The sequence below is a fragment of the Glutamicibacter sp. AOP12-B1-11 genome, assembly GCF_052379245.1.
Classification (GTDB): Bacteria; Actinomycetota; Actinomycetes; order Actinomycetales; family Micrococcaceae; genus Glutamicibacter.
In genome coordinates, this window is sequence record NZ_JBQSYL010000003.1 from 110,986 (window position 1) to 167,694 (window position 56,709).

The following is a 56,709-nucleotide window of genomic DNA, read 5'->3' on the forward strand; positions in this document are numbered from 1 at the left end:
CATGCGGATATAGCCCGAGGGCCCAAAGGCTTCGCCCGGTACGACCGCGACCTCCGCCTGCTCCAGGATGAACGCGGCCAGCTCGGCGCTGGTGTTGCTCACCACGCCGCGGATCTTCTTGCCCAGCAGCCCGCGTACGTCCGAGTAGGCGTAGAAGGCGCCCTCAGGCATCGGGCAGTGCAATCCGTCGATGGCGTTCAAGCCCTCGACGATGGCAAGCCGGCGGCGGTTGAAGGCGACCTTCATCTCCTCGACGGCATCCAGTGGGCCGGCCACCGCGGCCAAGGCGGCACGCTGGGACACATTGGCCACATTCGAGGTCGCATGGGACTGCAGGTTGGTGGCAGCCTTGATGACGTCCAGTGGGCCTGCCATCCAGCCCACACGCCAACCGGTCATGGCGTAGGTCTTGGCCACGCCGTTGAGGATGACCACCCGGTCTTCGAGCTCCGGAACCAGCGTCGCAATGGAGCTGAAGGACGCGTCCCCGTAGGTCAGGTGCTCGTAGATCTCATCGGTGACAACCCACAAGCCCTTTTCGGCCGCCCAGCGGCCGATTTCCTTGATCTGCTCTGCCGTGTAGACCGCGCCGGTAGGGTTCGAGGGGGAAACGAAGAGCAAGACCTTGGTGCGCTCGGTCAGCACGGACTCGAGCTGCTCGACGGTGACCTTGTAGCCCTGCTCGGGGCCGGCGAAGACGGATACGGGCACCCCGCCCGCCAGCTGCACCGACTCCGGGTAGGTGGTCCAGTAAGGAGCCGGAATGATGACTTCGTCTCCCGGGTCGAGCAATGCGGCAAAGGTGTTGTAGACCGCCTGCTTGCCGCCGTTGGTCACCAGCACCTGCGCGCCAGCCAGCTCGTATCCGGAGTGGCGCAGAGTCTTTTCGGCAATCGCTTCGCGCAGTTCAGGCAGGCCCGCCGCGGGGGAGTACCGGTGGTTCTTCGGATCCTGGGCGGCCTTGACCGCCGCCTCGACGATGTAATCCGGAGTTGCGAAGTCCGGCTCGCCGGCGCCGAAGCCGATGACCGGACGACCGGCTGCCTTGAGCGCTTTCGCCTTGGCATCGACCGCTAGCGTTGCGGACTCGGAAATGGCGCCGATGCGGCGTGAAATTCTAGACATAGAAAATGCATCCTGACGGTTACGTAAGCTGCTGTTAGTTCCAATCCTAGTTCCCAGTATTTGCCGATGCTCAGTGAAATCGAAAAATGACACCAAGTGGTCACTAACTGGTGGTCAGAATGCGGTGTGCGACACACAGGGTGCAGTCAGTTCGACATTTGCTGGTTCGTTGCGTAAAGTTATTTCTCGTTGCTGAGACATCGCAACCGACATGGAAAAGTCCTGATCGGCTAAGATGTACTCAGTAAGAGCGGTAGCTCAAAGGGTAGTGGCGCAATTGGTAGCGCAGCGGTCTCCAAAACCGCAGGTTGCAGGTTCGAGTCCTGTCTGCCCTGCGCAGTAGCGATGGTAATAATCGCACAGCGAATCTCAAATCACGGTGTGTTGTGGTCGGTCAGGCTGCGGCGCACCGTGATTGTTTCAACTGGCCAAAAAAATTGAAACGAGGATCAGGTTGAGCGAATCAGCTGCCGTAAACCCCGGAAATGGTGAGAAGGCAAAGAAGGGCTTCTTCGGACGCATCTTCCTATTCCTGCGCCAGGTAATTTCAGAACTGAAGAAGGTCGTTACCCCAACGCGTAGCGAGCTCGTCAATTACACGCTGGTTGTAATCGGTTTTGTTTGCGTCGTTATGTTGATCGTCACGATCCTTGACTTCGTACTGGGCCAAGGTTCGATCCTCCTGTTCACCAATCAGCCAGAACAGTAATTTATTTGCCGCGGCGGTATAATCGCCCGCAGGTAGTAGATGTCATTCAGTCAAAGAAAGCAGGAGCTGCAGTGTCCGACAAGGAACTCGAACCGCAGATTAATGACGAGGTCGAAAACGAGTTCGTTGAAGCTGACGGCGTGCAGGTAGAAACCGCCGCCGAGGTTGCAACCGACGAGACCGAAGCTCCAGCCGTTGTTGCTGAAGAAGCCGTTCAGGGCGAAGCCGACGAAGACGAAGCTGCTGAAGCAGACGTTCAGGATGAAGCCGACGAGGACGAAGCTGCTGAAGCAGACGTTCATGGCGAAGCCGAAGAAGACGAAGCCGCTGAAGCAGACGACGTCGACGTAGTCGCCGCGCTCAAGGAAGAATTCCGCTCGAAGCTGCGTCGCCAGCCGGGTGACTGGTTCGTCATTCACACCTACGCAGGTTACGAAAACCGCGTGAAGTTGAACCTAGAGACTCGTATCCAAACTCAGGACATGGACGATTTCATCTATGAAATCCAGGTTCCGATGGAAGAGGTCGTTGAGGTTAAGAACACTCAGCGCAAGATCGTTCGCCGCGTGCGCATCCCGGGCTACGTCCTGGTTCGCATGGAGCTGACCGACGCTTCTTGGGGTGTCGTTCGACACACGCCAGGTGTTACCGGATTCGTAGGAAACGCCCATGATCCTAACCCGCTGAACCTCGACGAAGTGTTCTCCATGCTGGAGCACACGGTGGTCGATCCGGTCGAGCAGCCATCGGCTTCCAAGCCGGGACGTTCACCAATCACCGAAGTCACCGTCGATTTCGAGGTTGGCGAATCGGTTACCGTCAACGATGGTCCGTTCGAGACCATGCCGGCGACGATCTCGGAAATCAAGCTGGAATCGGCGCAGCTGGTTGTTCTCGTTTCGATCTTCGAGCGCGAGACCCCAGTGACCTTGAACTTCAACCAGGTCACCAAGATCCAGTAGTATTAAGTCTTCGTGCCCCATTCCGTTTGCTTTACGGGGTGAGGGCACGTCCGGCTGTCGCGCCACGACGGCCACAACCCGCAGCACGCTCCTGTGTTGTGGGAACTGCAAGAGTATAAGGACCCGACATGGCCCCAAAGAAAAAGGTCACCGGACTCATCAAGCTGCAGATCCAGGCAGGCGCCGCTAACCCGGCTCCGCCAATTGGTCCTGCACTTGGCCAGCACGGCGTCAACATCATGGAATTCTGCAAGGCTTACAACGCAGCGACCGAGTCGCAGCGCGGTAACGTTGTACCAGTTGAAATCACCGTGTATGAAGACCGTTCATTCACCTTCATCACCAAGACCCCTCCAGCAGCAGAGCTGATCAAGAAGGCTGCTGGCGTTGCCAAGGGTTCGGCTACCCCGCACACCGTCAAGGTTGCCAAGCTGTCCCAGGCTCAGGTTGAAGAAATCGCCACCACCAAGATGGCTGACCTCAACGCCAACGACTTGGCTGCCGCCTCGTTGATCATCGCCGGTACCGCCCGTTCCATGGGCATCACCGTCGAAGGCTAATTTTTAGCTTTTCGTAGTTCACTTCGGTGACTGCAACAAAGAATTTAATCTAAGGCGAGCAGGGAACACCCTGTCTGCCCGTGGCAGGACCGGGCGCGGTCCATATGACCACGACTGCATAAGGAGATAACGCAGATGGCAAAGCGCAGCAAAGCATACGTAGCCGCCGCGGCCAAGATCGAGGCTGACAAGTTCTACGATCCAACCGAGGCAATTGTCCTGGCTAAGGAAATCGCAGGCGAAAAGACTAACTCCACCGTTGAGGTAGCTTTCCGTTTGAGCGTTGACCCACGCAAGGCTGACCAGATGGTTCGCGGTACCGTGAACCTTCCACACGGCACCGGTAAGACCGCCCGCGTGGTTGTCTTCGCCAATGGCGACAAGGCCGAAGCTGCAATCGCAGCCGGCGCCGACTTCGTTGGCTCGGACGACCTGATCGAAAAGATCCAGGGCGGCTGGACCGACTTCGACTCGGCCGTAGCAACGCCAGACCTCATGGGTAAGGTTGGCCGCTTGGGTAAGATCTTGGGTCCTCGTAACCTGATGCCAAACCCTAAGACCGGCACCGTGACCATGGATGTCGCCAAGGCTGTTAATGACATCAAGGGTGGCAAGATCGACTTCCGCGTCGACAAGCACGCCAACCTTCACTTCATCATCGGCAAGGCTTCGTTCGAAGCCAAGCAGCTGACCGAGAACTACGCAGCAGCTCTGGAAGAAGTACTTCGCTTGAAGCCTTCCTCCTCGAAGGGTCGCTACATCTCGAAGGCAACCGTTTCGACCACCTTCGGTCCAGGCATCCCTGTTGATTCGAACGTAACTCGCATCGAGGCCTAAAGCCCGACGAGCGCTAAAACCGCGGGGCGGACCAGAGAGATCTGGTCCGCCCCGCGGTTTTTGTTTTCGCTCTCCATGGTTTCCTAGACAGGCTAATAAGTCGCCTGAAGGCCTAGTCAAAAGCTTGTTCAACGTCCGCGCTTGGCGAATTGCAAAGGTGGAGGCAGTCACGGAAACCGCTCACTATTTGTTCTGCTGTTTCGCAGCTAGACTGCCAGGGAAACCCGAGCTGACTAGATGGTATTCATCTGGTGATAGCTATTGGGTGCCAAATATGTGAATTCCCTGAACTGTCGCCGTTGTCTGCCTGTGATCTGTTCCGTAGTCGCAATGAGTAGTGATAAGCTTAAATGACCGACTTGATCGGCGGTTTCTACATGGGCCCCCAAGACCATGTAGAAGCTGGATACGGAAGTTTCCCCAAAACTTTCGTGTCGACAAGTAGCCTGTTGTCAGCGTCCCCCAAGTGCTGACCTCAGGCCTTGTCATTTTAACGGCCATTGAGTGATTCGAATCATGCCCGCCTTGGCGCCATTGGATTTGGAAGTTGCTGCCTTGGCCGTTTAGACTAGATGTACCGAAGACCGTCGGCCGAGTGCATGCTTGCATAAACTCCTAAGAGCTCGAAAGTGCGGCCAACGCAGGTTTCATAGATTTGTTTTGACTTGAATTAGTTGAAATGCCCTGTGCTCCTGCGCGGGGCCTTTTTTATGGGCTCCGCCGGTTATGAAACGGTACCGAACAAATCCCCGGAAGGAGTGTTATGGCAACGCCTACCAAGACTGTAGCGATTGAAGAAATCACTGCAGACTTCAAGGAATCAACTGCGGCTGTCTTGACTGAATACCGTGGGCTTACCGTTGCACAGCTCAAGGAACTTCGCCGCTCACTTGGTCAGGAGACCAAGTACGCAGTTGTGAAGAACACCTTGACCGCTATCGCAGCGAAGGAAGTTGGCATCGATGCATTCGATGGTCAGCTTTCCGGTCCGACTGCAATCGCCTTCATTAAGGGTGACGCAGTTGCTGCCGCAAAGAGCCTCACGGAATTTGCCAAGGCTAACGAGAAGCTTGTCGTCAAGTCCGGCTTCTTCGAGGGCAAGGCCCTTGATAAGGCTGGCATCGCTGCTTTGGCAGCTTTGGAATCCCGCGAAACTCAGCTCACTCGCGTTGCTGCAGTACTGCAGGCTCCGGCCGCCGCAGCTGTACGCGTGGTGGACGCTTTGCGTCTGAAGCTAGAAGAGGACGGCGGCGCTGCTGCCGAGGAAGCTCCGGCAGAAGCCTAAGCTTTCGCGACTCTCTCGCATCGTAAACCCAATTCATAGGCCCCAGGGCCAAAATCGAAAGGACGCCGACCATGGCGAAGCTCAGCACTGAAGAGCTGCTTTCAGCATTCAAGGAAATGACCATCATCGAGCTCTCCGAGTTCGTGAAGGAATTCGAGGAGACCTTCGAGGTTTCCGCAGCTGCTGTTGCAGTTGCAGGCCCAGCAGCCGGTGGCGAAGCCGCAGCTGAAGAGCAGACCGAATTCGACGTTATCCTCGAGTCGGCTGGCGACAAGAAGATCGCAGTCATCAAGGAAGTTCGTGCATTGACTTCCCTCGGCCTGAAGGAAGCCAAGGAGCTCGTTGACGCTGCTCCAAAGGCTGTTCTTGAAGGTGCCGCAAAGGACGCTGCTGAGAAGGCAAAGGAAGCTCTCGAAGCTGCCGGCGCAACCGTCTCGGTTAAGTAGTAAGTTCAGCGGTCACTCGCAACTTATTACCAAAGGGTTCATGGACTTCGTGTCCATGGGCCCTTTGGTCGTTAACGTGAAAAAATCTCGTATCACAACTTTATAAGTTTATAACGTTTCTATTAACAGGGTTTATTCAAGTTCATTGTTTACAGTGAATAGGTGTCGAAAACCGAAACGCAAGAATCCAAGAAGACGGGTGCACGGCTAGGCTTACTAGACGCGCTGCGCATTAGTGCTGCCTTGATCGTTGTGCTCTACCACTACACAACCTGGGGGCATAGCCACTGGGGTGTCAAAGCGCCAGAAGCTTGGCCTGTCTTATCAGAGTTCACTCGGTATGGCTCGATCGGCGTACAGCTTTTCTTCCTGATCTCCGGATTCGTGATCCTGATGTCTGTCCAGGGGAAAAACATCATCCACTTCATCGGATCGAGACTTGGCCGGCTATATCCGGCCTACTGGTTGGCCGTCATTGCGGCGGCGATTCTGACCTTCAAAATCTGGCCGGCTGAGAAGGACGGACGAAGTAGCGGGGATATCGTTCCAAACCTCACTATGGTCCAGCAGGGGATGGGCGTTCGGGATCTGGACGGCGTCTACTGGACGCTGTGGGTAGAATTCCGTTTCTACGTCCTGCTCGGATTGCTCCTGGTATTCGGACTGGTGAAGACCAAAAACATCATGTGGCTGGCGTTCATCTGGCCGGCTCTGGGAATCCTTTTGCATGTGGCCGAGATGCCCAAGCTGCAAGAGTGGTTTGCCGGTCAGTACGCGGCACAGTTTGCCGCGGGCATGGTCTTGTTCCTGATCTATCAGAACGGGCATACCCTCGGACGCTGGGCCTTAGTAGCATTCAACGCGGTAGTGTCCGCCTATTTCACTGGCCTCAAGGGAAGCTTTGACAGCGACTATCTTTCCGGCCTGACCGTGCCTGCATGGCATTTCTCGGTATTGGCAGTGCTGTGTATCGCGTTGCTGGCGCTCTGCGTGCTCACACCATTGAGGTATGTTCAGGCTCGTTGGCTAGTCGTGGCAGGCTCACTGACCTACCCGCTGTACCTGTTCCACCAGCTCTGGGGCTGGTGGATCATTCACTCGCTGAGCGCCAGCTTGAACAAATATGTGCTCCTGGCGTTGACCATAAGCATCATGCTGATCGTGGCCTACCTCGTGGCTCGCTTCGTGGAGAAGCCAGTCGGGCTTTGGCTGCGAAACGAATCAATTAAGTCGCTCACCGCGCTCAATGGGTGGGCCAAGAAGCTTCCGAAACCAGCGGCAATATCTCCTACTCGGGAACGGAAATATCAGCAATCGTGGCATCAAATCCGGTAACCAAGTCGCGCGGATGTACCAGCAAGCCGTGCTCCGGTTCGCCGCAGCCCAGGGCGATGACTTCCGGGACAGGTTCTTGGAAGACACTGGAATCAATGTAGAGCGGCAAGACCGTGTGCGAACCAAACGGAGTGATGGTGCCGTGCACATAACGGGTGACGTCATAAGCTATATCCGCCTCTGGCAGGGAAAGCTTGTTGACTCCAACCTCGGCTCGCAGCTTAGGCCAGCTCAATTTGCGACCACCTGGGATCAGCGCAAATAGATACGTGTCGTCGGAACGCTTGATGACTAGCGTTTTGAGTAGATGCGCGGGAATGACGCCCAGCAATTTAGCGGCTTCTTCGAGCGAGGAAGCGGCTTCACGCGGCACTATTTCGATCGAAATATCCCGGCGTGAAGCATCGAGGCTGACACGGGTGAGAGCTTCATTGACTTTTGACTGATGCATGTTCTTCACTCCTGGTTGTTCATTGCTGTTCTCTGGCGGGTTGGAGTTCGAGCCGTAGCCGCGGCGTTCAGTGCCAGAATCTGGTCGTGTAACCCAACTGCTTTCTCCTCGAAGAGCTTTAGCCTTTCCCCGAGGCTAACTCATATTCATCACGATTTGGAGACATGGGGCGCATAAACGATCGGTACTAGCCAAAACAGCGAGCGGCGGGTGTCCCGCTGCTCGCTGTTTTGGACTCGTGATTATGTCGATTAGCTATGTACGTCCTGCGTCTCCAATGGATCGCTCTGCTGTTGGTCACCGTCATATTCATCGGTGCCGCCGGCCGGTACGGCTTTGCCTCGCACGAAGAACCAATAGCAAATTGCCAAGAGGGCTATCCAGGCGACGCCTGTGAGCAAGGCGCTGCGTGTCTGCGGAACGATGCCAATCATGATGATCACGAAGACCATGAACGCTACGGCAATGTAGCTTCCCAATGGCCACAGCGGTACCGGGAAAGCCGACGGCGCAAGATTGTCCCGCATGATCTTGCGCTTCATCGCGATATGCGAAATCAGGATCATTAGCCAAACCACGACCGTCGCAAAGGTTGCTAGGGCTGCAATCAAGAAGAAAATCTGGTCCTTGAACCAAATGTTGAGCAGCACGCCGATCAGCAATGCACCGATCATTGACATCGACGTCACCCAGGGGACCCCGTTGGCGGTGGTCTTGGTAAATACTTGCGGTGCCTGTCCAAGCCGTGCCATCCCGTGGATCATGCGACCGGCACCGAATATATCTGCGTTAATTGCCGACAAGGCCGCGGTAATCACAATGAAATTCAAAACGTGAGCCGCTGAGGAGAGCCCGATGCTTGAGAAAATCGAGACGAAGGGGCTTTCCTCGCCATTGATCGTGTTCCAAGGCTGGATGCTCATAATGACGCCCAGGGTCAGTACGTAAAACAGCAGAATACGTACGGGCACCGAATTGACCGCCTGCGGGATGACCTTTCGAGGATTCTGCGCTTCTCCGGCAGTAATGCCAATAACCTCGGTGCCACCGAATGCGAACATCACAATGGTGAAGGACATCAGTACGCCCCAGATGCCCTGGGGCATGAATCCGTCGTGTGCGAAGAGATTTGAGATCCCGGCGGCGCCTTCGCTTTGATTGCCAAGACCGAAGAGGATGACCAAGATTCCGCCGGCGATCATCGCGATGATCGCAACCACCTTGATCAGCGAAAACCAGAATTCCAGCTCGCCAAAAACCTTGACCGACAGCAGATTCACCGCTGCAATGAAGAAGACGACTGCGAGGATCCAAATCCAGCGTTCAACGTTGGGGAACCAGAAGCCCATATACACGCCAAAGGCTGTCACATCCGCTAAGGCAACGACGAACATTTCGAAGGTGTAGGTCCATCCGGTGGCGAAGCCGGCAAAGCGTCCGACATACGTAGATGCGTAGCTGCCGAAGGACCCCGAGACCGGATTGCGAACCGCCATCTCGCCCAGCGCCCGCATGACCATGAAGACCACGGCGCCACCGACAAGATAAGCGAGCAGTACTGCAGGTCCAGCCATTTGTATGGCGCCTGCCGAGCCGTAAAACAGTCCCGTTCCAATTGCTGATCCTAGGGCAATGAATCGTATATGCCGAGTGCTCAAGCCTCGTTTGAGGCTCTGGGCTGGTTGACTGGTTCTCACTGCTCTCCTTGGAAAACTAGGGGATTCGAGCGGGAGCTGGAATATCGAATTCCTCGGCGTCCCCGTCGAGCTACCTGTCTATGTAATCGTGATCACAGGGCCGGTAGTAGGGACTTTTTTGATCAGCAGTCCGGAATTTCAGACGACACCAGGTTAAGCGTTTGTCGTTGCTGAAAGAGTGCGCCAGACCGGAATCGTGACGCAAGCCGATATCGAGAACGCAGCCTCAATGAGTGCGGAAGGGCAGGGGAGCGGTCCCCGGATGCTTATAGAAGTGGCTCGAAGGTGAGCCGCATGGGCCGTAGGAGTGGCCAAACCAGAAGCCGGAACGCCTACTGTGAGTAACAACACAGAAAAATGCAACGGTACCCATGGGGAAGCGAGCGTGTTCTGCGTGGTCGTGCTTCGAAGCCCCGGAACAGATGATTATTTGCCAGTTCACGTGGGAAAATGCTGAGGCGTTGGGCGAACTGGGTTTGGCCGCGGTCGCCGCCGGGAGAGGGGTGCGCTTGCGAATTCCGGGAAATTTCCGGCGACCGAAAAAGGCGGCAAGAAACTATAGCACGAATCTCTCCGGCGGATATCGACAAGCTTAAAATACTCCGGTAGAGTAGAAATTTGCGCCATACCTGTTTGCGCGCGGCCTTCATATAGCGGTGGGTTCGCGTCGTCACAAGAGGGCTTGTCCTATGACAGGCACCTTAGCACGGTTGGCGTTCGGAAACCTGACGGTCTTTGGAAGGATCCATCTTGGTCGCCTCGAGCAACCCTAACAACCAAACCGCTAGTTCGGCTCGCGATGCTGCATACGCTGGCCGACTTTCTTTTGCAAAGATTCACGAACCCCTTGAAGTGCCTAACCTGCTGGCATTGCAGACTGAGAGCTTTGACCGCCTCATCGGCAATGAACTCTGGAAGGCTCGCCTAGCCAAGGCCGAAGCCGCTGGTGACACCAGCGTGCCGGACACCTCGGGCTTGGCTGAAATCTTCGAGGAGATTTCCCCGATCGAAGACTTCCAGGACACCATGTCCTTGAGCTTCTCCGATCCGGAATTCGCTGATCCAAAGTACTCCATCGCTGAGTGCAAGGATCGCGACGCCACTTACGCGGCACCGCTGTATGTCAAGGCCGAGTTCATGAACAATGAAACTGGCGAAATCAAGCAGCAGACCGTCTTCATGGGCGATTTCCCACTGATGTCCGACAAGGGCACCTTCGTCATCAACGGCACCGAGCGTGTTGTTGTGTCGCAGCTGGTCCGTTCCCCTGGCGCGTACTTCGAGTCCGCTCCGGACAAGACCAGTGACAAGACCATCTACTCCTCGCGAATCATTCCTTCGCGCGGCGCCTGGTTCGAACTAGAAATCGACAAGCGCGACCAGATCGGTGTGCGCCTGGACCGCAAACGCAAGCAGTCGGTCACCGTGTTGCTCAAGGCCCTTGGCTGGAGCGAAGAGAAGATCCTGTCAGAGTTCGGTCAGTACGACTCGATGCGTGCCACCTTGGAAAAGGACAACATCAAGGACCAGAACGAAGCATTGCTGGATATCTACCGCAAGCTGCGTCCGGGCGAGCCGCCAACGGTTGATGCCGCACAGGGTCTGCTGCGCAACATGTACTTCGAGCCAAAGCGCTACGACCTGGCCAAGGTCGGTCGTTACAAGATCAACCGCAAGCTGGGTGTCGAGACTCCGGTTGACGCCGAGAGCCCTGCCGTGCTGTCGGTGGACGACATCGTCGCCATGATCCGTTACCTCGTTGCGTTGCACGCAGGCGAGAAGACCATCTCCGGCACCCGCAAGGGCGAGATCGTCGACGTATCGGTTAACGTGGACGACATCGACCACTTCGGCAACCGTCGTATCCGCGCCGTGGGCGAGCTGATCGAGAACCAGATCCGCACCGGTCTTTCGCGTATGGAGCGTGTTGTGCGCGAGCGCATGACCACCCAGGACGTCGAGGCGATCACCCCGCAGACGCTGATCAACATCCGCCCCGTGGTAGCTGCCATCAAGGAGTTCTTCGGTACTTCGCAGCTCTCGCAGTTCATGGACCAGAACAACCCGCTGGCCGGCCTGACCCACAAGCGCCGCCTGTCGGCTCTGGGCCCAGGCGGTCTGTCCCGTGACCGCGCAGGCATGGAAGTTCGAGACGTTCACCCGTCCCACTACGGACGTATGTGCCCAATTGAAACTCCCGAAGGCCCGAACATTGGCCTGATCGGTTCGTTGGCTACCTACGGCCGGATCAACTCCTTCGGCTTCATCGAAACCCCTTACCGCAAGGTGAAGAACGGCGTTGTTTCCAACGAGGTCGAGTACCTGACCGCAGATGACGAGCTGCAGCACTTCATCGCACAGGCCAACGCTCCGCTGGGCGAAGATGGCCGCTTCGAAGAAGACGCCGTCTTGGTCCGTGAAAAGGGCGGTGGCGGCGAGCCCGTCATCGTTGAGCCGAGCGAAGTGACCTTCATGGACGTTTCGCCACGCCAGATGGTGTCGGTTGCCACCGCACTGATTCCGTTCCTCGAGCACGATGACGCGAACCGCGCACTGATGGGCGCCAACATGCAGCGCCAGGCTGTGCCGCTGTTGGCCTCCGAGTCGCCACTGGTTGGTACCGGCATGGAGAAGTACGCCGCTATCGACGCCGGCGATTCCGTGGTCGCCCTGAAGCCAGGTGTTGTCACCGAGGTTTCCGCAGACCTGGTTGTTGTCATGAACGATGACGGCACCGAGTCGATGTACCCGATCATGAAGTTCGCACGCTCGAACCAGGGCAACGCGTACAACCAGCGCGTGCTGGTCACCGAGGGCGATCGCCTGGAATTCCAGTCGATCATCGCCGACGGTCCTTCGACCGACAAGGGCGAGCTTTCCCTGGGTAAGAACCTGCTCGTGGCATTCATGTCATGGGAAGGGCACAACTTCGAGGATGCGATCATCCTTTCGCAGCGCATGATCTTCGAGGACGTGCTCACCTCGATTCACATCGAAGAGCACGAAGTCGATGCCCGCGACACCAAGCTTGGTGCCGAGGAAATCACCCGCGATATCCCGAACGTGTCCGAGGACATCCTCTCCCAGCTTGATGACCGCGGCATCGTGTACATCGGCGCCGAGGTTGAAGCAGGCGACGTCCTGGTAGGCCGTGTCACTCCTAAGGGCGAGACCGAGCTGACCCCGGAAGAGCGCCTGCTGCGCGCGATCTTCGGTGAGAAGTCCCGCGAAGTGCGCGATACCTCGCTGAAGGTGCCGCACGGCGAGTCCGGTACCGTCATCGGCGTGCGCATCTTCGATCGCGACAACGATGATGACCTGTCCCCAGGCGTGAACCAGCTGGTCCGCGTGTACGTGGCACAGAAGCGCAAGATCACCAACGGTGACAAGCTTGCCGGCCGTCACGGCAACAAGGGCGTTATCTCCAAGATTCTGCCACTTGAGGATATGCCTTTCCTCGAGGACGGAACCGCGGTTGACGTCGTGTTGAACCCACTGGGTGTGCCAGGTCGTATGAACGTCGGCCAGGTTATGGAAATCCACCTGGGTTGGGCTGCCAAGCAGGGCTGGAATATCGAGAACGAGCCGGCTTGGGTGCGAAACCTGCCTAACCTGCCTCGCCAGTCCGGTCCGACCACCGTGTCCACCCCGGTCTTCGACGGTGCCTCGGAAGAGGAAATCCGCGGAATCCTGGATTCGACGAACGTCACTCGTGACGGCGACCGTCTGATCGGCAACACCGGTAAGACCCGCCTGTTCGACGGTCGTTCCGGCGAGCCATTCCCGGATCCGGTATCCGTTGGCTACATGTACATCTTGAAGCTTCACCACCTGGTGGACGACAAGATCCACGCACGTTCCACCGGTCCATACTCCATGATTACCCAGCAGCCACTTGGTGGTAAGGCCCAGTTCGGTGGCCAGCGCTTCGGTGAGATGGAAGTTTGGGCCCTGGAAGCTTACGGCGCCGCTTACACCCTGCAGGAACTTCTGACCATCAAGTCGGATGATATCCACGGTCGTGTGAAGGTCTACGAAGCCATCGTCAAGGGCGAGAACGTTCCGGAGCCAGGTGTTCCAGAGTCGTTCAAGGTGCTCATCAAGGAAATGCAGTCGTTGTGCTTGAACGTTGAGGTACTTGGTACCGACGGCAACACTATCGAAATGCGTGAATCGGACGAGGAATCGTTCCGTGCAGCGGAAGAGCTGGGCATCGACCTTTCCCGGTCGGAGCCAAACTCCGTAGAGGAGGTCTAGGTTCCACCGCTGCCTTGAGCGGCCCGCGGGCCCAGCGAGCGTAGCGGCTCACCAAGACTTACTTATTCGTATCGACTTCAGACACCAAAGAAGAGAGAAAAGGACCCTATGTCCAGCGATTCCTCATTCGGCCTCATGCGCATTGGCCTTGCTACCGCAGAAGAAATTCGCGGTTGGAGCTACGGCGAAGTCAAGAAGCCGGAAACCATTAACTACCGCACCCTGAAGCCAGAGAAGGACGGACTTTTCTGCGAAAAGATCTTCGGCCCTTCCCGGGACTGGGAATGCTACTGCGGTAAGTACAAGCGCGTACGTTTCAAGGGCATCATCTGTGAGCGTTGTGGCGTCGAGGTGACCCGCGCTAACGTTCGTCGTGAGCGCATGGGACACATCGAGCTTGCCGCTCCAGTGACCCACATCTGGTACTTCAAGGGCGTTCCATCGCGTTTGGGCTACCTGCTGGATCTGGCTCCGAAGGACCTCGAAAAGGTCATTTACTTCGCTGCCTACATGATCACCAGCGTCAACGAAGAGCGTCGCCACGCCGAATTGCCTAACCTGCAGGCCCAGCATGATCTGGAACTGCGCAACCTGGCAAACAACGCGGAAGCCGACAAGAAGGCCATTGCCGCCGAGCTCGAAACCGAGCTTGAGCGCATGGAGGCCGACGGTGCCAAGGGCGCCGAGCTGAACAAGGCTCGCACCCTGGCAGAGAAGACCGTGCTGCAGATCGACAAGCGCGCGAAGCTCGAAGCAGAGCGCCTGCGTGCGGTCTGGGAACGCTTCAAGGGCCTGAAGGTCGCTGACCTTGAGGGCGATGAAGGCCTGTACCGCACCATGCGTGAGAAGTACGGACTGTTCTTCGAAGGCTCCATGGGTGCAGAATCGATCCAGAAGCGCCTGCAGAACTTCGACCTTGCCGGCGAAGCCGAACTGCTCAAGAAGATCATCGACGAGGGCAAGGGCCAGAAGAAGGCCCGCGCACTGAAGCGCCTGAAGGTGGTTAACGCCTTCCTGGTCAACCAGAACTCGCCAGAGGGCATGGTGCTGGATTCCGTTCCGGTGATCCCGCCAGAGCTGCGTCCGATGGTTCAGCTCGACGGTGGCCGTTTCGCCACCTCGGACCTGAACGACCTGTACCGCCGCGTGATCAACCGCAACAACCGCCTGAAGCGCCTGCTGGATCTCGGTGCTCCCGAGATCATCGTGAACAACGAAAAGCGCATGCTCCAGGAAGCTGTTGACTCGCTGTTCGACAACGGTCGTCGTGGCCGTCCGGTCACCGGACCGGGTAACCGCCCGCTGAAGTCCCTGAGCGACATGCTCAAGGGCAAGCAGGGTCGTTTCCGTCAGAACCTGCTCGGCAAGCGTGTTGACTACTCGGGCCGTTCGGTCATCGTGGTTGGTCCGCAGCTGAAGCTGCACCAGTGTGGTCTGCCTAAGCAGATGGCCCTGGAGCTCTTCAAGCCGTTCGTGATGAAGCGCCTGGTTGACCTCAACCACGCACAGAACATCAAGAGCGCCAAGCGCATGGTTGAGCGTTACCGCCCACAGGTTTGGGATGTTCTCGAAGAGATCATCACCGAGCACCCGGTACTGCTGAACCGTGCACCTACCCTGCACCGTTTGGGCATCCAGGCGTTCGAACCTCAGCTGGTCGAGGGCAAGGCATTGCAGCTGCACCCGCTGGTTTGTGCTGCCTTCAACGCCGACTTCGACGGTGACCAGATGGCAGTTCACCTGCCGCTGAGCCCAGAAGCCCAGGCCGAAGCGCGCATCCTGATGTTGTCCTCGCACAACATCTTGAAGCCTTCGGACGGCCGCCCGGTGGCACTTCCTTCGCAGGATATGATCATCGGTCTGCACCACCTGACCACCAAGCGCGCTACCGAAGCCGGTGCCGGACGCACCTTCACCTCGGTTGCCGAAGCCATTATGGCAATGGACCTGCGTGAGCTGCACCTGAACGCACCGGTCAAGATTCGCGTACCGAACTTCGTTCCTTCCGAGGAGCAGCCAGCTCCGGAAGGCTGGGAGCCAGGCACCGATGCGCTCTTGGAGACCTCGCTGGGCCAGGTGTTGTTCAACGACACCCTGCCAGCGGACTACCCATGGGTTGCACACGTGACCGGCAAGGATGCGCTTTCGGAGATCGTCAACGATCTGGCCGAGCGCTACCCGAAGATCACCGCCGCCGAAACCCTGGACAACCTGAAGGATGCCGGTTTCTACTGGGCAACCCGCTCGGGCGTCACCGTGGCAATCTCGGATATTACCTCGAATATGGACAAGGCAGCCATCCTTGCTCCTTACGAGGTTCGTGCCGCGAAGGTTCAGGCTTCGTTCGATAAGGGCTTGATTGCCGATACCGAACGCCGCCAGGACCTGATCGACATCTGGACCAAGGCTACCGATGAGGTTGCCGAGGCGATGAAGAACGGCATGGAAGAGCTGAACACCATTAACCGCATGGTGACTTCCAAGGCTCGTGGTAACTACCTGCAACTGCGGCAGATCGCCGGTATTCGTGGTCTGGTGTCCAACCCTAAGGGTGAAATTATTCCTCGCCCGATCAAGTCCTCGTACCGCGAAGGCCTGTCGGTTCTGGAGTACTTCATCGCGACCCACGGTGCCCGTAAGGGTCTGGCCGATACCGCGTTGAAGACCGCTAACTCGGGTTACCTGACCCGTCGTCTGGTGGACGTTTCACAGGACGTTATCGTGCGCGAAGAAGACTGTGGCACCCGCCGCGGCCTGACCGTGCCGATCGCCAACAACTCCGTTGGTGTGCGCATGATGCACGAAACCGTCGAGAACTCGGCTTACACCCGCACCCTGGCCACCGAGGCCAAGGACGCGGACGGCAACGTGCTGGCAGCAGCCGGCGCCGATGTGGGCGACGTGCTCATCGACCAGCTGTACGCAGCCGGCGTCGATGAGATCCGTGTCCGCTCCGTGCTGACCTGTGATTCGGCCGTGGGAACCTGTGCTCTGTGCTACGGTCGCTCGCTGGCCAGCGGCAAGACCGTGGACATCGGCGAGGCCGTGGGCATTATCGCCGCACAGTCCATCGGTGAGCCTGGTACCCAGCTGACCATGCGTACCTTCCACACCGGTGGTGTCGCATCGGCTGACGATATTACCCAGGGTCTGCCTCGTATCCAGGAACTGTTCGAAGCCCGTACCCCTAAGGGTGTGGCTCCGATGTCCGAGGTCACCGGTCGCGTGTCGATCGAGGACGACGAGAAGCAGCTGCGCGTTGTCGTCACTCCAGACAACGGCGACGAGAAGCAGGCCTACCCGGTTCTGCGTCGTGCTCGCCTGTTGGTTGAAGAGGGCGAAAGCATCGTCGCCGGTACTCAGCTCACCAGCGGTACCTTGGATCCGAAGCAGGTTCTTCGAGTCCTCGGCCCACGTGAAGCTCAGAAGTTCTTGGTCCGTGAGGTCCAGGACGTGTACCAGTCCCAGGGTGTAGGCATCCACGATAAGCACGTGGAAGTCATCGTCCGCCAGATGCTGCGTCGCGTCACCGTCATCGAATCCGGCGAAACCGACTTGCTTCCGGGCGAGCTGGCCGACCGTTCGCGCTTCACCGCTGCGAACAAGAAGGCAGTCACCGAGGGCAAGCGCCCGGCCGCCGGTCGTGACGAGATGATGGGTATTACCAAGGCATCGCTTGCCACCGATTCATGGCTGTCGGCTGCTTCCTTCCAGGAAACCACCCGCGTCCTGACTCAGGCTGCGATGGAAGGCAAGTCGGATCCATTGCTGGGTCTGAAGGAGAACGTGATCATCGGTAAGTTGATCCCGGCCGGTACCGGCTTGGATCGCTACACCCAGATCAATGTCGAGCCAACCGACGAAGCAAAGGCAACTTTGTTCACCGGTTCTTCGGCCTTCTCTTCGGGCCTGTACGACGATGCGCTGGAGGGCAACCTTTCGCCAGAGTTCCAGGCCATCTCGATGGACGACTACGACCACGGTTCGGACTTCCGCTAAACACGGATTCTTAACTAGTTAGTCAAAACGCCCGCCGGTACCTCGTGTGCCGGCGGGCGTTCCATTTAAGCGCAGACCAATTAGTGGATAGATCAGTGGGGGAATAGTCCACTAAAGATGATTTGCCGCAAACGACGCTGCTAGATTCACCCCGTGGTCACCTGCGGTATTGCCGCCGTTCAGCTTGGCTCGATAGGATCAGTGCATTGGTGAGATAGCTTACGGAAACTAGAGCGATGGCGGTTTAATGCTAGACTGAGATCAATTGTTTTAGGTGTGGCAAAATGGACTCGGTCCGGGTTGCGGGCAGGTTGCGCAACAAATGCCACACTTTCGCACGCCTAGGGACTTTCCGTTCCTGTTGGCCGCAAAGCAAGCAGCTAGCTCCACAACTTCGCAGATTCTGTTCGGTTGTGGTGCCGACAAACTTAGACAATGGAAGGACACGAAAGTGCCTACTATTCAGCAGCTGGTCCGTAAGGGCCGCTCGCCTAAGGTCGTCAAGACCAAGGCTCCTGCCCTCAAAGGCAACCCAATGCGTCGTGGCGTATGCACCCGTGTGTACACCACCACCCCGAAGAAGCCAAACTCGGCTCTGCGTAAGGTCGCACGTGTGCGCCTTGCCGGTGGCATCGAAGTTACCGCTTACATTCCAGGTGTCGGACACAACCTGCAGGAACACTCCATCGTGCTCGTTCGCGGTGGTCGTGTAAAGGACCTCCCAGGTGTTCGTTACAAGATTGTACGTGGTGCTCTTGATACTCAGGGTGTTAAGGGTCGTAAGCAGGCTCGTTCCAGCTACGGCGCGAAGAAGGATGGTAAGTAATGCCTCGTAAGGGTCCGGCGCCAAAGCGCCCACTAGTTTCTGATCCGGTCTTCGAATCCCCATTGGTCACTCAGCTGATCAACAAGGTTCTCGTTGACGGCAAGAAGTCCACTGCAGAGCGCATTGTTTACGGTGCACTCGAAGGTGCAGCCGCAAAGTCCGGCACCGACGCTGTGACGACTCTCAAGAAGGCCATGGATAACATCCGCCCGGCCCTCGAGGTTCGTTCACGCCGTGTTGGTGGCGCAACTTACCAGGTTCCCGTCGAGGTCAAGCCAGGCCGCGCAACCGCACTTGCACTGCGCTGGTTGGTTGGCTACTCGAAGGCTCGCCGCGAGAAGACCATGATCGAGCGTTTGATGAACGAGATCTTGGATGCATCGAACGGTCTGGGTGCCGCTGTGAAGCGTCGCGAAGACACTCACAAGATGGCCGAGTCCAACAAGGCCTTCGCCCATTACCGCTGGTAAGAACCGCTTGGAATTGCTGGGTGTCAAAAGGCACCCAGCCAATCCTAGCCTCACCTTTTAGGGAGACAACGTGGCACAGGACGTGCTTACTGACCTGAATAAGGTCCGAAATATCGGCATCATGGCACACATCGATGCTGGTAAGACCACTACTACTGAGCGCATCCTGTTCTACACGGGTGTGAATCACAAGCTCGGTGAGACCCACGACGGTGCGTCGACCACCGACTGGATGGAGCAGGAAAAGGAACGCGGTATCACCATTACCTCCGCGGCCGTGACTTGCTTCTGGAACAACAACCAGATCAACATCATCGACACCCCTGGCCACGTTGACTTCACCGTTGAGGTGGAGCGCTCGCTGCGCGTGCTCGATGGCGCCGTTGCCGTGTTCGATGGCAAGGAAGGCGTTGAGCCTCAGTCTGAGACCGTTTGGCGCCAGGCTGACAAGTACAACGTTCCGCGTATCTGCTTCGTCAACAAGATGGACAAGCTGGGTGCTGACTTCTACTTCACCGTAGATACCATCGTCAAGCGCTTGGGTGCCAAGCCATTGGTGATGCAGCTGCCTATCGGTTCCGAGCACGAATTCACCGGTGTGGTCGACTTGATGACCATGAAGGCATTCGTCTGGGAAGGTGACTCCAAGGGTGACGTCACCATGGGTGCCGCCTACGAGACTCGCGAAATTCCTGCAGATATGCAGGAAAAGGCCAACGAGTACCGCGCCAAGCTGGTTGAGGATGTCGCCGAGGGCTCTGACGAGCTCATGGAGAAGTTCCTCGAAGGCGAAGAGATCAGCAATGACGAGCTCAAGGCCGGCATTCGCAAGATGGTCATCAACTCGGAGATCTACCCGGTCTTCTGTGGTTCGGCCTTCAAGAACCGCGGCGTGCAGCCAATGCTCGACGCAGTGATCGACTTCCTGCCAAACCCACTTGACGTGGGCGCCATGGTGGGTCACGATCCAAAGGACGAAGAGGTCGAGCTGACTCGCGAGCCTTCCGAGGATGCACCATTCTCGGCACTGGCTTTCAAGATCGCCGCGCACCCATTCTTCGGCCAGCTGAACTTCATCCGCGTCTACTCGGGCAAGGCATCATCTGGTACCCAGTTGCTGAACTCGACGAAGCAGAAGAAGGAACGCGTTGGCAAGCTCTTCCAGATGCACTCCAACAAGGAGAATCCGGTTGAAGAGATCCACGCAGGTCACATCTACGCCGTGATCGGCCTGAAGGATACCACCACCGGTGATACCCTTTGCGATCCAGCGAACCCGATCGTGCTTGAGTCGATGTCGTTCCCAGCACCAGTGATCTTCGTGGCCATCGAGCCTAAGACCAAGGGTGACCAGGAAAAGCTGTCGACCGCTATCCAGAAGCTGTCTGCGGAAGATCCAACCTTCACCGTTTCGTTGAACGACGACACCGGCCAGACCGAAATCGGCGGCATGGGCGAGCTTCACCTGGATATCCTGGTGGACCGCATGAAGCGCGAATTCCGCGTGGAAGCCAACGTGGGTAAGCCACAGGTCGCATACCGCGAAACCATCAAGAAGGCTGTGGAGAAGGTTGACTTCACCCACAAGAAGCAGACCGGTGGTTCGGGCCAGTTCGCAAAGGTCCAGGTATCGTTCGAACCTCTAGAGGTTGTCGACGGAGTTACCTACGAGTTCAAGAACGCCGTCACCGGTGGTCGTATCCCTCGTGAGTACATCCCATCCATCGACGCCGGTATCCAGGACGCCATGCAGTACGGCATCCTTGCTGGTTACCAGATGGTCGGCGTGAAGGCTACCGTCATCGACGGTGCTTACCACGACGTTGACTCCTCGGAAATGGCGTTCAAGATCGCTGGCTCACAGGTATTCAAGGAAGGCGCACGCCGCGCTAACCCAATCTTGCTTGAACCACTGATGAGCGTCGAAGTTCGTACCCCGGAAGAGTACATGGGCGACGTTATCGGCGACCTGAACTCCCGCCGTGGCTCGATCACCGAGATGTCCGATGCAGCTGGCGTGAAGGTTATCAATGCCCACGTGCCACTGTCGGAGATGTTCGGTTACATTGGTGATCTGCGGTCCAAGACCCAGGGTCGTGCAGTGTACTCGATGACCTTCCACAGCTACTCTGAGGTCCCGAAGGCAGTTGCCGAAGAGATCATCCAGAAGGCCCGCGGCGAGTAATCGTCCAGGAAGCAAACTTGGCCGTGACCCCGCCAGTGTGGGGGAGTGGCCGATCGCGAAGCCGGCTTTATTGCCAATGAAGCCGGCCTCGCAAACGGCCAACGAGGGATTTGCATCACATGCAGGACCCGCGCAGGACCGAAATTTTCGTAAATATCCAAGCCCCCAGTAGACTGATTCCAGTTCGTTTGCGAATCGCGCAAACGAAAGTAAGTCTTCTGTAAAACGTTTCTAGGAGGAACCTGTGGCAAAGGCAAAGTTCGAGCGGACCAAGCCGCACGTCAACATCGGCACCATTGGTCACGTTGACCACGGTAAGACCACGTTGACCGCCGCCATCTCCAAGGTACTTGCTGAAAAGTACCCTGATCTCAACGAGCAGCGCGACTTCGCGTCGGTTGACTCGGCGCCAGAAGAGCGCCAGCGCGGTATTACCATCAATATCTCGCACGTTGAGTACCAGACCGAGACCCGTCACTACGCACACGTTGACGCTCCAGGCCACGCTGACTATGTCAAGAACATGATCACCGGTGCGGCTCAGATGGACGGCGCAATCCTCGTGGTTGCTGCTACCGACGGCCCGATGGCTCAGACCCGCGAGCACGTTCTGCTGGCCCGCCAGGTTGGCGTGCCAACCCTGATGGTTGCACTGAACAAGTCCGACATGGTTGAGGACGAGGAGCTCCTTGAGCTCGTCGAAATGGAAGTTCGCGAACTTCTCTCCTCGCAGGGCTTCGATGGCGACGATGCACCAGTTATCCGCGTTTCGGGCCTGAAGGCTCTGGAAGGCGATGCTGAGTGGACCAAGTCCATCGAGGAACTGATGGATGCTGTCGATACCTACATCCCGAACCCAGTTCGTGATCGCGATCGTCCATTCCTGATGCCAATCGAAGACGTCTTCACCATCACCGGTCGCGGTACCGTTGTGACCGGTCGCGCCGAGCGTGGCACCCTGAAGATCAACTCGGAGGTCGAAGTTGTCGGCATCCGTCCGATCCAGAAGACCACCGTTACCGGTATCGAGATGTTCCACAAGCAGCTCGACGAAGCATGGGCCGGCGAGAACTGTGGCCTGCTGCTTCGCGGTCTGAAGCGCGACGATGTCGAGCGTGGCCAGGTTATCGTAGCCCCAGGCTCGATCACCCCACACACCGGCTTCGATGCCAACGTCTACATCCTGTCGAAGGACGAAGGCGGACGTCACAACCCGTTCTACTCGAACTACCGTCCGCAGTTCTACTTCCGCACCACCGACGTGACCGGCGTCATCACCCTCCCAGAGGGCACCGAGATGGTCATGCCAGGCGACAACACCGAAATGTCGGTTGAGCTGATTCAGCCAATCGCCATGGAAGATGGCCTCGGCTTCGCTATCCGTGAAGGCGGCCGCACCGTTGGTTCGGGCAAGGTCACCAAGATCACCAAGTAGTTCGCTGCTTAACTGATCTAGGCCTACTGGTCTGACAAAAAAGATCTCCACCACTTCTTCGGAAGGGGTGGAGATCTTTTTGCTTAACATCCGTGCGTTAAGTGCCAAGTATGTCAATACAGTGGTCTAATTGGATTGCGTGGATATCCCTCTGCGAGTTCATCGATCTAAGGTCGCGGCATGTTCTGGTTCATTTTGGTTCTCCTGCTCGTGGCAGCCAGCTTCTTCATAGGCTTTCGCGTTGGCCGCAGGAACCACGCGGTGAACTCCGAGGTCAAGGAGCAAGCCTGGCAGCAAGGCTATAACGCCGCCACTGATTACGCGGCACGCCTCGCCCAGCAGCCGCCGGCGATGCCTTCGCGCATCCAGCAACCTTCCACGCACGTTCTGCCGCCACCGAGCCAAGAGGTGGCCACTTGGCCCCTGGGTGCCCCGGTGGCGAACCCCTCTGCAGAGGTCTATGCGCGGCCGCCGGTCCAAGCGCCCGCAGCGCCTGTCCGCCCGGTGAAGCAGCTGACCCCGCGTGAACGAGAACTGCGCAATATCAACGTCACCCTCTACGTGGCCGCCCTGCTGATCGTCGCCGCCGGAGCCCTGTTCCTGAGTTTCGCATTACCGCCGCTGCCTAAGCTCATCGCCTTGTTCGCATTGGCCGCGGCCTTTTACGGGGGAGGGCTCTATGTGCACGGCGCAAAGCAGAATCTCAAGCCTGCCGCCAGCGCCTTCGCCGGAACCGGATTGGCCTTATTGCCTTTATCGGGAATCGCGACCTACCTGACGCTGTCGGTGTCAGCGGCAGTGGTGTGGCTGGTCTTCTCGGTGCTGGGCACCCTTGCCGTGGGTTTTGCCACCCTCCGTTTACGCTCCCGGGTACTAGCTTGGATTGCGGTCTTCGTATTGGTGTCCACCACCATGGCCTGCGCGGCCACGGTGCAACGCGGCATCTTGTTCTACCTGCTCTTCTTACTGTTGCTCTCCCTGGTGTTGCTTGTCCTGGCCGTGCGCAGCGCAAAGGTTCGCTCCTCGCTCTTCTACTCGGCCGTGTCCGCCACCGCGCAGTTGCTGCCGCTGTTGGTGCTCGGCCTGGCATTAGTCATATGGACCACCTTGCATGCCCGCGACTTGGTGTGGGTGTTCTTCTTGGTGACAGCCCACCTGCTGCTCTCCATCAGATTGCTGGTGAGGTTCCGGCTGTATCGGCTCTACGCGGCACGCGTGAGCTTCATGCTGCTGATTTTCGCCACCTCAAATTATCTGGCCTGGGAACCAGGGACTACGTGGGTGCTCATCGCGCTTCTTTGGGCGGCGCAGGCCTTAGCGATCACACATTATGCGCAAGGTTATCGCCGGCTTTTCACGGTGCCAGCCAACTGGTGGCGGGCCGAACGGATGCTGCTCTGGGCGCTGGTCTGCGCCTCAACGTTCGCGGCAATGCTCGATGCCACCGGAGAACTCATTCCTTGGTGGTATGCGGTGCTGTTGATTCCCGTGCTCCAGCTCTTCGCGGTTCCAGCCTTGGGCAAGCGAGGAAAGATTGAAGCAGTCGCCATCGTAGCGCTTGTCCTGCTGGCGATCACCGCCAGCGATTCGTTGGGCTGGCGGGTGTTGCCGGGGGTAGCCGTGGCTCTTGTGGGACTCACGCTCGCGATGCGCAGCGAAACGGATCGCCGCTGGCATCTGGCGCTAGACCAGACCCGGTGGATCGGGTTCCTTGTCTTCGGCGGATTTGCCGGTCGCACGGTGCAGCAGATGCTGAGCGGTTTTGATCACCAAACGGCTAGGTCAAGCTGGTACGCGATGAACGTGCCGGAGAATGTTTCGCTGCAGCTAGCGTGGGTGGTGGGCCTGTGGGTACCTTTGTTTGCGCTGTGGCTCTTCTCGACGCTCCAAGGCGCTCGGCTAGCCGACCGGACGCGTGGGCAACTCATTCGTTTCGGTGCTTCCGCGCTGCTGGTGTTGATCACCCTGGGGTACCTCGGAGCTATGGTGAACCAAGTTGCTGGCGTGGATGCAGGGACGGCAAGCTTCCTTGGACTACCTGCCGGCAACTGGTTCTTCGTAGGAATCGTGCTAACGTTGGCCAGCGTCATTCTGGCCGGTTGGCGCAACGATGGCTTCGGCCGGGAACGCGCAGTGCAAATATTGCGCACCATGGTGCTGGCAGCTAGTGGTGGACTCTTCCTGCTCAGCTTCCAGGGGCCACAAAACACCCTGCCTTTTGTGGGACTTGTGAATCTAGTCTTCTATCTGCGTGGTGCGCGTCTGGTTCAGTCACCACGCTGGAAGATGAGCTACGCAGGCGCCGCACAAATCACCTTCACCCTGAGCATCTGGTGGTTTGTGGACATGATGAATTTTGATTCCCATGGTCGCTTCGCACTGCTGCTGGTATCGGTTATGGTCCCGCAACTGCTTCGCTTGTGCCTCGTCATGCGAACCGGACGACGTTTGAGCCGCGAGATGCGGTGGATTACCGTCGGACTGGTCTGCCTGCTGCCGCTAGTCCTACTCATCGGTGATGCGATGTTTGGGTTGCCTGACCGTGGCACCATGCTGTTGGGATTGTCCTTGTGGATCATTCATTCGGTGGCAGGCTTCTTGGGCATCAGGGGGCAGTCGAAGCATGCGGAGTTCCTGCTCTTCGCAGCGATCATGGGACTGTGCGGCCTGTGCTATGTCCAAGGCGTGCAGAGCTTCTCAGCCACCGGCTGGATTCACGGACCGTGGTGGTCTGTGCAGATGATTCAGATTCTGCTCATGGCACTGGCGCTGATCAGCCTGGTGATGCAGTGGCGATTGCGCGATTCGGCCGCACTGCGCTTCTCGCCGATCTTTGGCACGGTCTTCGCGTTGTTCTGCATTGGGCTCGTAGCTCCCGCCCCCGGGTGGTTCGCGCTGATCTTCCTGGTTGCCGCGCTACAGCTCGGGCTTTTGGTTCACACCCGGAAAATCCCTTGGTTGGCCGCCGGCGCCAGTCTTGCATTGCTGGGAGCCATTGGCCAAGGCATCGAGTTCTGGCGGGGGACTAGGCCATCAGGCCTGCAACCCTGGATGGACCCAACCTGGCAGCTGCTATTCACTGCAATGGTGCTGTTGATCATTTCGCTCTTGCACGGCCGGTTCGCCGAGCCGGTTCCACATTTTCCCCGAGAACTGGTGACCACCCGCGAGGCCAGCGGAGCCGCTGCGCGTATCTATTTCGCGGCGATGATTCTTGGCACCCTGATCGCCGGGGCGTTGGTGCATTTCAACGACCTGCGGGCGGTGTGGATTATTGCCGGTGCGGTGCTGATCTTTGGTGCCGCCGCTCTAGTCCGGATGTACGAATTGCCGACGCGCTGGCTTCGGTGGGGGAGCGATGTGCTGATAGTGCTCGGCGCATTGTTGGGCTTCAGCAGCTACACCCGGATCCTTCACCTGCCAGATATCAGCATCTTCTTCCTGTACTTCACGCTCGTTGCCGGCATCCTGGCTGTTCGTCACTTTATGGGCAGACGCTCTCCGGTGGCCCATGGGTATCTGGTCGCGTCCGCCGTTCTTGCCTCGCTGACCCAGTTGAGCACCCTGGCAGATGGCAATGGGGCGGCGCAGGTCTTTAGCCTCTTCTTCTTTGCCGCATTGATCGTTCTCGGCCTGAAGCTGGGGCAGAAGCGCTACATCTGGTGGGGCGCGATCGCCATTACCGCGGCGGTGCTGTGGTTCTTGCGGTACTTGGCATTCCTTTGGCTGGTGCTTGCCGGCGTCGCGCTGATTGTCGCGGCGGTGCTCAAGCTGGTGCGCGTTGAACGCAAGCCCAAGAGCGAGGAGGTTGACCCGCGGGACGCGGAGCAAGCACGCCGAGATCGCGGCAATGCCGGTTCGTGAGGTCAAGATCACTGGCCCGAATCCGGGCAAAAGATTTGCGCCACGGCGGTCGACCTGTCAGACTAGATAAGTTGCTTGATTGCAACCCGATCCCCGCGAGGGGTAATCGGTAGTGGTTTGCGCGACCGGGATCGACTCTCACTCAGGATAATGCCTGGGGTTCGGGATCGATACAACCGTTGCAAACCAAAAGACCTTCGCACAAAGTGAAAACCCTGTCGGTTTTGTCGTGATTAAAATTTACACGACACGCCCGACCGCGGGGGTCGGAGCCACCTGCGGGTGAGGAACCCGGATCTGATCCGGATTCAGCCGCAGCGTAAGGCGTGCCGGTCCGCAAGGGCCCGTATATAGGCACAGTAATTCTAGATAGTGCTAACAGAAAGAGGCATGACGCCATGGCGGGACAGAAAATCCGCATCCGGCTGAAGTCGTATGACCACGAGGTCATTGACGTTTCGGCCCGGAAGATCGTTGAGACGGTCACGCGCGCAGGCGCAACCGTAGTCGGCCCAGTGCCGCTGCCAACGGAAAAGAACGTGTACTGCGTTATCCGTTCGCCACACAAGTACAAGGACAGCCGTGAGCACTTCGAAATGCGCACGCACAAGCGTCTGATCGACATCGTTGATCCGACCCCGAAGGCTGTTGATTCGCTGATGCGTCTCGACCTGCCAGCGGATGTCAACATCGAAATCAAGCTTTAAGGGGAGGTGGCGAGAAAACTATGACCGCAACCCGTAATGTCAAGGGACTGTTGGGCACGAAGCTCGGCATGACCCAGGTTTGGGATGAAAACAACATTCTGATCCCAGTCACCGTCGTGCAGGCTGACAGCAACGTTGTCACCCAGCTAGTTAACGCTGAGCGTGATGGCTACACCGCAGTCCAGATCGGCTACGGCCAGATCGACCCACGCAAGGTCACCAAGCCACTGGCTGGTCACTTTGAAGCTGCCGGCGTGACCCCACGTCGTCACCTGGTGGAGCTGCGCACTGAAGATGCAGCCGAGTACACCGCTGGACAGGAACTGTCCGTCGAGCTGTTCAACGCAGGCCAGAAGGTCGACGTTGTAGGCACCTCGAAGGGTAAGGGCTTTGCCGGCGTTATGAAGCGTCACAACTTCAAGGGTGCTCCGGCTTCCCACGGTGCGCACAAGAACCACCGCAAGCCAGGTTCCATCGGCGGCGCATCGACCCCAGGTCGCGTTTTCCGTGGACAGAAGATGGCCGGTCGCATGGGTGCTGAGCGCGTAACCACTCAGAACCTGACCATTCACGCCATCGACGCTGAGAAGAACCTTCTGCTGATCAAGGGTGCCGTTCCAGGCGCTCGCGGTCGCGTCGTTCTCGTACGCACCGCCGTGAAGGGAGCATAAGTAAATGACTAAGGCACTTAACGTCGACCTGCCAGCAGGTATCTTCGACGTACAGACCAACGTCCCGCTGTTGCACCAGGTTGTCGTTGCACAGCTTGCTGCTGCCCGCCAGGGTACCCACAAGACCAAGGACCGCTCGGAAGTTTCCGGCGCCGGTCGCAAGCCGTTCAAGCAGAAGGGTACCGGCCGCGCCCGTCAGGGTTCGATCCGTGCTCCACACATGACCGGCGGTGGCATTGTCCACGGTCCAACCCCACGTGATTACTCGCAGCGTACCCCGAAGAAGATGAAGGCTGCTGCACTGCGCGGCGCCCTGTCTGATCGCGCACGCTTCGATCGTGTCCACGTGATCGAGAACCTGGTTGCCGGTGAAACCCCGTCGACCAAGGAAGCTCTGGCAACCTTGCGTTCGCTGACCGAGCGCAAGAACCTGCTCGTCGTAATTGATCGCGCGAACGATGTTGCAGCACTTTCGGTGCGCAACCTTGATTCCGTGCACGTCCTATACGTCGACCAGTTGAACACCTACGATGTTCTGGTTTCGGATGACGTAGTCTTCACCAAGGCTGCCTTCGAAGCACTGGTCCAGAAGGAGGAAGCCAAGTGAGCGTCTTCTCAAAGGCTCCGCACGATGTGGTCATCGCACCAGTCGTTTCGGAAAAGAGCTACGGCCTGATCGATGAAGGTCAGTACACCTTCTTGGTCGACCCACGTTCGAACAAGTCGGAAATCAAGAATGCCGTTGAAGCTATCTTCAACGTCAAGGTTGAGTCCGTAAACACCATGAATCGATCCGGTAAGCGCAAGCGCACCAAGTTCGGGTGGGGTGCACGCAAGGATACCAAGCGCGCAATCATCACCTTGAAAGAAGGATCGATTGACATCTTCGGCGGTCCGCTTTCCTAAGCGGAGACCACTTTAACGAGGAATAAGAAAAATGGGAATTCGTAAGTACAAGCCAACTACCCCGGGCCTTCGCGGCTCGTCGGTAGCTGACTTCGCAGAAATCACCCGATCGACTCCGGAAAAGTCGCTGGTTCGCCCGCTCACCAAGAGCGGCGGCCGCAACAACTCCGGTAAGATCACCACCCGACACAAGGGTGGCGGACACAAGCGTGCCTACCGCGTGATCGACTTCCGTCGTCACGACAAGGACGGCGTTCCGGCAACCGTTGCTCACATCGAGTACGACCCGAACCGCACCGCACGTATCGCTTTGCTCCACTACATTGATGGAACCAAGCGCTACATCGTTGCTCCGAACAAGCTCCAGCAGGGCGACCAGGTTGAGGCCGGTCCAAACGCGGATATCAAGCCAGGTAACAACCTGCCGCTTCGCAATATCCCGGTTGGTTCCGTAATCCACGCGGTCGAGTTGCGTCCGGGCGGCGGTGCCAAGATGGCACGTTCCGCTGGCGCTTCGATCCAGCTGGTGGCTCGTGAGGGCCGCTTCGCTCAGCTGCGTTTGCCTTCGGGTGAAATCCGCAACGTTGATGTGCGCTGCCGCGCAACCATCGGCGAAGTTGGCAATGCCGAGCAGATCAACATCAACTGGGGCAAGGCCGGCCGCATGCGCTGGAAGGGCGTTCGCCCAACCGTGCGTGGTGTCGCCATGAACCCGATCGATCACCCACACGGTGGTGGTGAAGGTAAGACCTCCGGTGGTCGTCACCCGGTCAACCCTAATGGTAAGCGTGAAGGACGCACTCGTCGTCCGAACAAGGACAGCGACAAGCTTATCGTGCGTCGCCGTCGTACCGGCAAGAACAAGCGATAGGAGCCTGGAAACATGCCACGCAGCCTGAAGAAAGGCCCCTTCGTCGATCAGCACCTCTTCCTTAAGGTCGAAGCTGAAAACGAAAAGGGCACCAAGAACGTCATCAAGACGTGGTCCCGCCGTTCGATGATTATCCCGGACATGCTGGGACACACCATCGCCGTGCACGACGGTCGTAAGCACATTCCAGTGTTTGTCACCGAATCAATGGTTGGCCACAAGCTCGGAGAGTTTGCAGCCACCCGCACGTTCCGTGGCCACGTAAAGGACGACAAGAAGGGCAAGCGTCGCTAGGTCCCGTTAGGGATCTAGAGATGCTTCCCCCTCTTCGAGAGACGAGAGAAGGAAAGCAATGGAAGCCAAGGCAATTGCGCGCCATATTCGCGTGACGCCTATGAAGGCCCGGCGCGTCGTCAACCTTGTTCGTGGTCTACAGACCAACGAAGCGCTGGCTATCCTGAAGTTTGCCCCACAGGCAGCTTCGGAGCCAGTGTACAAGGTTGTTGCATCGGCAGTGGCTAACGCCCGTGCCGCTGCAGACCGTGCAGGTGAAGCATTCAATGAGGACGAGCTGATCATCAGCGAAGCGTTTGTTGACGAAGGTCCGACCATGAAGCGGTTCCAGCCGCGAGCTCAGGGTCGCGCATTCCAGATCAAGAAGCGCACCAGCCACGTCACCGTGGTTGTTTCAACCCCGGAGAAGGGTGGGGAGAACTAAATGGGACAGAAGGTAAACCCGAACGGTTTCCGTCTCGGCATCACCACTGACCACGTTTCGCACTGGTTCGCCGATAGCAGCAAGCCAGGACAGCGCTACGCAGATTACGTAAAAGAAGACGTAAAGATCCGCGCATTGCTGTCCACCGGAATGGATCGTGCAGGCATCGCCCGCGTCGAGATCGAGCGCACTCGTGACCGTGTTCGTGTGGATATCCACACCGCACGTCCGGGCATCGTGATCGGCCGCCGCGGCGCCGAAGCAGATCGCATCCGTGGCGCACTGGAGAAGATGACGGCTAAGCAGGTTCAGCTGAACATCCTCGAGGTCAAGAACCCTGACATGGAGGCCCAGTTGGTCGCCCAGGGCATCGCCGAGCAGCTTGCTTCGCGTGTGGCTTTCCGCCGCGCGATGAAGAAGGCCATGCAGTCGGCAATGCGCGCTGGTGCCAAGGGCATCCGCGTTCAGTGCTCCGGTCGTCTTGGCGGTGCAGAAATGTCCCGCAAGGAGTTCTACCGCGAAGGTCGTGTGCCGCTGCACACCCTGCGTGCGAACATCGACTTCGGCAAGTTCGAAGCCAAGACCACCTTCGGCCGTATCGGCGTGAAGGTCTGGATCTACAAGGGCGACGTAACCGCCAAGGAACTTGCTGCACAGCAGGCCGCAGCAGCTCCGGCTCGCGGTGGTCGCGGCGGTGGCAACGATCGTCCACGTGGTGGAGAGCGTCGTCGTCGTCCAGAGCGTAAGGGCGCTGCAGCTCCGGCTGCGGAAGGAGGACAGGCTTAAATGCTTATCCCACGTCGAGTGAAGTTCCGTAAGCAGCACCACCCGAAGCGCTCCGGCGCTGCCAAGGGCGGAACCACTGTTGCTTTCGGTGAATACGGCATTCAGGCTCTTACTCCTGCTTACGTGACGAACCGTCAGATCGAGGCAGCTCGTATCGCGATGACCCGTCACATCAAGCGTGGCGGTAAGGTCTGGATCAACATTTACCCAGACCGTCCACTGACCAAGAAGCCAGCCGAAACCCGCATGGGTTCCGGTAAGGGTTCCCCGGAGTGGTGGGTTGCAAACGTAAAGCCAGGACGCATCTTGTTCGAACTTGATGGCGTTTCAGAAGAGGTAGCTAAGGAAGCATTGCGTCTCGCAATCCACAAGCTGCCATTGAAGGCACGCATCGTGCGTCGTGAGGGTGGTGAATAGGGATGACTATTGGTTCTAAGGATCTAAGCGTCGACTCCCTGGACGGCTTCGATAATACTCGTTTGAACGAGGAATTGAAGAAGGCCAAGGCAGAACTGTTCAACCTGCGTTTCCAGTCGGCTACCGGCCAGCTTGAGACTCACGGCAACCTGAAGGCTATCAAGCGCGACATCGCACGCATCTACACCGTAATGCGTGAGCGCGAGCTGGGTCTTCGTAAGGAAGTTGTTGTCCCGGTTGAAGAGACCAAGAAGGGCAAGGAAACCAAGTAATGAGCGAGAAGGATAACGTCGTGGACGCAGCTGTAGAGCGCAACGACCGCAAGACCCTCCGTGGTTACGTGGTTTCCGACAAGATGCAGAAGACCATCGTCGTTGACGTTGAGGACCGTGTTAAGCACGCCCTTTACGGCAAGGTCATGCGTCGCAACAAGAACGTGAAGGCTCACGACGAGAACAACGAAGCCGGCATTGGCGACTTGGTTGTAATCGCAGAGACTCGCCCCTTGTCAGCAGACAAGAACTGGCGTCTCGTTGAGATCGTTGAGAAGGCTAAGTAAGCTTTCTCGGTGATTTCACGGATTACGTGAATAACTGAAAACGCCCCGGAGCACTGCGCAAGCGGCCCGGGGCGTTTTTTGTGCCCCCGGGTTGCGACTGCAGCAGAGTGCGTTATAACGGACTGCAGCTTGGTGCGAAGATTCCGCATTCACGTACTGGGGCCCATATCGATGTTCGCGGCAGACCGGCTGGTAGGGGACTACGGTGCGCATCAGTGCGTAATGACATCAATGAGGAGTTGATACATGCTCCCCGCCGCGGTAGACATGGAACATGTCAGATCGATCACCAAACTTTTCTTCGCAGATATTGGCAACTCGTGGCGTCAACGGACACCGCCAGTACCGCATCCCGGCTCTGGCCGTCACGACCGCTGGAACCGTACTCGCAGCCTACGATGGCCGCCCAAATCTTGACGATCTGCCCAACACTATCGATCTGTTGCTTCGGCGAAGCACGGACCATGGCCTTTCGTGGGGCGCACAGCTGAATATCCGTACCGGCACCGGTCTGCAAGGCTTCGGCGACCCCAGCCTGGTAGTAGATCAGCAGACCTCACGTATATTCTGTTTCCACGCCGCGGGCACTCATGCTGGCTTCTTTGAGTCCGTTGAAGGCATCGAGCCCGAGGATACGGTGCAACATGTGGATCTCGCCTATTCGGATGATGACGGATTGAGCTGGCGATACCGTAGGATCACAGAACAGCTCAAACGCCCGGGGATCACTGGGATTTTTGCTGCCGCCGGTGCCGGCATTCAACTGACCCGAGGTCGCTTTGCCGGCCGATTGGTGCAGCAGATGGTGCTGCTTGAAAACGGCGTCATCAAAGCCGCCTCGGCCTATTCCGATGATCACGGTGAGACTTGGACGCTTGGCGAGTCTACGGCGGAGGAGGCCAATGAGAATAAGGTAGCCGAGCTTTCGGATGGTCGAGTCTTGCTGAACTCACGCGCACCAGGTCACCGGGTCCAAGCCGTATCCAGCGATGGTGGGCACAGCTACGGGCCGCTAATTCCGGTCCCTTCACTGCCGGATCCTGGTGATAACGGCAGCATATTTTCTATCGAGAATGACAAGCCGAGACCTATCTTGTTGGCCACGAATAACCGCGATAGCTCACTTCGCCGCAACACCGTTCTGAGCGTGTCATTTGATGCAGGTACTCAATGGCAACCGGTCGCCTCAATATGTCCGGGAAGTTCTGCGTACTCCACGGGAACGCGTCTGGCAGATGGGTCACTCGGAGTTCTATTGGAGGACAATGGGTACACAAATATTGTTTTTGCGCGACTGGAATCGGCCGCGCTCAGCGAAAGCGCACTTCGTCGGGCCGCCGACACGTATACGGATCTAGAAACGGGCCCATTCAACATGGTGCTGCGTTCTATAACTCCCGGGCAACCAGAAAAGTGGGTCAATGTCGGTGAATTCCATGTCATATCCGCCAATGCCGGTGAATGGGGGCATCATGCATGGAAAGAAGTTGGGCAGGGATACGCTGGCGGTGACCAGATCCTAGGTACGCGGGAGGCACAGGAAGCCAACTACGGGGCGCCAAAGCAGGGTCTCCGGGCCGGCGATATCCTCGCTTTTACGGGACGTTTTTCCAATGAAGGAAAGACTTCGCTCAAAGTTGCGCTGAATGGAAACTTTGATGGGGATCTCAACCAGCAGTTCCCTGAAGCAGTGGTGCCTCCGGGGAAGGCCATCAACTTTTTCACACCGACCTATACCCTCACATCCGCTGACATCGAGCGCGGATCGGCTGAGGTGCGTTGTTCACTCGATGCTGGTGAAGATTCGTGGCACAACAACTTTGTCGCTGATACCGCTACCGGCATTATCCATCCGTCTCCCGCGTAAACGGTTTCACCGAACTTCGTAAGAACTGTTCAGCAGGCGTTCCCAGTCAGCTGCCATCCCAATCTCGGCGGCAACACCCCCGGACTATTGGATAAGCAGGGGGCAAGGCACCATGCCGAGATTGGTCGGACGACGGCTCCTATGTTCCTCGGTGTTAATGAGTTGTCAACAACATAACGGGAGAACGGTAAAACCAGAGCTCTTGAAGTAGCGGCGCAGCGCTGTCAGCATAGGGCATGGCTTCTATCAAATTCATCCGGCCCGCGGGCCTTGTCCACTCGACTGCCTTCAGCCACGTGGCGGTGGTGCCGCCAGGGGCAAGAATGGTTTACGTGGGCGGGCAAAACTCGGTTGACGAGCGCGGGACGCTCATCGGTGCCGATGATGTGGCGGTGCAGGCCGCTCGGGCGTTGCACAACGCACGCATCGCTCTGAACGCCGCCGGCGCGGATCTGGCCGATGTGATCTCCTGGAACGTCCAACTTGCCGAGGGCGTTGATGTATCCCGCGCCTACGGGGCTATCGCCGGCGAACTGAGCTCCGCGAATCCGCCGCTGGTGACCGCGAGCCTCGTCGCAGGCTTGGGCGTGCAGGGCGCACTCGTCGAAATCAGTGCGGTGGCCGCGCTGTTTGACTAGGCTCGCGAAAGACCGTGTCTGCTGCTTTCGAATTTGCGCGGTAGGCGCTCGGGGTGAAACCGAGTACCTGGCGAAAATCGGTGGTCAGATGCGCATGGTCTGCGTACTCCAACTCGGCGGCAATCTGGGCGATCGTTGTTTCAGGGCTTTCACGCAGCCGCTGTGCGGCTTCTTGCAGACGGTATCGGCGGATGATGGTCAACGGTGCGAGCCCCACGTAATCATTTGCCAGGCGCTGGACGCTGCGCACCGATATCCCCATGGCCTGTGCCAGCTGGGGGACATTGATCATTTCCCTCTGCCCGGCGGCCAGCTCAAGCATGCGATTCGCCAGAAGCCCTTGGACCGAAGCACGCGGGATCTTCGCTTCGAGCCAGGCCGCGAAGAGCCTGATCGCCGATTCGATGGTTTCCCTGTTCACCGGGCCGGCCAGCAATGCGCAGATCGGTTCGTGCGGTGTCGGTCCCGGGATGCGCATCTCGGCTCCGAGCAAGCTGCGCGGATCAAGGCCGAAGGCCGGGGTGGACGCGGGCAGGAGCATGGCCGCGAGGACCCAGCCGGTTCCGCTCAAATCACGATGCGAGGCACCGGAAGCAACGCCGGAGAGCGTCACGCCCTGGCGTTGAATATCCACATTCATGCAGGGGAACGGAAGCAATTCTTGGCGCGAGGAACGGCCTGGGGCAATATCCCAGCGAGCCAGCCAGAACCAGCCCACGCGGTCACGCAACTCTTCGGGAGCTGGCACTCGCATGAAGTCTGGCAACTTCGCGGGGTAGAGCACGCCACGACGTTCGGCCGAGCTGTCCATGACTGTTCACCTCCACGATTGGCGCGAATCTACAAGACTCAGCGTGCCACAAGCTCCTAGGGTGAAGGTATGGAATATCGAGAAGAAAACAAAATGGGTGTGACCGGGCAGCACACCGTCGCAGGGATCCCTCGCGGATCCACATCGTTGACTCCGTTTTTGGCGATCCGGAATGCGGCTGGGGCCGTGGAGTTCTACCGTGAGGTCTTTGACGCCAGAGTCGTGGACTCCACCGAGATCGGGGGAGTGCTGGTCCACGCAGACCTGGACTTTGGCAACGGTAAACTGCAGTTGGGAGAGCCGAGCCCCGACTACGGACTCGTTGCACCACCCGCGCAACCCGAAGCCTGCTACTCCATGGGCCTGTACTGCCCGAACGTCGATGAGCTAGTGGCAAAGGCCGAGGCGGCGGGAGCCGCAATCCGCGAGCCGGTGGCAACCTTCGTGTCCGGTGATCGTTTTGCCTCGATCATCGATCCCTTTGGAGTACGCTGGTCGCTGATGTCCAGGGTGGAGGATCTCTCCGAAGCGCAGAGCAAGGAGCGCGTAGCCCGGTGGGCGGCGGAGCAGCAGGCCTGAGCTGCGCTTGGTCCGCGTGCTTGTGCATCGACTTCACCCTTGTGCGGATAGTTCGGAGAATCCTCGTTCAAATGCGGAGTGCAGCATCCAGCGGGGCCAAGGCAATTCGGCCGCGGCTAGTGCTTCATCGATGCTGCGCCCGGCGTTCCAGGCGCTTCGAACCGCATCGGCCACAGCATGGAGTTCTGTGGCCTGCGTGGCGGCAAATTGGCGATCCACGGCCCGCCCGTGCCCTGGAACAATCACATCCGCTGGCTCGATTCCAGCCAGCAGCGTGCGCAAGGATTCGGGCCAGTGAAGCGGCCAGCTTCCCGAACCAAACATGGGAGGACCGGATTCTTCGATCACGTCCCCAAGCATCCATACTCGGGCGTCGGGAACGAAGACCGCAAGATCTGTGTCCGTGTGTCCACGCGAAATGGGCAAGCAGGCAATCTCGCGTCCACCAGCGGTCAGCGTGGTCGCTTGTTCCACAAGCACGGACGGGTGCACCAAGGCGACCTGGTCCCATGCCTTGTCTGGTTCTCGGCCGGGATCCTTGCGCCACGCCGCCAAACGTGGTGCTTCAAAGGCATCGAAGTGGGCAGGGATCCGCCGGTGGCCGATAATGGGTACGCCCAGTTCAGCGAATACGGAATTTCCAAAGCAATGATCGTAGTGCGCATGGGTATTGATCGCGCCCACGATTGGTTTGCCGAAGCGTTGCCTCAGCTCATCCACTATGGCTCTGGCTTCGCTGGGCGAACCGCCGGTGTCAACGACGGTCGTACCGCTAGGCCCGAGGATCGCGGCAATGTTGACCCTATCTGCGCCATAGGATTTCACGAATACATCATTTGCGACCTCAACCCAAGACATGACCACAACGGTACAGCCGTCGGCGGTCGAAATGGCGGATCCGGCGATGGCAATAGGCCTTGGACATCGGCAGCAACTCAAATTACTGCAGTTCGACTCGTTCGGTCTTCTTCCCGCGCCGGGCAGAATTTCCAGAATCATCTCGGCTGTGTCCGGGAGCGCAGAATGCTCCACTAGCAGCGGGCCTAGGCAACCGTCGCGGGGGAGTGCTGCATTCGTGCAGTGCGGGTTATGGCCGTCAACTAATCGCCGCAACTCTCACCGCCGGCTCCAGCGGCCAGGTCCGTCACGAGAATCCCTGCGAGTTCTGCAACGCTACCGGCTGGGCCATGGAATAAATACCGCGAGCCGTGGGGCTGATTCTGGCTAAACATCTCGACAGGATAAGCTCCCGGTATGCCCACAATTGATCTGCAAAAACGGAAGAAGACCTTGTGGATCCCGGTGGTGCTGCTGTCACTGGTGATTGCGGGGCTCGCGCATGTACCGTGGCTCGCCGGGGGAGTGCTGCCCAAGGTGCAGGCGGCCTCGCTGTGGCTTCTGCTCATCCCACTTGCCGCGCTGGTCTATGCCTGCTGGCGGCGCAAATTATTTCCCGGCGCGGTGCTGTTGTTGGTGCTCATTTTCGGATTGCAGCCTTACCTGCAGTTCAATCCGCCGTCTGGCACGGATCACCGACCGGCGCTGAAGGTATTTTCGTTTAATACCTATAAGGCCCAGGCAGATCCCGCCGAGCTGGCGCGCGAGATCAGCAGCGAAGATCCAGATGTGCTTGTTTTGGTGGAGACCAGTGAGCCGTTGCATGAATCGCTCGCGGCCCGCGGAGCCATGACCGAATATCTCTACCGGACAGCTCCGGCGACGGAAGATGGAAACCGGGACACAGTCATTTTTTCAAAACTCCCGTTGACCCAGACCGAGACGGAGCTGAGTACCGAAGAGACCGGGTGGTTCAGCATGCCCACGGTGCTGATCGAGGTTCAGGGACAGCAGGTGCCCTTGGCCGCAGTGCATGTGTATCCGCCATTGGGCAATGCGGAAACCTGGGAGCAGGGGCTTGGCAGCGTGGAGAAGTGGATCGAAACGCATGGTGAAAACCCGGTGATTTTGGCGGGCGACTTCAATGCCACGCGCGGCCATCCGCAATACCGCCGCGCGGTGCAGGGGTTAGATGAAGCTTCGGGGTTTGTTCCTGCGGCGACTTGGCCGGCCACGCGACTGCCGAGTCCAGTCATAGAGATTGATCACATCATTTCTCGTGGGTTTGCGGTCGCGGAGACGAAATCGACCCGATTGCCCGGCTCGGATCATTTGGCGCTCAGCGCAACTTTGCATCTGCATCCGCCAGCAAGCCCGTAAAGCCGGGAGCAATCCGGGCCGCGGGTGTGACCAAGAACGCTAGCTTTCCTATTACCACACCATTTCTAAATGGCGTGAATCTAGGCTAGACTTAAGGTTCTGTGCGCATTTCATTCGAGGACTATCCACCTTCGGTGCGATGCAGTGCGGCCCGGCACCGTCGGGTTGCGCAGTACAGCCTCGATATTTTACGCCTCGGCCCTGCCAGCAATTGGGATCAGCATTCGGTGCGCCCGCGCCGGTGGGGGTAAGCGATCGTATCGTGGAGACCATATCCGTTCCGCAAGGCTCCCAGAGAGAACCAGCGAGACGACAGGAGTAAGAAGTGATTCAGAAAGAGTCGCGACTAAAAGTTGCCGATAACACTGGTGCTAAGGAAATCCTTACCATCAACGTGCTCGGTGGCTCGAAGCGTCGCTACGCAAGCATTGGCGACACTATTGTCGCTACCGTCAAGGATGCAATTCCAGGCGGCAACGTGAAGAAGGGCGACGTCGTCAAGGCTGTCGTTGTTCGCACCAAGAAGGAAATCCGTCGTGCAGACGGTTCCTACATCAAGTTCGACGAGAACGCTGCTGTGATCTTGAAGAACGAAGGTGAGCCCCGCGGAACCCGTATTTTCGGTCCAGTGGGTCGCGAACTTCGTGACAAGAAGTTCATGAAGATCGTTTCGTTGGCTCCGGAGGTGCTGTAAGCATGGGTGCAAAGATCAAAAAGGGTGATCTGGTTCAGATCATCTCAGGCAAAGAGCGTGGCAAGCAGGGCAAGGTCCTGACTGTCATCACCGCCACTTCGCGCGTTCTGGTTGAGGGCGTTAACCGCGTCACCAAGCACACCAAGGCTGGACAGTCCGAAAACGGAACCACGTCCGGTGGCATCGAGGTTGTCGAGGCTCCAGTGCACGTTTCCAACGTTGCAGTGGTTGACCCAGAGACCAAGAAGCCAACCCGCGTTGGTTTCCGCGAGGAAACCGTCGAGAAGAACGGTGTGTCCAAGACTGTGCGCGTCCGTTACGCCAAGGCTTCCGGAAAGGATCTGTAATGACTGAGACAGCCACCAAGATCCAGCCACGTCTGAAGGCAAAGTACGCCGCAGACATCCGCCCTGCATTGCAGGAGCAGTTCAGCTACGTCAACCCGATGCAGGTACCAACCCTGACCAAGGTCGTCGTGAACATGGGTGTCGGCGAGGCCGCTAAGGACTCGAAGCTCATCGAAGGCGCCGTGCGCGATCTGACCGCAATTACCGGTCAGAAGCCAGTGGTCACCAAGGCTCGCAAGTCGATCGCACAGTTCAAGCTGCGCGAAGGCATGCCGATTGGTACCCACACCACCTTGCGTAACGATCGCATGTGGGAATTCGTCGATCGCTTGATCACCTTGGCACTGCCTCGTATCCGCGACTTCCGCGGTCTGAGCGACCGCCAGTTTGATGGCAATGGCAACTACACTTTCGGTCTGACCGAACAGTCGATGTTCCACGAAATCAACCAGGACAAGATCGATCGCGTGCGCGGTATGGACATCACTGTGGTGACCACCGCCAAGACTGACGATGAAGGCCGTGCCTTGCTCAAGGCTCTGGGCTTCCCGTTCAAGACCAACAACTAAACTCGCTACGTTACAGGTCCCTAGCGGAAACCGTAACGAGGAAGGGCTGAAGCCCACATGTCTATGACAGATCCAGTCGCAGATATGCTGACTCGACTGCGCAACGCCAACTCGGCACACCACGACTCCGTGTCGATGCCGTCGAGCAAGCTCAAAGTGCGCATTGCCAACATCTTGAAGGATCAGGGCTACATTGCCTCCTTCGAGGAAGAAGCAGCAGAAGTCGGCAAGACGCTGACCATCACCCTGAAGTACGGCCCATCGCGTGAGCGTTCAATCGCTGGCGTACGCCGTATCTCCAAGCCAGGCTTGCGTGTATACGCAAAGTCCACCAACCTGCCTCACGTGCTCGGTGGTCTTGGTATCGCAATCCTGTCCACCTCCTCCGGTCTGCTTACTGACCGTCAGGCTGCAAAGAAGGGCGTAGGTGGGGAAGTCCTCGCCTACGTCTGGTAACGGGAAGGGAGAAACATACAATGTCACGTATTGGACGTCTTCCGATCACCGTCCCGGCAAACGTTGAGCTGAATGTGGATGGCCAGCAGGTCACCGCAAAGGGCCCGAAGGGTGAGCTTTCGGTCACCATCTCGGCTCCTATCACCGTTGCCAAGGATGAGAACACCGTTACCGTATCCCGCCCGAACGATTCGCGCGATGCGCGTTCGTTGCACGGCTTGAGCCGCACCCTGATCAATAACCTGATCATCGGTGTGACCGACGGATACGAAAAGAAGCTGGAAATCCACGGTACCGGCTACCGTGTTGTCGCTAAGGGCGCCGGCCTGGAGTTCGCTCTCGGCTACTCGCACCCAGTTAGCGTCACGGCTCCTGACGGCATCACCTTTACCGTCGAGGGCAACAACAAAATCACCATCGCTGGTATTGACAAGCAGCACGTCGGTGAAGTTGCCGCTAACATCCGCAAGCTGCGCAAGACCGAGCCTTACAAGGGCAAGGGCATTCGCTACGCTGGCGAGATCATCCGCCGCAAGGTCGGAAAGGCTGGTAAATAATTATGGCTATCGGAATCAAGGGCAAGAGCAGGTCCGCTTCACGCGGTCGTCGCCACCTGCGTGTGCGCAAGCGCATCGTTGGTACCTCGGTACGCCCACGCTTGGTCATCAACCGTTCGGCTCGTCACATGTTCGTACAGATCGTGGACGACTCACAGGGTCTGACCCTGGCCAGCGCTTCGACCATGGAAGCAGATCTTCGCGCAAGCGATGCCGACAAGACCGCAAAGTCCAAGCGCGTTGGTGAGCTCGTCGCAGAGCGCGCCAAGGCTGCAGGCATCGAAGCAGTTGTCTTCGACCGCGGCGGTAACCGCTACCACGGTCGCGTGGCAGCCATTGCCGACGGCGCACGTGAAGGTGGGCTGGCACTGTGAGCGAAGCTACTAACAAGAAGGAAACTCAGGTGTCTGAAGCTACTGAAGCAGCCTCGACTACTGCAGCTCCTGCCACGGAGAAGACCGGCGCCGCTCGCGGCGAGGGTCGTGGCCGTGGTGGAGAAGGCCGTGGCCGTGGCGAGGGTCGTGGCCGAGGCCGCGATTCGAAGGACAGCCGCAATGACGACAAGGACAAGTTCCTTGAGCGCGTTGTAGCTATCAACCGCGTATCCAAGGTCGTCAAGGGTGGTCGTCGCTTTAGCTTCACCGCACTTGTCGTCGTGGGCGACGGCAACGGAATGGTTGGCGTTGGCTACGGTAAGGCCAAGGAAGTTCCAGCAGCTATCGCCAAGGGCGTTGAAGAAGCCAAGAAGTCCTTCTTCCGCGTTCCACGCGTTGGCGGCACCATCCCGCACCTGGTCAAGGGCGAGGCCGCCGCTGGCGTCGTCTTGCTCCGTCCAGCTGCTCCGGGTACCGGCGTTATCGCCGGCGGTCCGGTGCGTGCGGTATTGGAATGCGCTGGTATCCAGGACATCCTTTCGAAGTCGATGGGTTCAAGCAACCAGATCAACATCGTGAAGGGCACCATTGCAGCGCTGAAGGGTCTCGAAGAGCCTGCAGCAGTTGCAGCTCGCCGCGGTCTTCCGCTGGACGAGGTTGCACCAGCAGCAATGTTGCGTCACATCCAGACCCAGAAGGCAGGTGCTTAATCAATGGCTAAGAACATTGTTCCAGGCGATGCCACGCTGGAAATCACCCAGATTAAGTCCATCATTGGTGGTAGCCAGGTTCAGCGCGACATCGTTCGCTCGCTGGGTCTGAAGCGCATCGGACACACCGTTGTCCGCTCCGCTGACCCTGTGACCGTAGGTATGGTCAACAAGGTTCCACACCTGTTGAAGGTTGAGGAGGCGAAGTAAAGATGGCTGAAGAAAAAGCACTTAAGGTTCACCACCTGCGTCCAGCTCAGGGTGCCAAGACCGCCAAGACCCGCGTGGGTCGTGGCGAGGCATCCAAGGGTAAGACTGCAGGCCGTGGTACCAAGGGTACGAAGGCTCGTTACCAGATCAAGGCAGGTTTCGCAGGTGGACAGCTTCCACTGCACATGCGTCTGCCAAAGCTGCGTGGCTTCAAGAACCCATTCCGCGTCGAGTACCAGGTTGTAAACCTAGACAAGATCTCGGAATTGTTCCCAGAAGGTGGCGAAGTTACCGTCGAGGCACTCGTTGCCAAGGGCGCTGTTCGTAAGAACCAGCCTGTCAAGGTGCTGGGCACCGGCGACCTGACGGTCAAGGTTGACGTGAAGGTTAACGCTTTCTCGGCTTCCGCAACCGAAAAGATTGCTGCTGCTGGCGGCCAGGCAGAAACCCTCTAATTCAGGGTTTGCGCTATAGCTAAATCCCCGGTGAGCTTGTTTAGACAAGCTCACCGGGGATTTTCTTATCTCGCGTTACTCGTAGTATTACGCTCCGAAATCCCAAGTAAACCACCGTATTTCCGCAACCACTGCGAAAAAATGGGGTTATAGCTGTGTGGCGTATTTGGCGAGATAGTACATAAGACGGCTAGAATCATTAGGTCATAGCAAGAGTCTTTACCTAGACTCAAGCACATACTTCAGGAGGACGCTTGTTCAGCGCCATAGCCCGAGTTTTTCGGACGCCTGACCTGCGCAACAAACTGCTTTTCACCCTCGGGATCATTGCGATCTATCGAGTCGGCGTTTTTATTCCGGCCCCGGGCGTGGATTACAGCAACGTTCAGCAGTGTCTAGCATTGGGTTCAACCACCGGTGGTCTTTATCAGTTCGTAAACCTCTTCAGCGGCGGCGCCCTGTTGCAAGTTTCGATCTTTGCCATGGGTATCATGCCGTACATTACGGCGGCCATTATTGTGCAGCTACTGCGTGTGGTGATCCCGCACTTCGAAGCACTGCACAAGGAAGGCCAAGCCGGCCAAGGCAAGCTGACCCAGTACACCCGCTACCTGACCATCGCATTGGCGCTCTTGCAGGGCACCACGCTGATCACTCTGGCGCGTACCGGCGGACTGTTCCCGAGCTGCACCCTGCCGCTGATTCCCGATGACTCGATTATCGTGATTCTGCTGATGATCTTCGCACTGACCGCAGGCACCGGCCTGATCATGTGGATGGGCGAATTGATCACCGAACGCGGTATCGGCAACGGCATGTCCATCCTGATCTTCATCTCGATCGCTTCGGGCTTCCCGGCCGCCATGGGCGCCATCGCGCAGTCCCAGGGTTGGGGCACCTTCATCGGTGTCATCGCCATCGGCTTCCTGGTGATCGCGCTGGTCGTGTTCGTGGAGCAGTCCCAGCGACGTGTTCCGGTGCAGTACGCCAAGCGCACCATCGGACGGCGCACCGTGGGTGGCACCTCCACCTACATTCCGCTGAAGGTCAACATGGCGAACGTGATCCCGGTGATCTTCGCCAGCTCGATCCTCGCCCTGCCGCAGATGATCGTCTCGTTCAACCAGAACGATGACGGCACCCTGCCAGGTTGGGCCATGTGGCTGCAGGAGCACTCGGCGTCCTCTTCGCCGTGGTACATGCTCGTCTACACCCTGCTGATCATCGGCTTCACCTACTTCTATGTCGCGATTACCTTCAACCCGATTGAAGTCTCAGACAATATGAAGAAGTACGGCGGCTTCATTCCGGGCATTCGCGCCGGCAAGCCAACGGCCGAGTATCTGCAGTTCGTGATTTCCCGAATCACCTTCGCGGGCGCCCTGTATCTGGCGTTCGTCGCGTTGATCCCGCTGATCGCCTTCGTGCTGTTCAACGCAGACCAAAACTTCCCATTTGGCGGCACCTCGATCCTCATCATGGTTGGTGTGGGTCTGGAAACCGTCAAGCAAATCAATGCTCAAATGCAGCAACGAAACTATGAAGGGCTACTGCGATGAGTCGACTGTTAATTATTGGTCCACCGGGTGCCGGCAAAGGCACCCAAGCAGTGAAGATTTCCGAGCGTCTGGAGATCGTCGCGATCTCCACCGGTGATATCTTCCGCGCCAACGTCAAGGGCGGCACCCCACTGGGTGTCGAGGCGAAGAAGTACATCGACGCCGGCAACTTCGTGCCGGACTCGGTCACCAACAATATGGTTGAAGATCGACTGGGCCAGGAAGATGTCGCCAACGGCTTCCTGCTCGATGGCTACCCACGCACCAGCGCGCAGGTTGATGCCCTGGATGCCATGCTTGCCGCTCAGGGCGTCGAGTTGGATGCGGTGCTGCAGCTGACCGCCGATGACGAAGAGCTGGTAGCGCGCCTGCTCAAGCGTGCTGAGATCGAAGGCCGTGCCGATGACACCGAAGAGGTCATCCGCCACCGCCTGGGTCTGTACAACGAAGAGACCCGCATCGTGGTGGATCGCTACGAAGAGCGCGGCATCGTGCGCAAGGTCGATGGCATTGGCGCCATCGACGAGGTCACCGAGCGTGTGCTCTCGGCGTTGAACGTTACCGCCTAAGCATTTCCACTTACACGTAGGGACCGTGCCGCGAACAGCCTCTGAGGGCCGTGGCACGGTCCCTGCGTGGTTTAGCTACACATATCCAAACGCTTACTTGGGTTCTGAGACCCAAAAGAATTAAGGGGCATGACATTGGCTCTAGGTCAGCCACGAATTGAGTACAAAACCAATTCGCAGATTTTGAAGATGCGCGAGGCCGGACTGGTGCTCGCCGAAGCACTCGACGAGGCCAGCGCCACCGCCCGTCCGGGGGTCACCACCAAGCAGGTCGACGCGGCCTTCGCGAAGGTGCTCGAACGCCACGGCGCCACCAGCAACTTCCTCGGCTACCACGGTTTCCCGGCGAACATCTGCGCCTCGGTGAACCACGAGGTCGTCCACGGCTTCCCCAGCGAGTACGAGCTGAAGGACGGGGATGTGCTCAAGGTCGATGGCGGCGCGATCATCGATGGCTGGCATTCGGACTCCGCGCGCACCCTGCTCATCGGCAACGTGGACCCGGCGGACCAGCGGCTGAGCGAGATCACCGAGCAGGCCATGTGGGCCGGCATCGCCGCCTTCTCCAAGGCGCGGTACATCGGGCAGATCGGCGAAGCGATCGACGACTTCGTCAGCTCCCAGCCAGGGGCCCCGCTGGGCATCTTGGAGGAGTACTGCGGCCACGGCATCGGCTCGGCCATGCACATGGCCCCCGATGTGCTGAACTACAACACCGGCCACCGCGGATCGCGGATCAAGCCCGGCATGGCGCTGGCCATCGAACCAATGCTGGTGCGCGGCAAGATCGCGACCTCGGTGCTGGAAGATGACTGGACGGTAGTCACCGACGACAAGGCGAACGCCTCGCAGTGGGAGCACACCGTAGCCATCCACATGGGCGGCATCTGGGTACTCACCGCACACGACGGCGGCGAAGCGGGATTGGCGCCATTCGGCGTGACTCCCTCGCCGATCAAGCCTTAAGTTCTGGCTCCGGCACGCCCAGCGTGCCGGAGCTAACAGTTTAAGTGCGTCCTTGGATTTGTCCTAGAGTCTGCCAATGGCGTATTCTTAATTTTTGGTTGTCTATTTGACTGAGCCTAAAACTCTTAGGGTTCGGTGAAGTCGTATACAGCCAGAACCAATTACTTGTTGATGGAAAATCGTCAACAACAAAAGTTAGCGGGGAAAATGGGCAAGAAGGAAGGCGTCATCCAGGTAGAGGGCTCCGTATCCGAAGCGCTGCCGAACGCGATGTTTCGCGTAGAGCTGCCAAACGGTCACGTGGTGCTCGCCACTATCTCGGGTAAGATGCGTCAGCACTACATTCGTATCCTCCCAGAGGATCGAGTGCAGGTTGAAATGAGCCCATACGACCTCAACCGAGGCCGTATCGTTTACCGCTACAAGTAAATCTGCAGTCCATAGACATTAGCCTGACGGACGTTGAACGAGAGATCGTTCGAACGCCCGTCTGAGGAATGTCCATGGGACAAGCTGCTTATTCACTGCTCCACTCAATAACTGCAACCGCAAAAGGACAAAGCCTTGAAGGTTAACCCTAGCGTGAAGCCGATCTGCGATAAATGCAAGGTGATCCGTCGTAATGGCGTGGTCATGGTGATCTGCGAGAACCCACGCCACAAGCAGCGTCAGGGCTAATTCCGTTCTTCGGAATTTCCCACGCGTAGTCATATAGGCAGTACCGCATCGAAGACTCGATGCACACCCCCGGGTTCGGAGGCCGGGGCCAGGAGATATCCTGGGTGGTACTGCTCCAGACCTCCGTTGGTTGAAAGGTAGCCACTTGGCTCGTTTAGCAGGCGTGGACATTCCACGCGAAAAGCGCGTAATTATCGCGCTGACTTACATCTACGGCGTGGGCAAGACCCGTGCAGAAGAGATCATCGCAGCGACCGGGACCAACCCGGACACGCGCGTTAAGGATCTCAGCGACGCTGACCTCGTTCAGCTGCGTGACTTCGTCGAAGGCACTTACAAGGTAGAAGGTGACCTGCGCCGCGAGGTTCAGGCTGACATCCGCCGCAAGGTCGAGATCGGATCCTACGAAGGTATTCGTCACCGTAAGGGCCTGCCGGTCCACGGTCAGCGCACCAAGACCAACGCTCGTACCCGCAAGGGCCCGAAGCGTACCGTCGCAGGTAAGAAGAAGACTCGCTAAATCTTAGCGGTCTAGTTCAAATACTTTTTTCGTAGGAGAAGAAATGCCCCCAAAGACTCGTGGAGCGGTACGTAAGCCGCGTCGCAAGGACAAAAAGAATATCGCGCAGGGACAGGCGCATATCAAGAGCACCTTCAACAACACCATCGTATCGATTACCGATCCGTCCGGTGCTGTTATCTCGTGGGCTTCGGCCGGCGAGGTAGGCATGAAGGGCTCGCGTAAGTCGACCCCGTACGCTGCTCAGATGGCCGCTGAATCTGCCGCTAAGCGCGCGCAGGAGCACGGCATGCGCAAGGTTGACGTTTTCGTCAAGGGCCCGGGCTCGGGACGCGAAACCGCGATCCGTTCGCTGCAGGCTGCTGGCCTTGAGGTTGGATCCATCCAGGATGTTTCCCCAAGTGCCCACAACGGTTGCCGCCCATCAAAGCGTCGCCGCGTCTAATTGATTCGCTAGGCTGAGCCTAAAGAAGTCACCGAGCCATTCTTGCCGAATGGGTCGGTGACGTTCTTGGACTCTCATGCCTGCAACAGACGAACGGCCAACAGGCTACCGTCGTTTCCACCCCCGTGAGGCGTCATATAGCGGACGCTCGCTGAAAGGAAATGTAAGTGCTCATTACGCAGCGCCCAACCCTGACCGAAGAAGTAGTTTCCGAGAATCGCTCCCGGTTCATCATTGAACCGTTGGAGCCAGGCTTTGGTTACACCCTAGGCAACTCACTCCGCCGTACCCTGTTGTCCTCGATCCCTGGTGCAGCTGTCACCAGTGTTCGACTCGACGGTGTATTGCACGAGTTCTCTACCGTAGCCGGTGTCAAGGAAGACGTCACCGAACTGGTTCTTAACATCAAGAACCTGTCGGTCTCTTCCGAGCACGACGAGCCGGTCGTCGCCTACCTGCGCAAGCAGGGCCCAGGCGTCGTCACCGCAGCGGATATCACCCCACCAGCGGGTGTAGAGTTCCACAACCCTGAGCTGCACATCGCTACCTTGAACGCCAATGGCAAGTTCGATTTGGAACTGACCATCGAGCGTGGCCGTGGCTATGTGTCAGCTGCTCAGAACAAGAGTGCCGACACCGAGATCGGTCGAATCCCAGTTGATTCGATCTACTCGCCGGTGCTGAAGGTGACCTTCCGCGTGGAAGCTACCCGTGTTGAGCAGCGCACCGACTTCGATCGCTTGATCGTTGACGTTGAAGCAAAGCCGTCGATCACCCCGCGTGATGCTGTTGCATCCGCAGGTACCACGCTGGTTGAGTTGTTCGGTTTGTTCCGCGAACTGAACACCGCAGCCGAAGGTATCGAAATCGGCCCATCGCCAACGGATGCAGCTTTGGCTGCAGACATGGCGCTGCCGATCGAGGATCTGGAACTGACCGTTCGCTCGTACAACTGCTTGAAGCGTGAGGGCATCCACTCCGTGGGTGAACTCGTAACTCGCTCCGAGGCCGACCTGATGGACATCCGTAACTTCGGTGCGAAGTCCATTGACGAAGTCAAGGCCAAGCTTGTTGAACTGGGTCTAGCACTGAAGGATTCCCCTCCAGGGTTCGACCTTGCCGCTCGTAGTGCCATCGAAGATGGCGACGACGTCTACGACGAAGGCCTGTAAAGACCTTAGTCTCGCGACACACTACTTCACCCGACCTGCCGGTCACATACCGGCGGACTCGGTCATTCATCTAGGAGAACTACCATGCCTACCCCTACTAAGGGTCCGCGTCTCGGCGGCAGTGCAGCACATGAGCGATTGATCTTCGCTAACATGTCCGCACAGCTCTTCGAGAACAAGAAGATCACCACCACCCTGACCCGCGCCAAGCGTCTGCGTCCACACGCAGAGCGCCTGATCACCTTCGCAAAGCGTGGAGATCTGGCCTCGCGTCGTCGCGTCCAGTCGGTTATCGCTTCGCGCTCGCGCACCAACAAGTCGATCGTTCACGAGCTGTTCGCGAACATCGCACCTGCTATGGCCGATCGCCAGGGTGGCTACACCCGCATCACCCGGATTGGTAACCGCAAGGGCGACAACGCTCCTATGGCTGTTATCGAACTGGTTATGGAACCGGTTTCGCCAAAGCAGGCAGTCGTCAAGGAAGCCACCCAGGCTACCGAGAAGGCAACCGAAGCTACCACCGAAGAAGCCTAAGCCTGAGCTTGTGAATCTTCACCGGTAAAACGGTCAAGTTATCCCCGGACATTCCGCAAGGAATGTCCGGGGATTTCTCTTTAATCGCAGAATTTGAAAGAGCTGAAGCAAGCGCGGCAGGGCCTACAGGTCGTTAAGCCCTGGGCACGTCGTTTCCAGCTTGTCGGAAAGCGCGCGGTTCTCCGCGGTATCCAGCAACGACATCTTCACTTGCATCTGCTGGGTACTGAGCGAGTCATCGGAGACCACGGCAATGAACTCGTCTGTATTGTCGGCGTAGGCGGCCAAATCAGCGGAAAACTCAGCTTCGGCTTGGTCTGCCACACTGCGGAAGATTGCAGATATTTTTTTGCCCTGCTCCACGGTATCGCCGAGGCTGCCCGTGCTGTCGGTGTCGAGATTCTGCTCTTTGGCCTGGTTGATGATCTCTTGGCAGGCTTCTTCATTTGACAGAGGTTTCTCCGCGCATGCGCCCAAGCCGAAGGTGGCAGCTAAGGTGATAGCGCTTATTGCAGTCATGCGGGTGAAATTCATGGATGCTCCAAGCCGTTGGTGTTCGATGATCGTTAGGCTCACCACGAAATACTCGTGAAAAGCCACTACCGCCAATTATAGCGAGCCGTTAGCCTTATTTAGCCGACATGAAGCGTTCAATCACTTGCAGTCACTTTCAGTAGGCCAGGCTGCTCAGTTCATTGCGAACAATTCCCAGTTGGAATTCGGGCGCTATCTCAGAGGATAATTGAAAGCATGAATTCGCAGTCAGAGGTCATTGATCCCTTCGGTACCACCGCTCTGGGTACTAGTTCGTCCCCGGCGCTGATCCGCATGCGCATGGTGCTTGGCTACGACGGCGCCGCCTACAACGGCTGGGCGCGGCAGCCCAATGTCGTCGGGGTGCAGCAGCTGGTCGAAGAGGCGTTGGAAACCCTGATCCGCCGCCTGATCCGGGTGGTCGTCGCCGGACGCACCGATGCCGGGGTGCACGCGCGCCGGCAGGTAGTCCACTTCGATCTGACCGAGGAGGAGTATCTGGCTCTGCCGCGCAATTCGGATCTGGAGCCTGGCCCGGCGCTCCTGCGCCGCATCAACGGCCTCTTGGGCCGCCAGGATAAGGCCGTGTGGGTTCATGAAGTGGCCAAGGCCGCCGAGGGTTTCGACGCACGCTTCTCCGCCTTGGCTCGTCGCTATTCCTACCGGATCGCCGACGGCATCCACCGCTGGGATCCGCTGAGCCGGCAGCTGACCATGTGGTACCGCGAGGACATAAACATTGACCTGTTAAACGCCGAGGCCCGGTCGGTCCTCGGACGCCACGACTTCCTCTCCTACTGCAAGCCGCGCCCGCGAGCGACCACTATCCGCACGCTGCAGGAGTTCCACTTCAGCCGTGCCGAGGACGGCAACATCCTGGTGCGCTTGAAGGCCGACGCGTTTTGCCACAATATGGTGCGCTCGCTGATCGGGGCGGCGCTGCGTGTGGCTAGCGGCAGGGAAGAGCCCGGTTTTCTGGCCGAACGCCTGGCGCTGATGGTGCGCGATTCGAAGTCGATTCTGGCTCATCCGCACGCGTTGGTGCTCGAAGAGGTCTACTATCCTGATGACCACGAGCTGGCCGAGCGAGCGGCACTTACCAGGGCAAGGCGCGACGTTTCGCAGAAGGATTCATTAAAAGACCTCGATTAATGACCCTTTGGGTGTCATTGCTCACCAAGAGGCACCTTTGTTTTGGTCGTCTGAGTGTTAATCGGCTAAACTTTTATGAGTTGTGTATGTCCACGTTCGACACTACACGCCCAAGCGTGACGGCTTAGTTGCATAGTCGCTGGTCTGCTGGGTGTGCGAACAATATATGGACGGCCGGTCATCATCAGTCCTCACCTGACGTACTGGTCTAAGCACAAGAACAACACGACAGTGCTCGTCACTGGAGGATCTCACGCCTCGACACCTGCGACTGTTTGACCAGAAACGAATCAACGTAAGGCAATTACTGTGCGTACGTACACCCCTAAGCCGGCTGACCAGACTCGTCAGTGGTTTGTCATTGACGCCACCGACGTAGTACTCGGCCGTCTCGCCGTCCAGGCCGCAACCCTGCTGCGCGGCAAGCATAAGCCAACCTTCGCAGCTCACATGGACATGGGCGACCATGTCATCATCATCAACGCCGAGAAGGTCGCCCTGACCGGTAAGAAGCTGAAGGACAAGCGCGCCTACCGTCACTCGGGCTTCCCGGGCGGTCTGAAGAGCGTTAACTACGCCGAGCTCCTCGAGAAGAACCCAGTTCTGGCCGTCGAGAAGGCCATCAAGGGCATGCTTCCAAAGAACAAGCTTTCCGACGCTCAGCTGTCCAAGCTGAAGGTATACCGCGACGCCGAGCACCCACACGCTGCTCAGGCTCCAAAGGTACTGGAAATCAGCCAGGTCGCTCAGTAGTACTGGCCCCGAGAACAAAGACTTAATAGGAGATTATCGTGGCTGAGAACGCTGAAGAGACCACCGAATTCGAAGGCGAAACCCCTTCGACTTACACCACCGAGACCGCTGCATCGACCGTCGTAGCCGACACCGAGCGCGCTCCACTAACCGTTCCAGGTGGCGCAGTAGGCCGCCGCAAGCAGGCTATTGCCCGCGTTCGCCTGATCCCAGGCTCGGGCAACTGGGTCGTCAACGGCCGCACCCTGGAAAACTTCTTCCCTAACAAGCTGCACCAGCAGGATGTTAACGAGCCATTCAAGGTTCTGGGTCTAGAAGGCGCATACGATGTTATCGCCCGTATCCACGGTGGCGGCATCTCCGGCCAGGCCGGCGCATTGCGTCTTGGCATTGCCCGCTCGCTGAACGAGATCGATCGCGATGCAAACCGCGCGGCGCTGAAGAAGGCCGGCTACTTGACTCGTGACGCACGCGTCATCGAGCGCAAGAAGGCTGGTCTCAAGAAGGCCCGCAAGGCTTCGCAGTTCTCGAAGCGCTAAACCTTACCCACAGGTTTCCCAAAGGCCCGCATCTTCGGATGCGGGCCTTTGGCCTTTAAACGGCCGTTTGTGACCTCCTGGCCATTAAAGTTTTCTCACATAGCGTTCCAAAGCTCACATACGCACGGGTAAATCGATGCGCAGGGCTTATGATTGACGATGATGGCAAGGTTATTTGGGACCGATGGGGTCCGAGGAAAAGCAAACGAGTTATTAACCCCCGAGCTGGCGCTGGATCTAGCGCAAGCAGCTTCGGTGGTTCTTGGTTTAAGTCAGTCGGAAGACGGACGCAAGCCGGTTGCCGTGGTGGCGAAGGATCCGCGTATCAGCGGCGACTTCCTCTCCGCCGCGATCGAGGCTGGTCTGGCCGCTTCCGGTGTTGACGTTAAGGATGCGGGCACGCTGCCGACTCCGGCCGCCGCATTCCTGGTCGGTGATCTCAACGCCGACTTCGGCGTGATGATCTCCGCCTCGCATAATGCCGCGCCGGATAACGGCATCAAGTTCCTGGCCCGGGGAGGCAAGAAGCTGGACGACGCGTTGGAAGACGCGATCGAAGCCTGCCTGGACATGCCGAACCCGCGCCCCACCGGTGGCGCCGTAGGACGGATCTCGCGTTTCTCCGACGCCGAGGACCGCTACATCATGCACCTGCTGGCGGCTATGCCAAACCGCCTCGAAGGCGTTAAGGTGGTTCTGGACTGCGCCCACGGCGCGGCTTCGGGCTGCTCGCCAGAGGTATTCAAGAACGCCGGCGCAGAGGTCATTGTCATCGGCGCCGAGCCAGATGGCATCAACATCAATGACGGCTACGGCTCCACCCACCTGGAAAAGCTCCAGGCCGCCGTGCTCGAGCACGGTGCGGACCTGGGCATCGCCCACGACGGCGACGCGGACCGCTGCCTCGCGGTGGACCACGAGGGCACCGTCGTTGACGGGGATCAGATCATGGCCGTGATGGCCATCGACCTCAAAGCCCGCGGCGAGCTGGTTGATGACACTCTGGTAGCTACCGTGATGAGCAATCTCGGTTTGAAGATCGCCATGGAAGAAGCCGGCATCACGCTCAAGCAGACCGGCGTCGGAGACCGCTACGTGCTCGAAGGCATGCGCGAAGGCAACTACTCGCTGGGCGGCGAGCAGTCCGGCCATGTCATCTTCAGCAAGTACGCCACCACCGGTGACGGGGTGCTGACCGGCCTGCTGCTGGCAGCCCGCGTGAAGGCCACCGGCAAGACCCTCAAGGAGCTTGCCTCCGTGCTCACCGTCCTGCCGCAGGTACTGATCAATGTGCGCGGCGTGGACAAGGCAGGGGTTGCCGAGTGCGAACCGCTGCTCAATGAGATCGCCGGGACCGAGGCCCGCCTGGGTTCCACCGGACGGGTGCTCTTGCGCCCCTCGGGCACCGAGCCAGTGGTTCGCGTGATGGTCGAGGCCGCCACCCAGGACCAGGCCCAGCTCGAAGCGGAGCTGCTGGCCGGCGCCGTGGCAACCCACCTGGCGCTTTAAGGCAACCACCCAGTAAACATCAAGAAAACTCACACCCCCGTACCGCGTTCCCGCAGGGATCATGGTGCGGGGGTGTGGCATGCTAACTAGTAGTTATTGGGTTAGATATCTGGGGAGTAGTACTTCGTGACTTTGCGTATCAGCGTCATCGGCACCGGCTATCTTGGTGCAACCCATGCAGCGTGCATGGCAGAACTGGGCTATGAGGTCATCGGCCTGGATGTTAATCCGGAGAAGCTCCAGGCACTGGCTGCCGGGATCCTACCCTTCCACGAGCCGGGCCTGCCCGAGCTGCTGCGCAAGCATGTTTCCAGCGGGCGCCTGCGGTTCACCGACTCCTACGCGCAGGTGGCCGAACTGGCCGACATCCACTTTGTCACCGTCGGCACCCCGCAGCGCGCGGACTCCCAATCTGCGGATATGAGCTACGTGGATGCGGCGGTGGATTCCCTGGTGGAGCACATCAGCGGCGAGGCGCTGATCGTGGGCAAATCCACGGTGCCCGTGGGCACAGCCCGCCGGCTGGCCGAACGCATCGAAGCCACCGCGAGCCCGGAAAGCCACATCACCCTGGCCTGGAACCCGGAGTTCCTGCGCGAGGGCTTCGCCGTGAAAGACACACTGACACCGGACCGCCTGGTCTACGGCCTGGCGGATGAGAGCGCGCTGGGCAAGCTGCGCGAGGTCTACGCGCCGATCCTCGCCGCCGGCACCCCCGAGGTCGTCACCGACCTGGAAACCTCGGAGCTGGTCAAGGTAGCCGCCAACGCGTTCCTGGCCACCAAGATCTCCTTCATCAACGCCTTCGCCGAAGTCACCGAGAACGTCGGCGGGGACATCAAGACGCTGGCCGACGCGATCGGCCACGATGCGCGCATTGGACGCAAATTCCTCAACGCCGGCGTCGGATTCGGCGGCGGCTGCCTGCCCAAGGACATCCGCGCCCTCCAGGCCCGGGTCAGCGAGCTGGGCCTGAGCCAGACCATGGGCTTCCTCGCCGAGGTGGACCAGATCAACCTGCGCCGCCGCGACCGCGTGGTGTCGCTGGCCTCCTCGATCCTGGGGGAGCAGCTGGCGGGCAAGCGGATCTGCGTGCTCGGGGTGACCTTCAAGCCCGACAGCGACGACGTGCGTGACTCGCCGGCGCTGGATATCGCGGTGCGGCTGTACAACTCCGGGGCCGAAGTTTCGGTCTATGACCCGGAGGGCAATAAGAACGCGGCCGGACGATTCCCAAGGCTGAACTACGTGGACTCCTGGCGCGAGGCGGCGAAGGCCGCGGACCTGGTGCTGCTGCTGACCGAATGGAAGGAATTCCGGGCGCTGGACCCCCAAGAGCTCGGCGAGGTCGTTGGCACCCGGGCCCTGATCGATGGGCGCAATGTGCTGGACCGCCCGATGTGGCGCGAGCAGGGCTGGGTTATCACCGGGCCCGGCGAGAAGTTCGAGCTCGACTAACAGTAATCCCTGAAAAGAAAATGTGGTCTCTGCGTATCGCGCAGAGACCACATTTTTCTGATTTAAAAGGTTTTTGCCTAGAAGCCGAATTCCTTCATGACCGCCGGCAGGTTGTCGATCAAGCGCGAGGCGCTCACAGTACCCTCTGCGGCGCTCACCCGGCCCAGATGGCCATGGATGACAGCCGCGCAGGCGGTGAGCTCCATCAGGCGGCCATTGCTGACGGTTTCCAGGCCCTGGATGCCCGTCAGCGAGCTGTCGGAGAGAAGATAGCCGAGAATGCCCGTGAGCACGTCTCCAGAGCCTGCGGTCGCCAGCTGGGCCGCCGCATGGCAGACCACGAGGTTGGCACCGTCCGGGGCGACCACATAGCTGGTCGGCCCCTTCAGCAGCACCACCGCGTTGTAGGCAAGAGCCACCCAACGGGTCCAGCGGATCGGGTCCTGGGCGACTTCCTCGGTGGTGACGCTCACCCCGGCGCGGCGCAGCAGCATGCGAAGCTCCTTGGCATGCGGGGTCAGCACACGTGGCTGCTCGCTGGGTCCGGCGGGAACCACGTCCAGTCCGCTGGCGTCGATGACCGCCGGCTGGCGGCTGTCGAATACGTTGGCGATAACCCCGGTGGGGGGAGTGCGGCTGTCGATTCCCGGGCCAATGGCCCAGGCCGAAATCTTCGCGCCGCGCCCGTGGAGGTGGCGCCGAGCCAAAGACAAAGCCTCGGAGATCTGCTGGTCATCCAGCGGAACGGTTTCCGGTGCGGCGATGGACAGCAGTGGCTGCACCTCTCCGGGTACATGGGTACGCAGCAGGCCTGCACCGCAGGCCACCGCGGCCCGTGCGGTCAGCAGCGCGGCACCGGGGTAGAGCGCGGAGCCGGCAATGAGGCCGAGGACGCCACGTTCGTACTTGTGGCGCCCGGCGTCCCGCCAGCTGCGGTGCTCGTCCAGCAGCGCACGGGCCGAGAGCTCATCGACCAAATCGGTTTCCGGGCTGAGCGCGGAAAAATCAAAGTCCAGGCTGGCCACCTGAATCTCACCGGTCACCAAGGGAGCATCGCGGGAGATCAGTCCGGTTTTCAGCGCCCCGAAAGTGACGGTGCGCTGGGCAAGCAGCACCCGGTCATCGGCAACGCCGGTTTCGCAGTCCAGCCCCGAGGGAACATCGCAGGCCAGGACGCGCGCGCCGGTGGGCAGCTGGGGCAGCTGTGCTCCGGGGCGGTAGCCAATTCCATAGATCGCATCGATGACCAAGGCCGCCGCAGCCAGTTCGGACTGGCCTGCTGCCACCGGCTTCACGGTGCCGGAAGCAGCGGTATAGGCCTTCAAGGCTTCGGTGTGGCAGGTGTCGGTGCACTGCAGGGCGAGGGTCTGGTAGCCGCGCTGGGCCAGTTCGGCCAAGGCATAGAGCCCATCACCGCCGTTGTTGCCCGGGCCGATCAGAGCGACCACCAGGGTGTCGGTGGCCGTTGGCGCTTGGGACAGCATGCTCTCGGCCGCGGCGGCGAGTTCACCGGCGGCGGCGCGCATCAGCGCTTCACTTCCACGTGTGGAGATCTCTTGGGCCTCGACCGCACGGACTTGCGCAACACTGTAGACAGGGATCATAAGACAAACTTTACTCACCCAAGCGGTGATACGCCCGTTTTAACTGCTAACGTGTCGTTTTATCGCTCGGCGACAACCATGGCCACGGCCATATCGCCGTCATGCGACATGGTCAGATGCCAGGAAGTAATGCCGCGCAGTTCACTGGCGGC

Annotated in this window: 59 protein-coding genes, 1 tRNA gene and 1 pseudogene (2 of these 61 cut by a window edge); 53 read left to right on the top strand and 8 right to left on the bottom strand. The window is 58.6% G+C overall.

Features of this window, described 5'->3' with window-relative positions; genetic code table 11:
* A protein-coding gene (locus tag ACT3UQ_RS02645; protein WP_105568742.1) for a pyridoxal phosphate-dependent aminotransferase crosses the window boundary here: on the bottom strand, positions 1-1,125 show its 5' portion. It extends 75 nt beyond the left edge of the window; only the first 1,125 of its 1,200 coding nucleotides appear in the window; the start codon lies at positions 1,123-1,125; the stop codon falls past the left edge of the window.
* 262 nt (positions 1,126-1,387) lie between these two features.
* Between ACT3UQ_RS02645 and ACT3UQ_RS02650 the strand changes: the two genes are divergently transcribed.
* The 8 genes from ACT3UQ_RS02650 to ACT3UQ_RS02685 all read left to right on the top strand — a co-directional run bounded on the left by ACT3UQ_RS02650 (position 1,388) and on the right by ACT3UQ_RS02685 (position 7,259).
* A tRNA-Trp gene (locus ACT3UQ_RS02650) sits at positions 1,388-1,460 on the top strand.
* Positions 1,461-1,579: 119 nt separating this feature from the next.
* Positions 1,580-1,834, top strand: a complete 255-nt coding sequence (secE, locus tag ACT3UQ_RS02655) for a preprotein translocase subunit SecE (RefSeq protein ID WP_105553146.1) — start codon at positions 1,580-1,582, stop codon at positions 1,832-1,834.
* Positions 1,835-1,905: 71 nt separating this feature from the next.
* Positions 1,906-2,796, top strand: coding sequence for a transcription termination/antitermination protein NusG (gene nusG / locus ACT3UQ_RS02660; RefSeq protein WP_444636455.1), 891 nt, complete (start codon positions 1,906-1,908; stop codon positions 2,794-2,796).
* 128 nt (positions 2,797-2,924) lie between these two features.
* The gene (gene rplK / locus ACT3UQ_RS02665; RefSeq protein WP_096283716.1) at positions 2,925-3,356 is read left to right on the top strand and encodes a 50S ribosomal protein L11; all 432 of its coding nucleotides are present in this window, start codon (positions 2,925-2,927) and stop codon (positions 3,354-3,356) included.
* Positions 3,357-3,491: 135 nt separating this feature from the next.
* Positions 3,492-4,193: a 50S ribosomal protein L1 gene (gene rplA, locus ACT3UQ_RS02670; RefSeq protein WP_105650424.1), complete on the top strand. Its 702-nt coding sequence runs from the start codon at positions 3,492-3,494 to the stop codon at positions 4,191-4,193.
* 763 nt (positions 4,194-4,956) lie between these two features.
* Entirely contained in the window at positions 4,957-5,478 is a 522-nt protein-coding gene (gene rplJ / locus ACT3UQ_RS02675) for a 50S ribosomal protein L10 (RefSeq protein ID WP_105553143.1), read from the top strand.
* Positions 5,479-5,549: 71 nt separating this feature from the next.
* Positions 5,550-5,924, top strand: coding sequence for a 50S ribosomal protein L7/L12 (gene rplL / locus ACT3UQ_RS02680; RefSeq protein WP_105553142.1), 375 nt, complete (start codon positions 5,550-5,552; stop codon positions 5,922-5,924).
* Between the two features lie 162 nt (positions 5,925-6,086).
* On the top strand, positions 6,087-7,259 hold the full coding sequence (locus ACT3UQ_RS02685; protein WP_105568743.1) for an acyltransferase family protein: 1,173 nt from the start codon (positions 6,087-6,089) through the stop codon (positions 7,257-7,259).
* Here the strand turns inward: ACT3UQ_RS02685 and ACT3UQ_RS02690 are convergent.
* Together ACT3UQ_RS02690 and ACT3UQ_RS02695 are read right to left on the bottom strand one after the other, a co-directional pair.
* The gene (locus tag ACT3UQ_RS02690) at positions 7,213-7,710 is read right to left on the bottom strand and encodes an aminoacyl-tRNA deacylase (RefSeq protein ID WP_105553353.1); all 498 of its coding nucleotides are present in this window, start codon (positions 7,708-7,710) and stop codon (positions 7,213-7,215) included. The two genes, ACT3UQ_RS02685 and ACT3UQ_RS02690, sit on opposite strands and share 47 nt — an antisense overlap.
* A 251-nt stretch (positions 7,711-7,961) precedes the next feature.
* Entirely contained in the window at positions 7,962-9,407 is a 1,446-nt protein-coding gene (locus ACT3UQ_RS02695; RefSeq protein ID WP_105568744.1) for an amino acid permease, read from the bottom strand.
* Between the two features lie 750 nt (positions 9,408-10,157).
* On the opposite strand from ACT3UQ_RS02695, the gene rpoB reads away from it, so the two are divergent.
* From rpoB to ACT3UQ_RS02795, 20 genes are all read left to right on the top strand, one after another.
* Positions 10,158-13,664 (top strand): DNA-directed RNA polymerase subunit beta, encoded by a 3,507-nt coding sequence (gene rpoB, locus ACT3UQ_RS02700; protein ID WP_444636456.1) that lies wholly within the window; start codon positions 10,158-10,160, stop codon positions 13,662-13,664.
* A 108-nt stretch (positions 13,665-13,772) separates the two neighbouring features.
* Positions 13,773-17,663 carry a DNA-directed RNA polymerase subunit beta' gene (locus tag ACT3UQ_RS02705; protein WP_105553139.1) on the top strand — a complete coding sequence of 1,297 codons (3,891 nt, stop codon included), beginning with the start codon at positions 13,773-13,775 and terminating at the stop codon, positions 17,661-17,663.
* A 451-nt stretch (positions 17,664-18,114) separates the two neighbouring features.
* Positions 18,115-18,489 carry a 30S ribosomal protein S12 gene (gene rpsL / locus ACT3UQ_RS02710; protein ID WP_096283780.1) on the top strand — a complete coding sequence of 125 codons (375 nt, stop codon included), beginning with the start codon at positions 18,115-18,117 and terminating at the stop codon, positions 18,487-18,489.
* Entirely contained in the window at positions 18,489-18,959 is a 471-nt protein-coding gene (gene rpsG, locus ACT3UQ_RS02715; RefSeq protein WP_096283700.1) for a 30S ribosomal protein S7, read from the top strand. The genes rpsL and rpsG overlap by 1 nt, the downstream gene beginning before the upstream one ends.
* A gap of 70 nt (positions 18,960-19,029) precedes the next feature.
* Complete coding sequence (gene fusA, locus ACT3UQ_RS02720) at positions 19,030-21,144, top strand: elongation factor G (RefSeq protein ID WP_105553138.1); 2,115 nt, start codon at positions 19,030-19,032, stop codon at positions 21,142-21,144.
* A 244-nt stretch (positions 21,145-21,388) separates the two neighbouring features.
* A complete protein-coding gene (gene tuf, locus ACT3UQ_RS02725) occupies positions 21,389-22,579 on the top strand; it encodes an elongation factor Tu (RefSeq protein WP_105553137.1) in 1,191 nt (396 codons plus the stop codon).
* Between the two features lie 180 nt (positions 22,580-22,759).
* Positions 22,760-26,443: a hypothetical protein gene (locus ACT3UQ_RS02730; protein ID WP_444636457.1), complete on the top strand. Its 3,684-nt coding sequence runs from the start codon at positions 22,760-22,762 to the stop codon at positions 26,441-26,443.
* 398 nt (positions 26,444-26,841) lie between these two features.
* Positions 26,842-27,150 carry a 30S ribosomal protein S10 gene (rpsJ, locus tag ACT3UQ_RS02735; RefSeq protein ID WP_013349689.1) on the top strand — a complete coding sequence of 103 codons (309 nt, stop codon included), beginning with the start codon at positions 26,842-26,844 and terminating at the stop codon, positions 27,148-27,150.
* A 20-nt stretch (positions 27,151-27,170) separates the two neighbouring features.
* Positions 27,171-27,821 carry a 50S ribosomal protein L3 gene (gene rplC / locus ACT3UQ_RS02740; RefSeq protein ID WP_105553135.1) on the top strand — a complete coding sequence of 217 codons (651 nt, stop codon included), beginning with the start codon at positions 27,171-27,173 and terminating at the stop codon, positions 27,819-27,821.
* A 4-nt stretch (positions 27,822-27,825) separates the two neighbouring features.
* Complete coding sequence (gene rplD, locus ACT3UQ_RS02745; RefSeq protein ID WP_096283689.1) at positions 27,826-28,428, top strand: 50S ribosomal protein L4; 603 nt, start codon at positions 27,826-27,828, stop codon at positions 28,426-28,428.
* Complete coding sequence (gene rplW, locus ACT3UQ_RS02750) at positions 28,425-28,727, top strand: 50S ribosomal protein L23 (protein ID WP_096283687.1); 303 nt, start codon at positions 28,425-28,427, stop codon at positions 28,725-28,727. The genes rplD and rplW overlap by 4 nt, the downstream gene beginning before the upstream one ends.
* A 31-nt stretch (positions 28,728-28,758) precedes the next feature.
* Positions 28,759-29,598: a 50S ribosomal protein L2 gene (rplB, locus tag ACT3UQ_RS02755; RefSeq protein ID WP_096283685.1), complete on the top strand. Its 840-nt coding sequence runs from the start codon at positions 28,759-28,761 to the stop codon at positions 29,596-29,598.
* 12 nt (positions 29,599-29,610) lie between these two features.
* Positions 29,611-29,892: a 30S ribosomal protein S19 gene (gene rpsS / locus ACT3UQ_RS02760; RefSeq protein WP_096283683.1), complete on the top strand. Its 282-nt coding sequence runs from the start codon at positions 29,611-29,613 to the stop codon at positions 29,890-29,892.
* A 58-nt stretch (positions 29,893-29,950) separates the two neighbouring features.
* Complete coding sequence (rplV, locus tag ACT3UQ_RS02765) at positions 29,951-30,316, top strand: 50S ribosomal protein L22 (RefSeq protein WP_096256898.1); 366 nt, start codon at positions 29,951-29,953, stop codon at positions 30,314-30,316.
* Positions 30,317-31,102, top strand: coding sequence for a 30S ribosomal protein S3 (rpsC, locus tag ACT3UQ_RS02770; RefSeq protein WP_096283680.1), 786 nt, complete (start codon positions 30,317-30,319; stop codon positions 31,100-31,102). It begins immediately after the preceding gene.
* Positions 31,103-31,519, top strand: coding sequence for a 50S ribosomal protein L16 (rplP, locus tag ACT3UQ_RS02775; RefSeq protein WP_096283678.1), 417 nt, complete (start codon positions 31,103-31,105; stop codon positions 31,517-31,519). It abuts the gene before it with no gap.
* A 2-nt stretch (positions 31,520-31,521) separates the two neighbouring features.
* Positions 31,522-31,791 (top strand): 50S ribosomal protein L29, encoded by a 270-nt coding sequence (gene rpmC / locus ACT3UQ_RS02780; RefSeq protein ID WP_096283676.1) that lies wholly within the window; start codon positions 31,522-31,524, stop codon positions 31,789-31,791.
* Positions 31,791-32,078 carry a 30S ribosomal protein S17 gene (gene rpsQ / locus ACT3UQ_RS02785; protein WP_096256894.1) on the top strand — a complete coding sequence of 96 codons (288 nt, stop codon included), beginning with the start codon at positions 31,791-31,793 and terminating at the stop codon, positions 32,076-32,078. Before rpmC ends, rpsQ begins: the two co-directional genes overlap by 1 nt.
* A 274-nt stretch (positions 32,079-32,352) precedes the next feature.
* A complete protein-coding gene (locus tag ACT3UQ_RS02790) occupies positions 32,353-33,945 on the top strand; it encodes a sialidase family protein (protein ID WP_105553134.1) in 1,593 nt (530 codons plus the stop codon).
* 236 nt (positions 33,946-34,181) lie between these two features.
* On the top strand, positions 34,182-34,583 hold the full coding sequence (locus tag ACT3UQ_RS02795; protein ID WP_105553133.1) for a RidA family protein: 402 nt from the start codon (positions 34,182-34,184) through the stop codon (positions 34,581-34,583).
* Here the strand turns inward: ACT3UQ_RS02795 and ACT3UQ_RS02800 are convergent.
* The gene (locus ACT3UQ_RS02800; RefSeq protein ID WP_096283668.1) at positions 34,555-35,394 is read right to left on the bottom strand and encodes a helix-turn-helix transcriptional regulator; all 840 of its coding nucleotides are present in this window, start codon (positions 35,392-35,394) and stop codon (positions 34,555-34,557) included. The two genes, ACT3UQ_RS02795 and ACT3UQ_RS02800, sit on opposite strands and share 29 nt — an antisense overlap.
* 69 nt (positions 35,395-35,463) lie before the next feature.
* Between ACT3UQ_RS02800 and ACT3UQ_RS02805 the strand changes: the two genes are divergently transcribed.
* On the top strand, positions 35,464-35,973 hold the full coding sequence (locus ACT3UQ_RS02805; protein WP_096283666.1) for a VOC family protein: 510 nt from the start codon (positions 35,464-35,466) through the stop codon (positions 35,971-35,973).
* A 33-nt stretch (positions 35,974-36,006) separates the two neighbouring features.
* Here ACT3UQ_RS02805 and ACT3UQ_RS02810 read toward each other — a convergent pair whose 3' ends face one another.
* The gene (locus ACT3UQ_RS02810; protein ID WP_444636458.1) at positions 36,007-36,831 is read right to left on the bottom strand and encodes an MBL fold metallo-hydrolase; all 825 of its coding nucleotides are present in this window, start codon (positions 36,829-36,831) and stop codon (positions 36,007-36,009) included.
* 396 nt (positions 36,832-37,227) lie between these two features.
* Here ACT3UQ_RS02810 and ACT3UQ_RS02815 point away from each other — a divergent pair, with 396 nt between their 5' ends.
* From ACT3UQ_RS02815 to rplQ, 19 genes and pseudogenes are all read left to right on the top strand, one after another.
* A complete protein-coding gene (locus ACT3UQ_RS02815; protein WP_444636459.1) occupies positions 37,228-38,190 on the top strand; it encodes an endonuclease/exonuclease/phosphatase family protein in 963 nt (320 codons plus the stop codon).
* 325 nt (positions 38,191-38,515) lie between these two features.
* Positions 38,516-38,884 (top strand): 50S ribosomal protein L14, encoded by a 369-nt coding sequence (rplN, locus tag ACT3UQ_RS02820; RefSeq protein ID WP_096283660.1) that lies wholly within the window; start codon positions 38,516-38,518, stop codon positions 38,882-38,884.
* Positions 38,885-38,886: 2 nt separating this feature from the next.
* Positions 38,887-39,231 (top strand): 50S ribosomal protein L24, encoded by a 345-nt coding sequence (gene rplX, locus ACT3UQ_RS02825; RefSeq protein ID WP_096256888.1) that lies wholly within the window; start codon positions 38,887-38,889, stop codon positions 39,229-39,231.
* Complete coding sequence (rplE, locus tag ACT3UQ_RS02830) at positions 39,231-39,800, top strand: 50S ribosomal protein L5 (protein ID WP_096283658.1); 570 nt, start codon at positions 39,231-39,233, stop codon at positions 39,798-39,800. The genes rplX and rplE overlap by 1 nt, the downstream gene beginning before the upstream one ends.
* 57 nt (positions 39,801-39,857) lie before the next feature.
* Entirely contained in the window at positions 39,858-40,256 is a 399-nt protein-coding gene (gene rpsH, locus ACT3UQ_RS02835; RefSeq protein ID WP_096283656.1) for a 30S ribosomal protein S8, read from the top strand.
* A gap of 20 nt (positions 40,257-40,276) precedes the next feature.
* Complete coding sequence (rplF, locus tag ACT3UQ_RS02840) at positions 40,277-40,813, top strand: 50S ribosomal protein L6 (protein ID WP_096283654.1); 537 nt, start codon at positions 40,277-40,279, stop codon at positions 40,811-40,813.
* A gap of 2 nt (positions 40,814-40,815) precedes the next feature.
* Positions 40,816-41,187, top strand: a complete 372-nt coding sequence (gene rplR / locus ACT3UQ_RS02845) for a 50S ribosomal protein L18 (RefSeq protein ID WP_096283652.1) — start codon at positions 40,816-40,818, stop codon at positions 41,185-41,187.
* Between the two features lie 29 nt (positions 41,188-41,216).
* A complete protein-coding gene (gene rpsE / locus ACT3UQ_RS02850; protein WP_176484079.1) occupies positions 41,217-41,897 on the top strand; it encodes a 30S ribosomal protein S5 in 681 nt (226 codons plus the stop codon).
* 3 nt (positions 41,898-41,900) lie between these two features.
* Entirely contained in the window at positions 41,901-42,107 is a 207-nt protein-coding gene (gene rpmD / locus ACT3UQ_RS02855) for a 50S ribosomal protein L30 (RefSeq protein WP_096283647.1), read from the top strand.
* A gap of 2 nt (positions 42,108-42,109) precedes the next feature.
* Positions 42,110-42,562 (top strand): 50S ribosomal protein L15, encoded by a 453-nt coding sequence (gene rplO, locus ACT3UQ_RS02860; protein WP_105553130.1) that lies wholly within the window; start codon positions 42,110-42,112, stop codon positions 42,560-42,562.
* Between the two features lie 254 nt (positions 42,563-42,816).
* Positions 42,817-44,121 carry a preprotein translocase subunit SecY gene (gene secY, locus ACT3UQ_RS02865; protein ID WP_105568752.1) on the top strand — a complete coding sequence of 435 codons (1,305 nt, stop codon included), beginning with the start codon at positions 42,817-42,819 and terminating at the stop codon, positions 44,119-44,121.
* Positions 44,118-44,690 carry an adenylate kinase gene (locus ACT3UQ_RS02870; RefSeq protein ID WP_096283641.1) on the top strand — a complete coding sequence of 191 codons (573 nt, stop codon included), beginning with the start codon at positions 44,118-44,120 and terminating at the stop codon, positions 44,688-44,690. Before secY ends, ACT3UQ_RS02870 begins: the two co-directional genes overlap by 4 nt.
* A gap of 135 nt (positions 44,691-44,825) precedes the next feature.
* On the top strand, positions 44,826-45,656 hold the full coding sequence (map, locus tag ACT3UQ_RS02875) for a type I methionyl aminopeptidase (protein WP_105650462.1): 831 nt from the start codon (positions 44,826-44,828) through the stop codon (positions 45,654-45,656).
* 207 nt (positions 45,657-45,863) lie between these two features.
* The gene (infA, locus tag ACT3UQ_RS02880) at positions 45,864-46,085 is read left to right on the top strand and encodes a translation initiation factor IF-1 (protein WP_096256877.1); all 222 of its coding nucleotides are present in this window, start codon (positions 45,864-45,866) and stop codon (positions 46,083-46,085) included.
* 135 nt (positions 46,086-46,220) lie between these two features.
* Entirely contained in the window at positions 46,221-46,334 is a 114-nt protein-coding gene (gene rpmJ / locus ACT3UQ_RS02885) for a 50S ribosomal protein L36 (RefSeq protein WP_013349661.1), read from the top strand.
* A gap of 145 nt (positions 46,335-46,479) precedes the next feature.
* Positions 46,480-46,854 (top strand): 30S ribosomal protein S13, encoded by a 375-nt coding sequence (gene rpsM / locus ACT3UQ_RS02890; protein ID WP_096283639.1) that lies wholly within the window; start codon positions 46,480-46,482, stop codon positions 46,852-46,854.
* Positions 46,855-46,897: 43 nt separating this feature from the next.
* A complete protein-coding gene (rpsK, locus tag ACT3UQ_RS02895; protein WP_096283637.1) occupies positions 46,898-47,299 on the top strand; it encodes a 30S ribosomal protein S11 in 402 nt (133 codons plus the stop codon).
* A 167-nt stretch (positions 47,300-47,466) separates the two neighbouring features.
* The gene (locus ACT3UQ_RS02900; RefSeq protein ID WP_096283635.1) at positions 47,467-48,471 is read left to right on the top strand and encodes a DNA-directed RNA polymerase subunit alpha; all 1,005 of its coding nucleotides are present in this window, start codon (positions 47,467-47,469) and stop codon (positions 48,469-48,471) included.
* Between the two features lie 84 nt (positions 48,472-48,555).
* Positions 48,556-49,002 (top strand): annotated as a pseudogene (rplQ, locus tag ACT3UQ_RS02905) (50S ribosomal protein L17); the annotation flags it as partial.
* A gap of 129 nt (positions 49,003-49,131) precedes the next feature.
* Here the strand turns inward: rplQ and ACT3UQ_RS02910 are convergent.
* Positions 49,132-49,608, bottom strand: a complete 477-nt coding sequence (locus ACT3UQ_RS02910; RefSeq protein ID WP_146114071.1) for a hypothetical protein — start codon at positions 49,606-49,608, stop codon at positions 49,132-49,134.
* Positions 49,609-49,758: 150 nt separating this feature from the next.
* On the opposite strand from ACT3UQ_RS02910, the gene truA reads away from it, so the two are divergent.
* The 5 genes from truA to ACT3UQ_RS02935 all read left to right on the top strand — a co-directional run bounded on the left by truA (position 49,759) and on the right by ACT3UQ_RS02935 (position 54,953).
* Complete coding sequence (gene truA, locus ACT3UQ_RS02915; protein WP_105650434.1) at positions 49,759-50,694, top strand: tRNA pseudouridine(38-40) synthase TruA; 936 nt, start codon at positions 49,759-49,761, stop codon at positions 50,692-50,694.
* Between the two features lie 309 nt (positions 50,695-51,003).
* Positions 51,004-51,447 carry a 50S ribosomal protein L13 gene (gene rplM / locus ACT3UQ_RS02920; protein ID WP_096283625.1) on the top strand — a complete coding sequence of 148 codons (444 nt, stop codon included), beginning with the start codon at positions 51,004-51,006 and terminating at the stop codon, positions 51,445-51,447.
* A gap of 38 nt (positions 51,448-51,485) precedes the next feature.
* A complete protein-coding gene (gene rpsI / locus ACT3UQ_RS02925; RefSeq protein ID WP_096283623.1) occupies positions 51,486-51,986 on the top strand; it encodes a 30S ribosomal protein S9 in 501 nt (166 codons plus the stop codon).
* Positions 51,987-52,148: 162 nt separating this feature from the next.
* Positions 52,149-53,495, top strand: a complete 1,347-nt coding sequence (glmM, locus tag ACT3UQ_RS02930) for a phosphoglucosamine mutase (RefSeq protein WP_096283776.1) — start codon at positions 52,149-52,151, stop codon at positions 53,493-53,495.
* 126 nt (positions 53,496-53,621) lie between these two features.
* On the top strand, positions 53,622-54,953 hold the full coding sequence (locus ACT3UQ_RS02935; protein ID WP_444636460.1) for a UDP-glucose dehydrogenase family protein: 1,332 nt from the start codon (positions 53,622-53,624) through the stop codon (positions 54,951-54,953).
* A 77-nt stretch (positions 54,954-55,030) separates the two neighbouring features.
* Here the strand turns inward: ACT3UQ_RS02935 and ACT3UQ_RS02940 are convergent, their stop codons facing one another.
* On the bottom strand, positions 55,031-56,557 hold the full coding sequence (locus tag ACT3UQ_RS02940; RefSeq protein WP_105650436.1) for an NAD(P)H-hydrate dehydratase: 1,527 nt from the start codon (positions 56,555-56,557) through the stop codon (positions 55,031-55,033).
* Between the two features lie 59 nt (positions 56,558-56,616).
* Positions 56,617-56,709: the 3' portion of a holo-ACP synthase gene (locus tag ACT3UQ_RS02945; RefSeq protein ID WP_096283617.1), read on the bottom strand. It continues 258 nt past the right edge of the window; 93 of the gene's 351 nt are visible here — the last part of the coding sequence; its start codon lies off the right edge, out of view; it ends in the stop codon at positions 56,617-56,619.

Excerpts from the sequence above, each read along its gene's own strand:
- rplK (WP_096283716.1), top strand. The coding sequence starts at position 2,925 with ATGGCCCCAAAGAAAAAGGTCACCGGACTCATCAAGCTGCAGATCCAG.
- rplA (WP_105650424.1), top strand. The coding sequence starts at position 3,492 with ATGGCAAAGCGCAGCAAAGCATACGTAGCCGCCGCGGCCAAGATCGAG.
- rplJ (WP_105553143.1), top strand. The coding sequence starts at position 4,957 with ATGGCAACGCCTACCAAGACTGTAGCGATTGAAGAAATCACTGCAGAC.
- rplL (WP_105553142.1), top strand. The coding sequence starts at position 5,550 with ATGGCGAAGCTCAGCACTGAAGAGCTGCTTTCAGCATTCAAGGAAATG.
- ACT3UQ_RS02690 (WP_105553353.1), bottom strand. The coding sequence starts at position 7,710 with ATGCATCAGTCAAAAGTCAATGAAGCTCTCACCCGTGTCAGCCTCGAT.
- ACT3UQ_RS02705 (WP_105553139.1), top strand. The coding sequence starts at position 13,773 with ATGTCCAGCGATTCCTCATTCGGCCTCATGCGCATTGGCCTTGCTACC.
- rpsG (WP_096283700.1), top strand. The coding sequence starts at position 18,489 with ATGCCTCGTAAGGGTCCGGCGCCAAAGCGCCCACTAGTTTCTGATCCG.
- ACT3UQ_RS02730 (WP_444636457.1), top strand. The coding sequence starts at position 22,760 with ATGTTCTGGTTCATTTTGGTTCTCCTGCTCGTGGCAGCCAGCTTCTTC.
- rpsJ (WP_013349689.1), top strand. The coding sequence starts at position 26,842 with ATGGCGGGACAGAAAATCCGCATCCGGCTGAAGTCGTATGACCACGAG.
- rplC (WP_105553135.1), top strand. The coding sequence starts at position 27,171 with ATGACCGCAACCCGTAATGTCAAGGGACTGTTGGGCACGAAGCTCGGC.
- rplD (WP_096283689.1), top strand. The coding sequence starts at position 27,826 with ATGACTAAGGCACTTAACGTCGACCTGCCAGCAGGTATCTTCGACGTA.
- rplB (WP_096283685.1), top strand. The coding sequence starts at position 28,759 with ATGGGAATTCGTAAGTACAAGCCAACTACCCCGGGCCTTCGCGGCTCG.
- rpsS (WP_096283683.1), top strand. The coding sequence starts at position 29,611 with ATGCCACGCAGCCTGAAGAAAGGCCCCTTCGTCGATCAGCACCTCTTC.
- rplV (WP_096256898.1), top strand. The coding sequence starts at position 29,951 with ATGGAAGCCAAGGCAATTGCGCGCCATATTCGCGTGACGCCTATGAAG.
- rpsC (WP_096283680.1), top strand. The coding sequence starts at position 30,317 with ATGGGACAGAAGGTAAACCCGAACGGTTTCCGTCTCGGCATCACCACT.
- rplP (WP_096283678.1), top strand. The coding sequence starts at position 31,103 with ATGCTTATCCCACGTCGAGTGAAGTTCCGTAAGCAGCACCACCCGAAG.
- rpmC (WP_096283676.1), top strand. The coding sequence starts at position 31,522 with ATGACTATTGGTTCTAAGGATCTAAGCGTCGACTCCCTGGACGGCTTC.
- rpsQ (WP_096256894.1), top strand. The coding sequence starts at position 31,791 with ATGAGCGAGAAGGATAACGTCGTGGACGCAGCTGTAGAGCGCAACGAC.
- ACT3UQ_RS02790 (WP_105553134.1), top strand. The coding sequence starts at position 32,353 with ATGTCAGATCGATCACCAAACTTTTCTTCGCAGATATTGGCAACTCGT.
- ACT3UQ_RS02795 (WP_105553133.1), top strand. The coding sequence starts at position 34,182 with ATGGCTTCTATCAAATTCATCCGGCCCGCGGGCCTTGTCCACTCGACT.
- ACT3UQ_RS02800 (WP_096283668.1), bottom strand. The coding sequence starts at position 35,394 with ATGGACAGCTCGGCCGAACGTCGTGGCGTGCTCTACCCCGCGAAGTTG.
- ACT3UQ_RS02805 (WP_096283666.1), top strand. The coding sequence starts at position 35,464 with ATGGAATATCGAGAAGAAAACAAAATGGGTGTGACCGGGCAGCACACC.
- ACT3UQ_RS02810 (WP_444636458.1), bottom strand. The coding sequence starts at position 36,831 with ATGTCTTGGGTTGAGGTCGCAAATGATGTATTCGTGAAATCCTATGGC.
- ACT3UQ_RS02815 (WP_444636459.1), top strand. The coding sequence starts at position 37,228 with ATGCCCACAATTGATCTGCAAAAACGGAAGAAGACCTTGTGGATCCCG.
- rplX (WP_096256888.1), top strand. The coding sequence starts at position 38,887 with ATGGGTGCAAAGATCAAAAAGGGTGATCTGGTTCAGATCATCTCAGGC.
- rplE (WP_096283658.1), top strand. The coding sequence starts at position 39,231 with ATGACTGAGACAGCCACCAAGATCCAGCCACGTCTGAAGGCAAAGTAC.
- rpsH (WP_096283656.1), top strand. The coding sequence starts at position 39,858 with ATGTCTATGACAGATCCAGTCGCAGATATGCTGACTCGACTGCGCAAC.
- rplF (WP_096283654.1), top strand. The coding sequence starts at position 40,277 with ATGTCACGTATTGGACGTCTTCCGATCACCGTCCCGGCAAACGTTGAG.
- rplR (WP_096283652.1), top strand. The coding sequence starts at position 40,816 with ATGGCTATCGGAATCAAGGGCAAGAGCAGGTCCGCTTCACGCGGTCGT.
- rpmD (WP_096283647.1), top strand. The coding sequence starts at position 41,901 with ATGGCTAAGAACATTGTTCCAGGCGATGCCACGCTGGAAATCACCCAG.
- rplO (WP_105553130.1), top strand. The coding sequence starts at position 42,110 with ATGGCTGAAGAAAAAGCACTTAAGGTTCACCACCTGCGTCCAGCTCAG.
- ACT3UQ_RS02870 (WP_096283641.1), top strand. The coding sequence starts at position 44,118 with ATGAGTCGACTGTTAATTATTGGTCCACCGGGTGCCGGCAAAGGCACC.
- infA (WP_096256877.1), top strand. The coding sequence starts at position 45,864 with ATGGGCAAGAAGGAAGGCGTCATCCAGGTAGAGGGCTCCGTATCCGAA.
- rpsK (WP_096283637.1), top strand. The coding sequence starts at position 46,898 with ATGCCCCCAAAGACTCGTGGAGCGGTACGTAAGCCGCGTCGCAAGGAC.
- truA (WP_105650434.1), top strand. The coding sequence starts at position 49,759 with ATGAATTCGCAGTCAGAGGTCATTGATCCCTTCGGTACCACCGCTCTG.
- glmM (WP_096283776.1), top strand. The coding sequence starts at position 52,149 with ATGGCAAGGTTATTTGGGACCGATGGGGTCCGAGGAAAAGCAAACGAG.
- ACT3UQ_RS02940 (WP_105650436.1), bottom strand. The coding sequence starts at position 56,557 with ATGATCCCTGTCTACAGTGTTGCGCAAGTCCGTGCGGTCGAGGCCCAA.